The 55,974-nt window shown below is 70.8% G+C and carries 55 protein-coding genes and 1 pseudogene (2 of these 56 only partly in view); 29 read left to right on the top strand and 27 right to left on the bottom strand.

Features of this window, described 5'->3' with window-relative positions; all coding sequences use genetic code 11:
• On the top strand, positions 1–1,307 hold the 3' portion of the coding sequence (locus IE295_RS18390) for a polysialyltransferase family glycosyltransferase (protein ID WP_190064748.1). It extends 73 nt beyond the left edge of the window; the window shows 1,307 of its 1,380 coding nt (coding positions 74–1,380); the start codon falls outside the window, past its left edge; it ends in the stop codon at positions 1,305–1,307.
• A gap of 114 nt (positions 1,308–1,421) precedes the next feature.
• Positions 1,422–2,594 carry an acyltransferase family protein gene (locus tag IE295_RS18380; protein WP_190064746.1) on the top strand — a complete coding sequence of 391 codons (1,173 nt, stop codon included), beginning with the start codon at positions 1,422–1,424 and terminating at the stop codon, positions 2,592–2,594.
• On the opposite strand, the gene IE295_RS18375 is transcribed toward IE295_RS18380, so the two are convergent.
• Complete coding sequence (locus IE295_RS18375; RefSeq protein ID WP_190064745.1) at positions 2,591–3,232, bottom strand: TetR/AcrR family transcriptional regulator C-terminal domain-containing protein; 642 nt, start codon at positions 3,230–3,232, stop codon at positions 2,591–2,593. The genes IE295_RS18380 and IE295_RS18375 overlap by 4 nt on opposite strands.
• A gap of 72 nt (positions 3,233–3,304) precedes the next feature.
• Here IE295_RS18375 and IE295_RS18370 point away from each other — a divergent pair, with 72 nt between their 5' ends.
• On the top strand, positions 3,305–4,813 hold the full coding sequence (locus IE295_RS18370) for an FAD-dependent monooxygenase (protein ID WP_190064744.1): 1,509 nt from the start codon (positions 3,305–3,307) through the stop codon (positions 4,811–4,813).
• A 114-nt stretch (positions 4,814–4,927) separates the two neighbouring features.
• Here the strand turns inward: IE295_RS18370 and IE295_RS18365 are convergent, their stop codons facing one another.
• Both IE295_RS18365 and IE295_RS18360 read right to left on the bottom strand, forming a co-directional pair.
• Positions 4,928–6,328, bottom strand: a complete 1,401-nt coding sequence (locus tag IE295_RS18365) for a GntP family permease (protein ID WP_190064743.1) — start codon at positions 6,326–6,328, stop codon at positions 4,928–4,930.
• Positions 6,329–6,388: 60 nt separating this feature from the next.
• A complete protein-coding gene (locus IE295_RS18360) occupies positions 6,389–6,898 on the bottom strand; it encodes a gluconokinase (RefSeq protein WP_190064742.1) in 510 nt (169 codons plus the stop codon).
• A gap of 131 nt (positions 6,899–7,029) precedes the next feature.
• Between IE295_RS18360 and IE295_RS18355 the strand changes: the two genes are divergently transcribed.
• A complete protein-coding gene (locus IE295_RS18355; protein WP_190064741.1) occupies positions 7,030–7,767 on the top strand; it encodes a FadR/GntR family transcriptional regulator in 738 nt (245 codons plus the stop codon).
• 20 nt (positions 7,768–7,787) lie between these two features.
• On the opposite strand, the gene IE295_RS18350 is transcribed toward IE295_RS18355, so the two are convergent.
• Both IE295_RS18350 and IE295_RS18345 read right to left on the bottom strand, forming a co-directional pair.
• Positions 7,788–9,218, bottom strand: a complete 1,431-nt coding sequence (locus IE295_RS18350) for an amidase (RefSeq protein ID WP_224323109.1) — start codon at positions 9,216–9,218, stop codon at positions 7,788–7,790.
• 100 nt (positions 9,219–9,318) lie between these two features.
• Positions 9,319–9,795 (bottom strand): hypothetical protein, encoded by a 477-nt coding sequence (locus IE295_RS18345; RefSeq protein ID WP_190064740.1) that lies wholly within the window; start codon positions 9,793–9,795, stop codon positions 9,319–9,321.
• Positions 9,796–11,023: 1,228 nt separating this feature from the next.
• On the opposite strand from IE295_RS18345, the gene mycP reads away from it, so the two are divergent.
• From mycP to IE295_RS18310, 8 genes are all read left to right on the top strand, one after another.
• Positions 11,024–12,205 carry a type VII secretion-associated serine protease mycosin gene (mycP, locus tag IE295_RS18340; protein ID WP_190064739.1) on the top strand — a complete coding sequence of 394 codons (1,182 nt, stop codon included), beginning with the start codon at positions 11,024–11,026 and terminating at the stop codon, positions 12,203–12,205.
• Positions 12,206–12,273: 68 nt separating this feature from the next.
• A complete protein-coding gene (locus IE295_RS18335) occupies positions 12,274–12,696 on the top strand; it encodes an SseB family protein (protein WP_308013115.1) in 423 nt (140 codons plus the stop codon).
• Entirely contained in the window at positions 12,693–13,262 is a 570-nt protein-coding gene (locus tag IE295_RS18330; RefSeq protein ID WP_190064737.1) for a hypothetical protein, read from the top strand. Before IE295_RS18335 ends, IE295_RS18330 begins: the two co-directional genes overlap by 4 nt.
• Positions 13,262–18,070, top strand: a complete 4,809-nt coding sequence (locus IE295_RS34155) for a putative T7SS-secreted protein (RefSeq protein ID WP_190064736.1) — start codon at positions 13,262–13,264, stop codon at positions 18,068–18,070. The genes IE295_RS18330 and IE295_RS34155 overlap by 1 nt, the downstream gene beginning before the upstream one ends.
• An 8-nt stretch (positions 18,071–18,078) precedes the next feature.
• Positions 18,079–18,519, top strand: a complete 441-nt coding sequence (locus tag IE295_RS18320) for a hypothetical protein (protein WP_190064735.1) — start codon at positions 18,079–18,081, stop codon at positions 18,517–18,519.
• Positions 18,520–18,861: 342 nt separating this feature from the next.
• The gene (locus IE295_RS33645; RefSeq protein WP_224323108.1) at positions 18,862–19,113 is read left to right on the top strand and encodes a hypothetical protein; all 252 of its coding nucleotides are present in this window, start codon (positions 18,862–18,864) and stop codon (positions 19,111–19,113) included.
• A complete protein-coding gene (locus IE295_RS18315) occupies positions 19,106–19,660 on the top strand; it encodes a GNAT family N-acetyltransferase (RefSeq protein ID WP_224323107.1) in 555 nt (184 codons plus the stop codon). Before IE295_RS33645 ends, IE295_RS18315 begins: the two co-directional genes overlap by 8 nt.
• A gap of 11 nt (positions 19,661–19,671) precedes the next feature.
• Complete coding sequence (locus tag IE295_RS18310) at positions 19,672–20,898, top strand: DUF1266 domain-containing protein (RefSeq protein ID WP_190064733.1); 1,227 nt, start codon at positions 19,672–19,674, stop codon at positions 20,896–20,898.
• 10 nt (positions 20,899–20,908) lie between these two features.
• Here IE295_RS18310 and IE295_RS18305 read toward each other — a convergent pair whose 3' ends face one another.
• A complete protein-coding gene (locus IE295_RS18305; protein ID WP_190064732.1) occupies positions 20,909–21,229 on the bottom strand; it encodes a DMT family transporter in 321 nt (106 codons plus the stop codon).
• 66 nt (positions 21,230–21,295) lie between these two features.
• Positions 21,296–21,637, bottom strand: a complete 342-nt coding sequence (locus IE295_RS18300; protein ID WP_190064731.1) for a DMT family transporter — start codon at positions 21,635–21,637, stop codon at positions 21,296–21,298.
• A gap of 110 nt (positions 21,638–21,747) precedes the next feature.
• Between IE295_RS18300 and IE295_RS18295 the strand changes: the two genes are divergently transcribed.
• Entirely contained in the window at positions 21,748–22,227 is a 480-nt protein-coding gene (locus tag IE295_RS18295; protein ID WP_190064730.1) for a MarR family winged helix-turn-helix transcriptional regulator, read from the top strand.
• A gap of 278 nt (positions 22,228–22,505) precedes the next feature.
• Here the strand turns inward: IE295_RS18295 and IE295_RS18290 are convergent, their stop codons facing one another.
• The 4 genes from IE295_RS18290 to sigJ all read right to left on the bottom strand — a co-directional run bounded on the left by IE295_RS18290 (position 22,506) and on the right by sigJ (position 26,073).
• Complete coding sequence (locus tag IE295_RS18290) at positions 22,506–23,450, bottom strand: SGNH/GDSL hydrolase family protein (RefSeq protein ID WP_190064729.1); 945 nt, start codon at positions 23,448–23,450, stop codon at positions 22,506–22,508.
• Positions 23,451–23,671: 221 nt separating this feature from the next.
• Positions 23,672–24,310: a maleylpyruvate isomerase N-terminal domain-containing protein gene (locus IE295_RS18285; protein ID WP_190064728.1), complete on the bottom strand. Its 639-nt coding sequence runs from the start codon at positions 24,308–24,310 to the stop codon at positions 23,672–23,674.
• A 38-nt stretch (positions 24,311–24,348) separates the two neighbouring features.
• Complete coding sequence (locus tag IE295_RS18280; RefSeq protein ID WP_190064727.1) at positions 24,349–25,143, bottom strand: aminotransferase class IV; 795 nt, start codon at positions 25,141–25,143, stop codon at positions 24,349–24,351.
• A gap of 42 nt (positions 25,144–25,185) precedes the next feature.
• Positions 25,186–26,073: an RNA polymerase sigma factor SigJ gene (sigJ, locus tag IE295_RS18275; RefSeq protein WP_190064726.1), complete on the bottom strand. Its 888-nt coding sequence runs from the start codon at positions 26,071–26,073 to the stop codon at positions 25,186–25,188.
• 103 nt (positions 26,074–26,176) lie between these two features.
• On the opposite strand from sigJ, the gene IE295_RS18270 reads away from it, so the two are divergent.
• Positions 26,177–26,941: an SDR family oxidoreductase gene (locus IE295_RS18270; protein WP_190064725.1), complete on the top strand. Its 765-nt coding sequence runs from the start codon at positions 26,177–26,179 to the stop codon at positions 26,939–26,941.
• Between the two features lie 22 nt (positions 26,942–26,963).
• On the opposite strand, the gene IE295_RS18265 is transcribed toward IE295_RS18270, so the two are convergent.
• Both IE295_RS18265 and IE295_RS18260 read right to left on the bottom strand, forming a co-directional pair.
• Positions 26,964–28,067: an IS481 family transposase gene (locus tag IE295_RS18265; protein WP_224323106.1), complete on the bottom strand. Its 1,104-nt coding sequence runs from the start codon at positions 28,065–28,067 to the stop codon at positions 26,964–26,966.
• Positions 28,068–28,116: 49 nt separating this feature from the next.
• Positions 28,117–28,515: a VOC family protein gene (locus IE295_RS18260; RefSeq protein WP_190064724.1), complete on the bottom strand. Its 399-nt coding sequence runs from the start codon at positions 28,513–28,515 to the stop codon at positions 28,117–28,119.
• A gap of 93 nt (positions 28,516–28,608) precedes the next feature.
• Here IE295_RS18260 and IE295_RS18255 point away from each other — a divergent pair, with 93 nt between their 5' ends.
• The 6 genes and pseudogenes from IE295_RS18255 to IE295_RS18235 all read left to right on the top strand — a co-directional run bounded on the left by IE295_RS18255 (position 28,609) and on the right by IE295_RS18235 (position 32,875).
• Positions 28,609–29,619 carry a helix-turn-helix transcriptional regulator gene (locus IE295_RS18255; protein ID WP_190064723.1) on the top strand — a complete coding sequence of 337 codons (1,011 nt, stop codon included), beginning with the start codon at positions 28,609–28,611 and terminating at the stop codon, positions 29,617–29,619.
• A gap of 38 nt (positions 29,620–29,657) precedes the next feature.
• Positions 29,658–29,756, top strand: a pseudogene (locus tag IE295_RS34150) (helix-turn-helix domain-containing protein); the annotation flags it as partial.
• A 72-nt stretch (positions 29,757–29,828) separates the two neighbouring features.
• On the top strand, positions 29,829–30,386 hold the full coding sequence (locus IE295_RS18250; protein ID WP_263453513.1) for a DUF5753 domain-containing protein: 558 nt from the start codon (positions 29,829–29,831) through the stop codon (positions 30,384–30,386).
• Positions 30,376–30,576: a DUF397 domain-containing protein gene (locus IE295_RS18245; RefSeq protein ID WP_190064721.1), complete on the top strand. Its 201-nt coding sequence runs from the start codon at positions 30,376–30,378 to the stop codon at positions 30,574–30,576. The genes IE295_RS18250 and IE295_RS18245 overlap by 11 nt, the downstream gene beginning before the upstream one ends.
• A gap of 91 nt (positions 30,577–30,667) precedes the next feature.
• Positions 30,668–32,224 (top strand): alpha/beta hydrolase, encoded by a 1,557-nt coding sequence (locus IE295_RS18240; RefSeq protein ID WP_190064720.1) that lies wholly within the window; start codon positions 30,668–30,670, stop codon positions 32,222–32,224.
• A gap of 18 nt (positions 32,225–32,242) precedes the next feature.
• On the top strand, positions 32,243–32,875 hold the full coding sequence (locus tag IE295_RS18235; protein ID WP_190064719.1) for a flavodoxin family protein: 633 nt from the start codon (positions 32,243–32,245) through the stop codon (positions 32,873–32,875).
• A 67-nt stretch (positions 32,876–32,942) separates the two neighbouring features.
• On the opposite strand, the gene IE295_RS18230 is transcribed toward IE295_RS18235, so the two are convergent.
• The 8 genes from IE295_RS18230 to IE295_RS18195 form a co-directional block, all read right to left on the bottom strand.
• A complete protein-coding gene (locus tag IE295_RS18230) occupies positions 32,943–33,161 on the bottom strand; it encodes a hypothetical protein (RefSeq protein WP_190064718.1) in 219 nt (72 codons plus the stop codon).
• 77 nt (positions 33,162–33,238) lie between these two features.
• Positions 33,239–34,828, bottom strand: coding sequence for an acyl-CoA mutase large subunit family protein (locus tag IE295_RS18225; protein WP_190064717.1), 1,590 nt, complete (start codon positions 34,826–34,828; stop codon positions 33,239–33,241).
• A 181-nt stretch (positions 34,829–35,009) separates the two neighbouring features.
• Positions 35,010–36,194, bottom strand: a complete 1,185-nt coding sequence (locus IE295_RS18220; protein ID WP_190064716.1) for a hypothetical protein — start codon at positions 36,192–36,194, stop codon at positions 35,010–35,012.
• Positions 36,194–36,841, bottom strand: a complete 648-nt coding sequence (locus IE295_RS18215) for an RNA polymerase sigma factor (protein ID WP_190064715.1) — start codon at positions 36,839–36,841, stop codon at positions 36,194–36,196. Before IE295_RS18215 ends, IE295_RS18220 begins: the two co-directional genes overlap by 1 nt.
• 34 nt (positions 36,842–36,875) lie before the next feature.
• Positions 36,876–37,772: a DUF4328 domain-containing protein gene (locus tag IE295_RS18210; protein ID WP_224323105.1), complete on the bottom strand. Its 897-nt coding sequence runs from the start codon at positions 37,770–37,772 to the stop codon at positions 36,876–36,878.
• Between the two features lie 419 nt (positions 37,773–38,191).
• Positions 38,192–38,719, bottom strand: coding sequence for a hypothetical protein (locus IE295_RS18205; protein ID WP_190064713.1), 528 nt, complete (start codon positions 38,717–38,719; stop codon positions 38,192–38,194).
• A gap of 98 nt (positions 38,720–38,817) precedes the next feature.
• Positions 38,818–40,902, bottom strand: coding sequence for a glycosyltransferase (locus tag IE295_RS18200; RefSeq protein WP_190064712.1), 2,085 nt, complete (start codon positions 40,900–40,902; stop codon positions 38,818–38,820).
• A gap of 120 nt (positions 40,903–41,022) precedes the next feature.
• Complete coding sequence (locus tag IE295_RS18195; protein ID WP_224323104.1) at positions 41,023–42,597, bottom strand: beta-N-acetylhexosaminidase; 1,575 nt, start codon at positions 42,595–42,597, stop codon at positions 41,023–41,025.
• Positions 42,598–42,959: 362 nt separating this feature from the next.
• Between IE295_RS18195 and sdhC the strand changes: the two genes are divergently transcribed.
• The 4 genes from sdhC to IE295_RS18175 are packed head-to-tail and all read left to right on the top strand — an operon-like array spanning position 42,960 to position 46,367.
• A complete protein-coding gene (sdhC, locus tag IE295_RS18190) occupies positions 42,960–43,340 on the top strand; it encodes a succinate dehydrogenase, cytochrome b556 subunit (RefSeq protein WP_190064710.1) in 381 nt (126 codons plus the stop codon).
• Between the two features lie 8 nt (positions 43,341–43,348).
• Complete coding sequence (locus IE295_RS18185) at positions 43,349–43,822, top strand: succinate dehydrogenase hydrophobic membrane anchor subunit (protein WP_190064709.1); 474 nt, start codon at positions 43,349–43,351, stop codon at positions 43,820–43,822.
• A gap of 32 nt (positions 43,823–43,854) precedes the next feature.
• Positions 43,855–45,609, top strand: coding sequence for a succinate dehydrogenase flavoprotein subunit (gene sdhA / locus IE295_RS18180; protein ID WP_190064708.1), 1,755 nt, complete (start codon positions 43,855–43,857; stop codon positions 45,607–45,609).
• Positions 45,609–46,367, top strand: coding sequence for a succinate dehydrogenase iron-sulfur subunit (locus IE295_RS18175; RefSeq protein ID WP_190064707.1), 759 nt, complete (start codon positions 45,609–45,611; stop codon positions 46,365–46,367). Before sdhA ends, IE295_RS18175 begins: the two co-directional genes overlap by 1 nt.
• A 111-nt stretch (positions 46,368–46,478) precedes the next feature.
• Here the strand turns inward: IE295_RS18175 and IE295_RS18170 are convergent, their stop codons facing one another.
• The 3 genes from IE295_RS18170 to IE295_RS18160 are packed head-to-tail and all read right to left on the bottom strand — an operon-like array spanning position 46,479 to position 49,577.
• Complete coding sequence (locus IE295_RS18170; protein ID WP_224323103.1) at positions 46,479–48,731, bottom strand: DUF4132 domain-containing protein; 2,253 nt, start codon at positions 48,729–48,731, stop codon at positions 46,479–46,481.
• Entirely contained in the window at positions 48,731–49,123 is a 393-nt protein-coding gene (locus IE295_RS18165) for a hypothetical protein (protein ID WP_190064705.1), read from the bottom strand. Before IE295_RS18165 ends, IE295_RS18170 begins: the two co-directional genes overlap by 1 nt.
• 58 nt (positions 49,124–49,181) lie before the next feature.
• Positions 49,182–49,577, bottom strand: coding sequence for a MerR family transcriptional regulator (locus tag IE295_RS18160; RefSeq protein WP_190064704.1), 396 nt, complete (start codon positions 49,575–49,577; stop codon positions 49,182–49,184).
• 60 nt (positions 49,578–49,637) lie between these two features.
• Between IE295_RS18160 and IE295_RS18155 the strand changes: the two genes are divergently transcribed.
• Positions 49,638–50,420 carry an alpha/beta fold hydrolase gene (locus IE295_RS18155; protein WP_190064703.1) on the top strand — a complete coding sequence of 261 codons (783 nt, stop codon included), beginning with the start codon at positions 49,638–49,640 and terminating at the stop codon, positions 50,418–50,420.
• On the opposite strand, the gene IE295_RS18150 is transcribed toward IE295_RS18155, so the two are convergent.
• The 3 genes from IE295_RS18150 to IE295_RS18140 all read right to left on the bottom strand — a co-directional run bounded on the left by IE295_RS18150 (position 50,389) and on the right by IE295_RS18140 (position 52,120).
• On the bottom strand, positions 50,389–50,703 hold the full coding sequence (locus IE295_RS18150; protein ID WP_190064702.1) for a hypothetical protein: 315 nt from the start codon (positions 50,701–50,703) through the stop codon (positions 50,389–50,391). The two genes, IE295_RS18155 and IE295_RS18150, sit on opposite strands and share 32 nt — an antisense overlap.
• A 42-nt stretch (positions 50,704–50,745) precedes the next feature.
• Positions 50,746–51,756 carry a DUF2207 domain-containing protein gene (locus IE295_RS18145; protein WP_190064701.1) on the bottom strand — a complete coding sequence of 337 codons (1,011 nt, stop codon included), beginning with the start codon at positions 51,754–51,756 and terminating at the stop codon, positions 50,746–50,748.
• A 106-nt stretch (positions 51,757–51,862) separates the two neighbouring features.
• Entirely contained in the window at positions 51,863–52,120 is a 258-nt protein-coding gene (locus IE295_RS18140) for a ribbon-helix-helix domain-containing protein (RefSeq protein WP_190064700.1), read from the bottom strand.
• A 508-nt stretch (positions 52,121–52,628) separates the two neighbouring features.
• On the opposite strand from IE295_RS18140, the gene IE295_RS18135 reads away from it, so the two are divergent.
• The 4 genes from IE295_RS18135 to IE295_RS18120 all read left to right on the top strand — a co-directional run.
• Entirely contained in the window at positions 52,629–52,886 is a 258-nt protein-coding gene (locus tag IE295_RS18135) for a hypothetical protein (protein ID WP_190064699.1), read from the top strand.
• Between the two features lie 160 nt (positions 52,887–53,046).
• Positions 53,047–53,451, top strand: coding sequence for a hypothetical protein (locus IE295_RS18130; protein WP_190064698.1), 405 nt, complete (start codon positions 53,047–53,049; stop codon positions 53,449–53,451).
• Positions 53,452–53,582: 131 nt separating this feature from the next.
• Positions 53,583–54,404, top strand: coding sequence for a DUF4097 family beta strand repeat-containing protein (locus IE295_RS18125; RefSeq protein WP_505016465.1), 822 nt, complete (start codon positions 53,583–53,585; stop codon positions 54,402–54,404).
• A gap of 65 nt (positions 54,405–54,469) precedes the next feature.
• On the top strand, positions 54,470–55,974 hold the 5' portion of the coding sequence (locus IE295_RS18120; RefSeq protein WP_190064696.1) for a S9 family peptidase. It continues 772 nt past the right edge of the window; the window shows 1,505 of its 2,277 coding nt (coding positions 1–1,505); it begins with the start codon at positions 54,470–54,472; the stop codon falls past the right edge of the window.

Here is a 55,974-nt window from a genome sequence, read left to right as displayed (position 1 = left end):
TCGACGCCGGGTTCTTCCCCGCCGCCGGCCGCCGGCTGCTGATCGTCGCCAACACCGCCGCCGTCCCCGAGACCACCCCCGCCTTCGACGAGGCCCCCGGCTTCGAACGGCTGCGCACCCGCTTCGACGGGGTGCTGTCCTGGAACGAGACCATCAGCCCCTTCCACCCCTCCGGCTGGTCCCCGCGCCCGGACGACGCGCCCCTGTGGGAGCGGCACCTGCGGCTGCTGTGGGGGCTCGGCACCGACGACGTCGAGATCGTCCTGGAATCCCTCCAGGTCAACCCCGCCCTCGCCCTCGCCCAGCTGTTCCCCGACGCGCCCCTGGACGTCTACGCCGACGGCCTGATGAGCTACGGCCCCACGCGCAGCAGGCTCGACCCGCTGATCGGCACCCGGGTGCGCCGCCTGCTCCACCTGGACCTGGTACCGGGCCTGAAGCCCCTGCTGCTCACGGAGTTCGGGGTGGAACCGGAGATCGTGCCGGGCGAGGTCTTCACCAAGGTCCTGGCCGAGCTCTCCGACGCGACCGCCACCGGCCTGCCCGACGCCCCCGAGGGCGCCGCCCTGCTGCTCGGCCAGTACCTCTCGGCGCTGGACATCCTCACCCCCGAGGAGGAGGAACGCCTGCACGTGCGCATGCTGCGCGGGGCGGTGGGCCGCGGCCACCGGACGCTGCTCTTCAAGCCGCACCCCTCGGCCCCCGCCCGCTGGTCACGGCTGCTGGAGGAGGAGGCGGACCGGCTCGGCGCGGCCCTGACCGTGCTGGAGGCGCCCGTCCTGGCGGAGGTGGTCTACCAGCGGCTGCGGCCCGCGCTGGTCGTCGCCTGCTTCTCCACCGCGCTGCTCACCGCGCACACCTTCTACGGGCTGCCCGTCGCCCGCGCGGGCACGGACCTGCTGCTGGAGCGGCTCGCCCCGTACGAGAACAGCAACCGCGTGCCGGTGACCATCGTGGACGCGCTGCTGCCCGGCCTCGAGGACGGCCCCGACGACGGCCCCGGCGGCCGCGCGCCCGACAGCCCCGAGCGGCTCGAGGCCCTGCTGGCCGCCGTCGGCTACGCGATGCAGCCCCGCATCCACCCCGGTCTGCGCCCCGCCGCCGAGCGCTATCTGGCCGCGCACCTGGACGCCCGTACCCGGCGCTACTTCAAGCGCCGCCGCCTGACCTCGCTGGCACTGCCCGGCGCGGTCCCCACCCAACTCGCCTTCCTGCCGCGCCATCCCACCGTCCGCAAGGTGGCCCGCCGGGCGCTGGCGGTGCGCAGGCGGCTGCTCAAGCGCAAGAAGGCGACGGCCTCCGCATGACGACGCCGGCTTCCCCCATGGTTACGACGCCCATGGCTGCAATGCCCTTGGCTACGACACCCATGGTCACGACACCCTCGGCTACGACGCCCTTATAGAAATGGCGACTTCCGCATGACGACGGTCCAGGCCCCGAGCACCGCACGGCCCCCGGAACAGCGAAAAGCCCCCGAGGCGGCGGCCGGGCGGAAGGGCTCCGGCGGGCGGCTGTACGCCCTGGACGGGCTGCGGCTGGTCGCCGCGCTGATGGTGGCGCTCTACCACTACGGCGGGCGGGACGGCGACGTCAGCCGGGCGTGGGGGGCCTCGCCGCGCCATGAGTTCCCGCACCTGTCGGCGGCCTTCGCCTACGGCTGCCTGGGCGTGCAGATCTTCTTCGTCATCAGCGGCTTCGTCATCTGCATGAGCGGCTGGGGGCGCCCGCTGCGCTCGTTCTTCGCCTCCCGCGCCGCCCGCCTCTACCCCGCCTACTGGGCGGCGATCGTGCTCGTCACCCTCGTCTTCGCGCTGCCGTGGGTGCCGTACAAGCCGGTGTCGGCGAGCGACGTGCTGGTCAACCTGACCATGCTGCAGCAGCCGGCCGGAGCCGACCGGGTGCTGGGGGTGTGCTGGACGCTGTGGGCGGAGGTGCGCTTCTACGCGCTGTTCGCGCTGTTCGTGGTGCTGCCGGGGGCGACGCGACGGCGGGTGGTGCTGTTCTGCGCGGTGTGGACGCTGATGACGGTCGTCACGACGGCGTCGCATGTGGAGTTCCTGCGCGTGGTGTTCATGCCGGAGCACTCCATGTTCTTCATCGGCGGCATCGGCCTGTACCTGCTCCACCGCTTCGGCCATGACGCCGTGGCCTGGGGCATCGTGGCCGTGAGCTTCCTGCTGGGCCAGCACTACGCGGTGGCGGGCCTGTGGCACCCGCCGAACCCGCACTACTTCTCCTACCGCTCCCCCTACGTCATCATCGCCGTCCTCGCCCTGGGCTACGCGGCCGTGGCGGCGGTGGCCCTGGGCGGCACGCGCTGGGCGCGGTGGCGGTGGCTGCCGTTCGCGGGGGCGCTGACGTACCCCTTCTACCTGGTGCACGAGCACCTGGGCTGGGTGGTGATCGGCGGGCTGCACCGGGGCCTGGGGCTGCCGTCGTACGCGGCGTTCGGGCTGACGCTGCTGGCGATGCTGGTGCTGGCGTGGGTGCTGCACCGCTGGGTGGAGCGCCGGCTGACGCCGGTGCTGCGCAGGATGCTCGGCTCGCCGGCCGGTCGTCAGCCGGCCGGTCGTCAGCGGGCCAGTCGTTAAGGCTTGAGCAGGGTCGCCTCGATGCCGGCGACGATGGCCCGCAGACCGTCCTCGAAGCCGCGGTCGAGGTCCGCGAAGAACTCGTACCCCGCCTCGGCGGCGAGCGGGTAGCCCTCCATCCTCAGGGTGCGGTCCTCCAGGTCGTAGGCGGGATCGCGCTCCCCGCCGGGCTCGGGGTAGACGGACTGCTCCTCGATCACGTAGCCCATGGTGTAGGTGTTCAGGGTGAACAGGGCGCGGGCGGCGGCGCGCGGCGTGAACCCCGCGTCCACCAGCACGCGCATGATGCCCTCGACCGGGCCGGCGTAGCCGCTGTCGGTGAAGCGCGTACCCCCGAAGACCTTGCCGCCGTCGCGGTAGCCGAGCAGGAAGCGCCGCAACCCCTTCATGGTGGTGGTCAGATACGCCTGCCACGAGCTGCGGTCGGTCGCGGCGATGGGGCCCGCCATGCGGCGGAACATCTCGGTGGCCATCTCGTCGAGCAGGGCCTGTTTGTTCTCGAAGTGCCAGTAGAGGGCCGGAGCCTGGACGTTCAGCTCCTTGGCGATCCTGCGCAGGGTGAGGCCCTCCAGGCCCACTTCGTTCAGCAGGCGGAGCGCGGTGTCGGCCACTTGGGCCCGGTCGATTCGAGGTGCCACCTTGACAGCTTAACAACGTTCAGTTCAGTCTGGGACTACAACGAACTTAACGACGTTAAGGGGGGACCCTCCATGTCCACGGACACCGACATCCTGATTGCGGGCGCCGGCCCGACCGGCCTCGTCCTCGCCATCGACCTCGCCCGGCGCGGCATACCCCACCGCATCGTCGACCGCTCCGAGCGCGGCTTCCCCGGCTCGCGCGGCACCGGCATCCAGCCGCGCACGCTCGAGCTCTTCGACGACCTCGGCGTCCTGGACGCGATCATGGCCGGCAGCGGCCCGGTGCCGGCCATACAGAGCTGGATCGGCGCCGAGCGCGCCGAGAGCTGGAAACTCGCCGAATCGGCCGACGACTCGCCCGCCATCCCGTACCCCGACACCCGGATGCTGCCCCAGTGGCGCACGGTGGAGATCCTCTGCGCCCGCCTCGAGGAGCTGGGCGGCCACGTGGACTTCAGCACCGAACTCACCGGCTTCACCCAGGACCCGGACGGCGTCACCGGCACCCTGCGCCACGCCGACGGCACGGAGGAGACCGTACGGGCGCAGTGGCTCGTCGCCGCCGACGGCGGCCGCAGCGAGGTCCGCAGGACGCTCGGCGTGCCCTTCACCGGCGAGCAGATCGACCCGCGCCCGGTCCTGATCGCCGACGTCCTCCTCGAGGGACCGGACCGCGCGGAGATCGACGGCGGCCACTGGCACATGTGGCAGCAGGCGGAGGACGGCCTGGTCGCCCTCCGCCCGCTGGAGCAGGTGGAGACCGTTCAGGTCATCGCCGGCTTCGGCGACACCGGCCGGGACCTCGACCTGGACCTCGACGCCACGCCTGAGGCCATCGGCCGCCTCGTCTCCGCGCGCACCGGCCTGCGCCTGACGGTGAGCGAGGTGCGCTGGGCCTCCGCGTACCGGGCTCGCATGGCGATGGCCGAGCGCTTCCGCTCCGGCCGGGTGCTCCTGGCCGGGGACGCCGCGCACGTCCACTCCCCGGCCGGCGGCCAGGGCCTCAACACCAGCGTCCAGGACGCCTACAACCTGGGCTGGAAGCTGGAGGCCGTGCTGCGCCGGGGCGCGCCCGACGCGCTGCTCGACTCCTACGACGCCGAGCGCACCCAAATCGCCGCCGAGGTGCTGGGCCTGAGCACCCGCGTCCACCAGGCCGACCTGGGGGCCGACGGCGGCGGCCGCTGGCGGCGCGGCAAGGAGACCCACCAGCTCACCCTCGGCTACCGCGAGGGCCCGCTGAGCCGCGAACTGCGCCGGGACGTCGCCGAGGACGCCCTGCGCGCCGGCGACCGCGCCCCGGACGCGCCCTGCCGTGACGCCTCGGGTGCGCCGGTGCGGCTGTTCGACGTCTTCCGGGGTCCGCACTTCACGCTGCTGGACCTCACGGAGGGGGCGACCGCGTTGCCGGAGCTGCCCGGCTGGATCCGTACGTTCCGCCCGCTCGACGCGGACGGACACGCCAAGGCGGCGTACGGGTCGGGGCTGTTCCTGGTCCGGCCGGACGGGTACGTGGGGCTGGCGACGGACGACGCGCGGGACGTGGAGGCGTACGTGGCGATGGTGGCGGAGGCGTAGGGGGGCGTAGGCGGCGTAGGGGCGTAGGGGGGACGACGGAGGCCGGGCGGGGGCGCGGAAGCGCTCCCACCCGGCCTCTTCTGTATCGAGGGCCTCGCCCGTATCGGCAGAGGCCTACAACACCACGGACAGCAGGAGCACGAACACGATCCCCACCACCGAGATCACCGTCTCCATCAGCGACCACGTCTTGATCGTCTGACCGACGCTCATCCCGAAGTACTCCTTCACCATCCAGAAGCCCGCGTCGTTGACGTGCGAGAAGAACAGCGAGCCCGCGCCGACGGCCAGCACCAGCAGCGCCGAGTGGGTCGTACTCATGTCGGCGGCGAGCGGGGCGACGAGCCCCGCGGCCGAGATCGTCGCGACCGTCGCCGACCCGGTGGCCAGCCGGATGCCGACCGCGATCAGCCAGGCGAGCAGCAGCGCGGAGACGGACCAGTCCTTGGAGACGTCGAGGATCATCCGCCCGACGCCGACGTCGATGAGCGTCTGCTTGAACCCGCCGCCCGCGCCGACGATCAGCAGGATGCCCGCGATCGGTACGAGCGACTTCTCCACCGTCCCGGCCAGCCGGTCCCGCCCGAAGCCGGCGGCGCGGCCGAGCGTGAACAGCCCCACGAGCACGGCCGCGAGCAGGGCGATCAGCGGCGAGCCGACGACGTCCGCGACCCGCTGCACGGGGTTCTTCGGGTCGTCGACCACGATGTCGACGAGCGCCTTGGCCAGCATCAGCACCACCGGCAGCAGCACGGTTCCCACGGTGACCGCGAAGCCCGGACGCCGCTCGAGCTCCTCCGAGGGCCGCTGCGGAATGAGCTTCTCCGGCGGTGTGATGTCCACCCACCGGGCGGCGAGGCGCGAGAACACCGGCCCGGCGATGACGGCGGTCGGCACGGCGACCAGCACGCCCAGCGCCAGCGTCACGCCGAGGTTCGCGCCGATGGCGTCGATGGCGGCCAGCGGCCCGGGGTGCGGCGGCACCAGACCGTGCATCACGGACAGTCCGGCCAGCGCCGGGACGCCGATGCGCATGAGCGAGTGCCCGCCCCGCTTGGCGACCAGCAGCACCACCGGGATCAGCAGCACGATCCCGACCTCGAAGAACAGCGGCAGGCCGATGACGCCCGCGATCAGCACGATCGCCCACGGCATCGAGCGCGTGCCCGCCCTGGCCAGGATCGTGTCGACGATCTGGTCGGCGCCCCCGGAGTCGGCCAGGAGCTTGCCGAGTATGGAGCCGAGGGCGATGAGTACGCCCACGCCCGCGACGGTCGAGCCGAGCCCGGCCGTGAAGCCGGCGATGACCTTGTCGATGGGCGCGCCCGCGACGGCTCCGAGGACGAGCGAGCCGATGGTCAGGGAGAGGAAGGCGTGCAGTTTGAGGCGGGTGATGAGGAGGACGATGACGGCGATGCCGACGAGGACGGCGATGCCGAGCTGTGCGTGACCCGCCGAAGTGATCGGTGCGGTGGGTGCTGCCGCGGCCAGCATCTCGACGCTGAGAGTGCTCACGGGCTTCCTTGTGAAGGTGGGGTGGGGGGAGTAGGGGGAGCCGAGTGGGGACGGCTGCCGTCAGAGGCGCCGCAGCGCGGCGACGGCCCGCTCGGCGATGACGGCCGCCTCGGGCGTGACGTCGACGGCGACGCCCGCCTCGTCGTCCTCGAGCGGCTCGAGGGTGGCGAACTGCGACTCCAGCAGCCGGGCGCTCATGAAGTGGCCCTGGCGGGCGGCCATCCGGGCGGCGATCAGTTCCCGGTCACCGGTGAGGTGGAGGAAGACGATCCCGGGCGCGGCGGCCCGTAGCCGGTCGCGGTACGCGCGCTTGAGCGCCGAGCAGCTGACGACGCCGCCCGACCCGGCCCGGCCGCGGGCCCACGCGCCGACGGCGTCGAGCCAGGGGGCGCGGTCGTCGTCGTCCAGCGGGACGCCGGCCGACATCTTGGCGATGTTGGCGGCCGGGTGGAAGTCGTCGCCCTCGGCGTACGGAACGCCGAGCGCCGCAGCCACCAGCGGCCCGACCGTGGTCTTGCCCGTACCGGCGGTGCCCATCACCACGACGAGGTGGGGGGTGGTGGCGGTCATGCGTTCCTCGCTGTCTCCGTCGACATCGGCGTCCGGCCTCACTGAAGCTCATTGGGTATGACGTATTCAAGAGTCGGTAAACCAAAACGTCATACTTATTTGCCGAGCGGTCCGGCCCGTAGGCTGACCCCATGGACAAGCGGGCACAGGGGGAACCGGAGGAACAGGGAGGTCAGCGAGGAAGCGGCCTGCACGCGCGCGTGCTGGACGCCCTGGGCCCCGCGATCACGGCGGGCGACTACCCCCCGGGCAGCGTGCTGCGCACGGACGAGATCGAGGAGCGGTTCGAGGTCTCGCGCAGCGTCGTCCGCGAGGTGATCCGCGTCCTGGAGTCCATGCACCTGGTCGCCTCCCGGCGCCGCGTCGGCGTGACCGTCCTCCCGCCGGAGGAGTGGAACGTCTACGACCCGCGCGTCATCCGCTGGCGCCTGGCCGGCCCCGACCGCCCCCGCCAGCTGCGCTCGCTGACCGTGCTGCGCTCGGCGATCGAACCCGTGGCCGCCGGCCTCGCCGCCCGCCTGGCCACCCCCGCCCAGTGCGCCGAACTGACCGAGCACGCCCTGGGCATGGTCGCCACCTCGCGCGGCCAGCAGCTCGAGCGCTACCTGATCCACGACATCGCCTTCCACCGCGTGATCCTGCGCGCCTCGGGCAACGAGATGTTCGCCCGCCTCGGCGACGTCGTCGCCGAGGTCCTCACGGGCCGCACCCACCACCAGGTGATGTTCACCGACCCCGACCCGGCCGCGGTGACCCTGCACGTACGGGTCGCGGAGGCGGTACGGGAACGGGACGCGGAACGGGCCGAGGCCCTGACGCGGGAGATCGCGGCGGGAGCGATGGCGGAACTGGACGTCCTGGCGCCGTAGTCACCGACGTGGTCGGCGTGTCAGGCCGGGTGCCCGTCGGGCCATCGCTCGTACCACCGCTGGTCCTCCTCCAGCTGCGCGGCGAGCGAGATGAGCAGGGGCTCGCTGTTGGCAGGCCCGAGCAGCTGGGCGCCGAGCGGCAGCCCGGCGGCGGTGACGCCGGAGGGCACGCTTACGGCGGGCCAGCCCAGGACGTTCCAGGGCCAGGCGTACGGACAGGCGGCGATCATCCGGGCGTTGGTGTCGCGGGTGCCGATGCCCGCCAGGTCCCCGGTGCGCAGCGGTGGTACGGCCGTGGTGGGCGTCAGCACGGCGTCGAACCGCCAGAACATCTCGCCGATCCGGCGGCGCAGCGGCGCCTCCGCCGCGCGCGCGGCGCGCAACGCGCCCCCGCCGAGGAGGGTTCCGCCGCGCACGTTGACGCGCGTACGGGCATCCAGCAGCGCCCGGTCGGGCACGCGCGCGGCCCAGTCCCGGACGCCGGCCATCGACCGCGGCACGAAGGTGAACCCGATGGGCCCGTAGCGCGGGTCCTCCTCCACGACGTCGTGCCCGAGGATCTCCAGCCGGGTCGCGATGCGCAGGGTGGCGTCGCGGACGACGGGGTCGAGCCAGTGCCGTACGGCGGCGAAGGCGGGCCGCAGCGACAGGGCGATCCGCAGCCGCCGCCGGGGCTCGTGCCCGGCGGCGGCCAGGGCGTCCACGGCGGGCGGCCGGTGCAGGTCACCGGCGTGCGACCCGCTCACCGCCTGCAGCAGCAGCGCGGCGTCCCCGACGGTACGGGCCAGCGGACCGTCCGAGGTGATCCCCCGGAAGGACTCCCCCTGCGGCCAGGTGGAGATGCGCCCGCGCTGCGGCTTGATCCCGACGAGGTGCGTCCAGGCGGCCGGTATCCGGATCGACCCCGCCCCGTCCGACCCCAGCGCGGCCGGCACGAGCCCGGCGGCGACGGCCGCGGCGGAGCCGCCGGACGACCCGCCGGGACTGTGCTCCAGGCTCCACGGATTGCGGGTCACCCCGAAGGCGGGCCCGTCGGTGACGGGCCACTGCCCCAGTTCGGGGGTGTTCGTCTTGCCGACGATCACAGCGCCGGCGGCCCGTAATCGGCGTACGGCCTCGCTGTCCTCCTTCTTGCGCGGAAAGTCCCCGGGGCACCCGAAGGCGGTGGGCTCGCCGGCCACGTCCATGTCGTCCTTCACGGCAATGGGCACACCGAGCAGCACCCCCCGCTCCCCCGCCGCGAGCCTCCGGTCGGCCTCCTCGGCCTCCCGCAGCGCGGCCTCGGCCCGCACGACCCGGAAGGCATTGAGGGTGGGCTGCGTGGCGGCGATCCGCCGCAGGGACCGCTCGACGAGTTCCCGGGAGGAAACCTGACGGTCGGCCAGCGCCTGGGCCTGCGCGGCGAGCCCTTCGCAGTCCCGGCCTACGTCCCCGCCTATGAAACCGGTCACCCGAAGCCCCTTCCTCCCGATCGAACACACGTTAACGGGACACGAGTTGTACCGACAGCAGGCCGGGGCGGCAGTGGGCCGACGAGGACGGCGGGGACTGTCACAGGCCGTCAGTAGTCTGTGACAGGGGTCTTGTGACGGGTGCTCGAGGAGGGGGAATTCTGATGACGGCATCACCGGGGTCGTCGGGATCGCTATCGCCATCGCCGTCGCCATCGCCGTCGTCGGGTTCGGTGAGTCCGATCCTGCCGAAGCCGGCCAGCGGTCTGATCATCGCGTCGGACTTCGAGTCGAAGACGCACGACGAGCTGTGCGCGATGGTCGAGCACGCGGACGTCGAGCGCACCGCGTTGATGGCGGCCCGGCTGGCTTCGGCGGCGGCGTTGATCACGTTGTTGGGTGATGAGCTCAAGGGGCACGTGGCCCAGGTGCAGTGGGAGGGCGAGGCGGGCGAGGCCTTCCGTACGTGGGGTGCGGACATGGCCAATGCGACGTTGCGACTGGGTGAGCTGAGCGGCACCGCGGGCCAGTGGATGGCCCACGCGGCCTCCACACTGTCCGAGGTGAAGTCGGCCATGCCGAAGCCGTCAGCGGCGGCGCAGTCGACGCTTGATGCGTACCGCCGCACCCCATCGGACCAGGTGGGCAAGTACACCTCACCCCTGGTCTCCGACCAGTCCGGCGGCCTCCACCACCCCCAGTCCTCCGGCCCCACCCAGCGCCAGGCCTACGACGCCCAGCTACGTCTGGACCGCGACCGCGCAGAAGCGGCCCAACAGATGCGCAAGCTCGCGGAGTCCTACGCGTGGTCGGCACACCAGATGTCGGTTGCGCCACGGCCTACGTTCCGGCCGATGCCGGACGCTTGGATGCCTCCGCCCAAAGTCGGCGTCGAGCACCTTCGACGGATGGGTCCCGCTGCCGGTACGACGGCGCCGGCGGGCCTCGGCACGGGAGCGCCCAGTGGACATGCATCAGCTTCACCAATTCCATCGCCCGGCATTCCCGCAGGCGGCGTTGGCAGGCCCTTTCAGCCCGTAGCTCTTTCCCCTACCGCCGACATCCCCGATCAGGCTCGAAGTCGGGTCGACAGCGTGACGCCCAAGCTGCCTCCGCACTACCCATCGGCCGGTGAAGCGTCCTCGCTGCCGCCGGGGGGCGGAATGGCGGATGGCTCTAGGCCGACAGACCACGTCGTTGTTCCACCACCTACCACGGACTTCGGAGGGAAAAGAACGGACCCTAATTCCGTCGATCGGGGCGCACGCGGTGCACAAAACCGCGTCTTTCCGATACAGGAGCGCGGCCATGTGCGGCCGCCCTTGCCTGTCTCCCGTATGGGCACGCCCAACGATGGCGTTGTCGGAGGACGCCCGTCTCCCACCCCCAAAGGCTCCGAACCCGGTGGTGGCCGGATGCCGAGGGGCACAGTCATCGGCACCGAACAGAGCCAAGCGAACCAGAGCCGTTCCCCTATGACCTACGGTCCCGGTGCCGTGCCCGCGGGGAGCGGGGCAGCGGCGACTCCGCGCGGAGGAGGCGGTCGACGGCTGGCAACCGAGCCTGGCGGAGTTGTCGGCGGGCGCCCGCAATCACGTGCTGGTGCTACCGGCAGCCCTTTTACGCCTGGCGGAGCAGGGCTCGTGAGAGACCCGTCAGCGTCAGGGCAGTCCAAGCGAAATCGGCGTGATCGACGGCCGGACTACCTTGTCGAAGACCAGACCTCGTGGGCAGAAGGCCATCGCCGGGTGGTTCCTCCGGTCATTGACTAAACCCTCTGAGGCATCGGACCAAGAAGGATCGGCATGCTCAGGCCACCCCGAAGTCGGGCCCAACTACTACGAGTAGCAGCGGCATCGTTCAGCGCACTCATCATCTGCACACCAGCTCACGCGGACACCATTCGCTCTCAGCAGTGGTACTTGAACGCCATGCATGCTGAGGAGATGTGGAAGTCCAGTACAGGGTCGGGTGTAACCATCGCGGTCGTCGACTCGGGCGTAAACGCAGATGAACCAGACTTGAAGGGCCAAGTTCTCGAAGGCCATGACTATTCAGGCGAATACGTTGACGGGCGTTCCGACGAGGACGGCCACGGTACACGAATGGCCTTGTTCATCGCAGGAACAGGAAAGGGAGCAGGCGCCTACGGCCTTGCGCCGGGGGCGAAGGTTCTCCCCCTTCGCGTGGCCAACCCGAAGAGCTACAAGGAACAGTCCACGATGATGGCATCCGCCATTAGATACGCAGCAGACTCGGATGCGAGAGTCATCAACATCTCAATGGCAGGCTGGGGACAGCGGCCTGAGGAAGACAGCGCCATCAGCTACGCGCTGGCCAAGGGCAAGCTGATCTTCGCTGGCGTCGGCAATACAGGCGACAAGGACAACGCCGTGCAGTACCCCGCCGCCACGCCGGGCGTCATCGGCGTCGCCGCAGTCAACCGCGAGGTCAAGGCAGCCCCGTGGTCCCAGCACGGCCCCCAGGTGGACCTGGCCGCCCCCGGCACCGACATGGTGGCACCGTGCACCGACGGCACTGGCGGCCTCTGCACAGGCGACGGCACCAGCGACGCCACCGCCCTGGCCTCCGCCTCCGCCGCACTCGTCTGGTCCGCGCACCCCGACTGGACGGCGAACCAGGTCCTGCGCGTCCTCATCAACACCGCCGGCGCCCCCAAAAGCGGCGAGAAGCGCAGCGACGCCATCGGCTACGGCGTGGTCCGCCCCCGCATCGCCCTCCAGAACCCCGGCGACCCCGGCCCCGCCGACGTAAGCCCCCTCCCGGAGCTCGCCGCAGCCGCCCCACCGGCGAATCGGACCGTCACCGCGACGGCGAGGGACGTCAAGGCCACCGGCAATGACGCCGGTCTGCTGTCGACGCGCAACGCAGTGATTGCGGCAGCCGCCACCGCAATCGCACTGGCAGTCGCCGTCCCCATGGTCATCACCCGTCGTCGCCGCAAGGCCCTTGCCGCCCAAATCTGACACCCAACACCCCCTCCCTCCCAAAGGCCGACCCGATGCCGCACGCCCTCCTCACTGAAATCGCCGCGATGTACACGCAACAGGCCCACCCGTCCGCCCTGGTGGGTGAGTTCCGCCGCACCGCCGTGCTGGTCCCCCTGGACGAGGCCGGTGGACTGTGGTCCGTGGACATGGACGGCATCCGCTGGGTGTGCGCGTTCACGGACGAGACGGCGCTGGCGCGGTTCGCCGTGGCGCACGGCCTGACGGCGGACGGCGCGTGGGACTACCGCTCGGTGCTGGGGGCGCGGCTGCTGGACGTAGTGGTTCCGGCGGTGACGGGGCCGGCCGGCGTGGCGCTGGATGTGGGCGGCGAGCGGCCGGTGCTGTTTCCGCCCGTACGCGGAATCGTCCCGGACGAGGTGGCGCTGGACGCGCTGGACGTCCCGGGGAATCGTTTCGCCACCGCCACACCCAACACAATCCACGGAAACGGAGAGCCCACGCAGTGAGCGGCAAGGGGGGCATACACGCCGGCCAGGACGCCCTGGACGGCATCACCAAGGGCATCAACGCCGCCATCGGCGAGCTCAAGGAGGTCGGCACCGCCGGCACCGCCGCCGTCGGCCGCGGCTTCGAGGACCTCGCCCTGTCCGGCGTGGAGACGGGCCACGACGGCCTGACCGCCGCCTTCAAGTCGTTCTGCGAGCGCTGGGAGTGGGGCGTGCGGGCGCTGGTGCACGACGGCAGCCAGTTCGCGCAGCGCGTGGGGCTGGCGGCGGGTTACTACCACGAGGGCGACCAGTACGTGAAGGACACGGTCAAGGTGGTCGCCAACGCGGCCTTCGGCAATCCGCACCTGACGGAGGAGCAGGTCGAGGGCATGCGGATGAAGGACGTGCTGGCCGACAACCCGGTCACGCAGGTCCGTGACGCGGACTACAGCGGGAAGTCGTTCGCGAAGGCGACCAAGGACGCCGGGGAGACGTGGTCGCGGACGGCGAAGGACGTCGGCGAGGCCCCGAACGCGGCGGGGCTGGCGGTCCGCCTGGGCAGCAAGATCGAGGACTACAGCTGATGGGTTCGAAGTGGGATGTCGGCAAGGTCTTCGACAAGGCCGGGGAGGCGGTCGAGGAGACGGTCGACAAGGGCAAGAAGGCCGTCGGCAAGGTTGTCGACAAGGGCACGGACGTCGTCGCGGACGGCCTGCACAAGGTCGGAGCGGACGACGCGGCGGACTCGGTCGAGCGCTGGGGTGACAAGACGGCCTCCAGTCTCGGCGCCCATGTCGGCGAGCATCGGCTGGGCGAGACCGAGGATCCCAGGGAGCTCGTCCACGGCGACGCCAAGCAGATCAACGCCACCGCCAAGCACCTGCGTAACTTCCACACCGCCTTCGACACGACCCACACGGCTCTTCTGAAGGTGCGTGCCACGGACGGCTGGAAGGGCGAGGGAGCCGACGCCTTCACGGCGAAGTTCGTGGAGCAGCCGAAGAAGTGGGCCGAGGCCGCCGACGCGTGCGAGGCGGCGGCCGGTGCGCTGGAGACGTACGCCCACACCGTCACCTGGGCCCAGGGCCAGGCGAAGGAGGCGATCCGCCTCTGGAAGCGCGGCAAGGACACGAACAAGAAGGCCGCTGAGGCGTACGACCGCCAGGTCGACGCCTACAAGGAGGCGGCCGCCGAGGCCGCCCGCAGGTGCCAGGCCCTCGGCCCGGCACCGACCAAGCCCGACAATCCCGGCAAGGCGGACTTCAAGGAAGCCGAACGCCTCCTGGCCGAGGCCCGCAAGCAGCGCGACACGGCGGCGGGCGAGGCGAAGTCGAGGGTCGACGCGGCCGTCGCCCACGCCCCGCAGAAACCTTCCTTCAGTCAGCGCATGATGGCCACCGGCGCCGACGTCCGCGACGGCGGCAAGGTCGAGCTCCTGCACGCGGGCGGCGGCGTGGTCCGCTCGGTGACGGACATCGCCAGAACGGCCCGCAGCGTCAGCCCCTTCGACCCCTACAACCTCTCCCACCCCGCGGCATACCTGAACAGCGTCTCCAACACCGCCGCGGGCATGCTCTCCCTCGCCTCCCACCCCGAACGCATACCGGCCACCCTGGTCGGCGACGGCTGGGGCAAGGACCCCTCCGAAGCCGGCGGCCGCCTCGCCGGAAACATCGCCATGACCGTCATGACCGGCGGCGCAAGCGCCGGCGCGGCATCCGGCGAACGCGCGGCCCTCACGAGCGCGCGACGCGAAGCCGCGAAGGGAGCCGAGGGCGCGGCGGCGAAATCCGCTCCCAAAGAGATGCCCAAGGAAGTAGCGGCGGAGGCGGCGGAGAAACCGCCGACGCCGGCGCGGGAGAAGGTCAACGAGGGCCCGGACGATCCCGCGCGAGGCGAGGAGAACAAGGTCTGCGAAAAGGACCCCGTCGACGTCGCGACGGGCCGCATGCTGCTCCCGCAGACCGACGTCACACTCCCCGGCTCGCTCCCCCTCGTCTTCTCCCGCCACTTCGAGTCGTCCTACCGCCAGGGCATGTGGTTCGGCCCGGCCTGGGCGAGCACCGCGGACCAGCGCCTGGAGATCGACTCCGAGGGCGTCATCCTCGTCCGTGAGGACGGCGTCCTGCTGTCCTACCCCCATCCCGTTCCCGGGGTGCCCACCATGCCGGTCGTGGGCCGGCGCTGGCCCCTGTCCGTCGACGCCGACGGCACGTACAGCGTCAGCGATCCCGCGGCCGGCCGGACCTGGCGCTTCCGCCCGTACGACACCCCCTACGACACCGGCCTCGCGCTGCTCGAGGAACTGACCGACCGCAACGGCCACCGCATCACCTTCGTGCACGCGGCGGACGGCACCCCGACCGACATCGTCCACGACGCGGGCTACCACCTCCGCATCTCCACGGACACCGGCCGCATCACCGCCCTGCATCTGGCCGGCGCAGCGCCCGACGGCTCGGACATGGAGCTGGTGCGCTACGGCTACACGGACGGCCATCTCTCCGAGATCGTCAACTCGTCCGGCGAGCCGCTCCGGTTCGGCTACGACGAGCACGGCCGCATCACCTCGTGGACCGATCGCAACGGCAGCCACTTCGACTACGTCTACGACGAACGCGACCGCTGCGTGGCACAGTCGGGCGCGGCCGGCCATCTCCAGTCGGCATTCGACTACGACGAGACGGACCGGGAGACCGGCCTCCGCGTCACGGCCGTGACGGACTCGGCCGGCCACACCAAGCGCTACGTGATCGACGACGCCCTGCACGTCGTGGCCGAGATCGCGCCGGACGGTGCGACGACACGCTCCACGTGGGGCAGGTTCAACCGGCTCCTCACCCGCACCGACGCGCTCGGCCGCACCATCAGCCTCCGCTACGACGATGACGACCGCCTGATCGCGGTCGTACGCCCGGACGGGCGGGAGGCCCGGGCGTCGTACGACGCCACGGTGGGCCTGCCGGAGACGGTGACGGATCCGGACGGCTCCGTCTGGCACCAGACGTACGACGCGTCGGGCAACCGCACGTCCGTCACCGACCCGACGGGCGCGGTGACCCGCTTCACGTACGACGGGCTCGGCCACCCGGCCGCCATCACCGACGCGCTCGGCAATACGACGCGACTCCGCTGCAACGCGGCCGGCCTGGTGATCGAGGTGACCGACCCCCTGGGCGGCGTCACCAGCTACCGGCGCGACGTCTTCGGCCGCGTGAAGGCCGTCGTCGATCCGCTCGGTGCCACGACGCGCATGTGGTGGTCGCGGGAAGGTCACCTCCTGCGCCGCGTCGGCCCGGACGGCGCCGAACAGTCCTGGACGTACGACGGCGAGGGCAACTGCCTCACCCACACCGACGCGGTCGGCGGTGTGACGACGTACGAGTACACGCACTTCGACCGGCTCACCGCGCAGACCGGCCCCGACGACGTCCGCCACGAGTTCACGCACGATCTGGAGCTGCGGCTCACCAAGGTTACGAACCCGAAGGGTCTTACCTGGGACTACGCGTACGACCCGGTCGGTCGTCTGGTCGAGGAGACCGACTTCGACGGCCGTCGGCTGACGTACGCGCACGACGCGGCGGGCCAGTTGGTGGCCCGTACGAACGCCCTGGGCCAGACCATCACGTACGAGCACGACGTACTCGGACGGGTGGTGGCCAAGGACGCGGCCGGCGACGTGACGACGTACGCGCACGACGCGGCCGGCCGCCTGCTGGAGGCGGCCGGTCCGGGCGCGACGCTGGTCTACGGCCGCGACCGTCTGGGGCGGGTGAAGTCGGAGACGACGAACGGCAGGACGCTGACGTTCGCCTACGACGGCCTGGGGCGCAGAACGCGCCGCATCACGCCGACGGGCGCCACGAGCACCTGGACGTACGACGCGGCGAGCAGGCGCACGACGCACACGACCTCGGGCCACACGTTCGACCTGGAACACGACGCGGTCGGACGTGAGGTCGCACGCCACTTCGGCGACGACATCACGCTGCAGCACGCGTGGGACGGCTCGGGCCGGCTGACGCACCAGGCACTGACGTCGGCCACCGCCCCGCTCCAGAACCGGTCCTTCACCTACCGTCGTGACGGCTATCTGACGGCCGTCAACGACCGCACCTTCGATCTCGACCCGGCCGGCCGCGTCACCGCGGTGAACGCCCCTGGCTGGCAGGAACGCTACGCCTACGACGAGGCGGGCAACCAGACGAACGCCACCTGGCCCACCACCCACCCGGGCCAGGAAGCCCAGGGCCCCCGCGAGTACACAGGCACCCGCATCACCCGCGCCGGCGGCATCCGCTACGAACACGACGCGCAGGGCCGCGTCATCCTGCGCCAGAAGACCCGCCTGTCACGGAAGCCGGACACGTGGCGGTACGAATGGGACGCGGAGGACCGCCTGAGGGCGGTGACCACTCCGGACGGCACACGGTGGCGGTACCTGTACGACCCGCTGGGCCGCCGCATCGCCAAACAGCGCCTGACCCCGACGGGCGACGTCGCGGAACAGACCGACTTCACCTGGGACGGCCCGACCCTCACCGAACAGACCACGGTCTCGGCCGACCTCCCCAACCCGGTCACCCTCACCTGGGACCACGACGGCCTCCGCCCCGTCGCCCAGACGGAACGAATATCCGCGGCGGACGCCCCGCAACGCGAGATAGACAGCCGTTTCTTCGCGATCGTCACGGACCTGGTCGGCGCCCCGACAGAATTGGTCGACGAATCAGGCACCATCACCTGGCGCACCCGCACCACCCTCTGGGGCACGACCACCTGGCCCAAGGACAGCACGGCCTACACCCCCCTCCGCTTCCCCGGCCAATACTTCGACCCGGAAACGGCCCTCCACTACAACGTCCACCGCCACTACGACCCGGAAACGGCCCGCTACACCACCCCGGACCCCCTGGGCCTCGCCCCGGCCCCCAATCCGGCGACGTATGTTCACAACCCGCATACGTGGGCGGATCCGCTGGGGCTCTCCGGGTGCCCTCCGCGCGGAGAGAAATCAAATCCCTTCTCTCGGGCCGAGGCCGAGAAGGCTGCCCACGAGCTGGCTGGCATTGGCCCCGAATCTGAACTGCTGGCCGAATGGGAGGTAACGGGCGATATACGAATGAAGCATACGGAAGGATACATCTACTCGAATGAGCCATCGCACTGGGGAAACTTCCGTCAGCATGAGACGCCGCAAGGCTCTCGAGTAGTTGTCGAACACACCCACGACCCTGCGGGCCCTCATTTCCATGCAGGTAAGCCGAAGGGTGAGAGCAGCAGGACCTGGGTAAACTTTGGCTGGGACAACAGTAACTACGGGAAGTTGGAGCGCTATGCAAAAATAAACAAACCCGATGGAGATCACCACCTGTTCTATGACGAATGAGGCTACCAGTGACTGACACAGGCAGGGAATATCAGCTTCGCCTTATTTCCGCCAGCGGCCTGACCGCACTCAAAACACACCACGCGGAAGGCGTACTTACGGTAGAGCAAGCATGGATGTTGGTGGCGAGCATGGAAACAGTTCCAGCGGCCACCGTCAGGAACGCTATCCCTGATGCCCTCTCAGAAGTGGATCGGCAATGGCTCACTCACGCCTCGAATGGCCCCCTCTTTGCCGCCGATGGAACTTTTCTCATCAGCATTGCAGGAAAAGGGAGTTGGGGAGCCGGCTGGACCCTCGTCAAGTGGTCAAGCGATTCTGAATTGGCCTCAAATCTACAGGATGGAGGCGATCCTGAGTTTGTAGCCCTCTCCGTGGACGGCAGGTTTCTATGCGCCGCAACAACTGAAGAGTACGATCACTGGATCGTCACTCACCACTTTGACTAACGTATACCACAAAGCGAATTAAGCGCCCTTAGAGATAAAAGTGCCCGCTTATTGCCATCATTAATTCTAAGCGCTATGCGCCTGAGGAAGCGTGGCGATTCGTGTGTGATGAGGTGACCCCATGCTCATCCTCGTTCTGACGCTTCTCTTCGCCGCGCCCGTGCTTGCCTGTGCCCTGCTCGCCAAAGCCGTGCGTGCGCTCCGCGCTCGGCGGCTTACGCGCCGCGTCGGGGCTTCGGCCTGGGGCGAAGGGGGATGGTGGTGGCTGGGTGGGGCTGTGTTGGCGTATGGGGTGGGGTTGTGGGGGTGCTGCTCGGGGATGAGCCCGAGTGGTGTCCCGCCGTGAGGTTCGCCGGCGATCCTGAGCTGCCGGATCATGCCCGGACCAAGCAGAGTGCGTTTCCGCTTTCCGCGCGGTGTGTGTCCGATGTCCAGGCCTCCGTCGAGATGGTGCCGGGCTTCGTCAATCCGGCCGTCGTGGTCTGTCTCGCCGGAGCCGTCGTCTTCGCCGCGGTGGCCGTCATCAAGCGGCGGCGGCCGCGGAATTACGGTGGCGACGACGTGCCCGTCCCGGCAGAATCCGCACGTGCGTGAGGTGGTTGAGGCTTCGGGGTTGGTTTTGCGGCGGTGGGGCGTGGGGGACGCCCCCGCCGTTCTTGAGGCGTATGCCGAGCCGTTGATGCGGTGGCAGGCGCCTCAGGCCGTCGAGTCGGACGATGACGCGCGGCAGTGGGTTCGGGCGCGGGTCGCGCAGTGGGAGGAAGGGACAGCGTTCTCCTTTGCCGTCGTCGAAGGAGAAGGCGACGGCAAAGGCACCGTGCTCGGCAATGTCGCCGTCAGCGCTGTCGACCGGCGGCATGACACCGGGTGGGTGTCGTACTGGACCACCCGCAGCGCACGCGGGCGCGGCGTCGCCGGGCGGGCCTGCCGGGGCGTCGCGCGGTGGGCGTTCGACGATCTCGGGTTGTTCCGGCTCGAGCTCGGGCACCGGGTGAACAATCCGGCCTCGTGCCGCGTCGCGACGGCCGCCGGCTTCGCCGTCGAGGGCATTCAGCGGCAGAAGCTCCTCTACGACGGCGTTCGCTACGACGTCGAGTCGCACGCCCGGCTCGCCACGGACGCGGAACCCCCCACCCCGTAGAGTGCCCGATCATGGAGATACCAGGTCAGGTGCCGCCACCGTGGCAGGCGCCGAGTGAGGTCGAGCGGAAGCTGTACGAGGCGAAGGTGCGGGGCGACTGGGCCGCATACTTCGATGTTCTCGCCGGCGTGAGTCTCTTTCACGCGATGCCTCGCGACTTCGCCGATTCCCACCCCGGGAAGGTCAGGGTCGGCACCTACTGGGAGCCCCGGCTGGGCAGGAAGTGCTACGCCTTTCTGACGCACGGCGTCCTGCCCGCTCCTGTCGCGGATCCCGTCTTCTTCACGGACGATCTCGACGGGGTCGCCGGCTTCTGGCCGGAGCCCGAGGCCTGGTTGGCCATCAATCCGGGGACGCCTTGCGAGGCGTTCTTCCCTGCCACGCCCGAACACCGGGCGGTGTGGCAGGAGCATGCGCAGCGTGCGGCGAAGGACACCTCCAAGACGCTTCACACACTGTGGGTCGGCGGCCCTCTCCGGGGAACAGTCGCCCACGGGCTGGCATGCGGAGCGCTTCTCAGTGTGCGGGCCGGAAACCCCTGGAACGCGATCGCCGCGAACGGCAGCTATTCGGGCCTGCGCAGAAACCTGAAGGATTGGTGGGGCATCACCTCCCGGGAGGACTGGCAGCGACAGCAGGCGAGCCTTCTCCAGGAGAGCGGTTCCGCATGGGAGTTCGTGCTCGACATACGACAGGCGATCGCCCGCCAGTACGGTGGCACCGTGGACCCGGCCCATTGGCGCGAGGTCACGGCGCGTGTCGTACGTCGCAACGCGACTGATACGGCGAACGATGCGGCGGACGGCGACGCGAGCGGTGTCGAAGCGAGCAGCGTCGAAGCGAGCGGCGTCGAAGCGGAAATCGGGCGCCTGCAGCAGCTCATCGGTCGTATCACCCGCTACGAGGCCCGTTTCCGGGCCGACGGTCTGCTGGGCGAGACCAAACAGGTGCGTTCCGTCAACGCCTGGTATTACGGCCGTGCGGTCAACATGGCGCTCTGGGGCGTACAGGGCCGTTACTGCGGCATACCGGAGGCCGAGAGCGCGATCATCCGCGCCAGTCAGCTCAGCCAGGCTTCCTACTACTCGTGGGAGGACTTCTCCGCCGGATTCATTCTGGGCCGCTGCCTGCACTTCGACGAGGAGCAGTTCGGGAACTGGTACCTCGACGTCCTCGAGATACATCAGCTGCTCGTCAGCGACCCGCAGAGCCCCTGGCTCAACATCCCCTGGAAGTGATCACGATCGGTCACGCCCCCGCCGCGAGCTTGAGGGTGATGGCGCCGGCGATGATCGCGGCGAAGGACAGGACCTTGGGGAGGGTGATCTTCTCGTTGTAGATGAGGGCGCCGAAGACGACGGTGCCGATGGAGCCGATGCCGGTCCAGATCGTGTAGCCGACGCCGACGTCCAGGGTCCTGAGGGCGAGGCTGAGCGTGAAGATGCCGCCGGCGGCGGCGAGCAGGGTGAAGACGGACGGCCAGAGCTTGGTGAAGCCGTTGGTGGCGTTGGTGCCGAGCGCGAAGGCGATCTCGAAGACGATGGCGATCGCGAGGAAGACCCAGGCCATGACGATGTGCTCCTTGAAACGTGAAGAGGGAAGGCAGATAGGGGCGGTCGGCGGTCAGGCGGCGGGTCAGACGGTGGCCGCGCTCTTGGTGAACTTGTCGGCGAGCTTGAGGCCGAGGACGCCGCCGATGATCAGGACGAAGGCCAGCACCTTCCAGACGTTCATGGCCTCGTGGAAGATCACCGAGCCGAGGATCACGGTGCCCACGGAGCCGATGCCGGTCCACACGGTGTAGCCGACGCCGACGTCGAGGCTCTTCAGGGCGAGGCTGAGGAAGAAGATGCCTCCGGCCGCGGCCCCGGCGGTCAGGAGCGAGGGGCCCAGGACGGTGAAGCCGTGGGTGGCGTTGGTGGCCAGGGCGAAGACGACCTCGAAGACCGAGGCGATGAGCAGGTAGATCCAGGCCATGGGAAGACCTCCCGGGGTAGTTGTATGTACGTGCAACTTCCTTGCTAGGGAAAAGCATGCATGTACAAGTAAGCTTGCGTCAACCGCCGAGCGAGCAAAGGGAGCAGCAGATGACCTCGCAGGTCAGCACCCCCTCCGGAGCGTCCGGAACATCCGGAACATCCGGAGTCGCGGACGCCCGCATGTGGAGCCGCCTCCTGGCCCTGCACGCGCACGTGGAGAGTCGCCTGGGCGCCGCCCTGCAGCGCCGGCACGGCCTGGGCCTGTCGGAGTACCGGGCCCTCGGCTTTCTCACGGATGCCCCCGACGGCGAACTGCGCATGCAGGACCTCGCGGCCCGCCTCGGTCTCAACCAGAGCTCGGTGACCCGCCTGGTCGGCCGGCTGCACGCCGCCGACCTGGCCTTCCGCGATCTGTGCCCGGACGACAAGCGCGGCGTCTACGCCGTCATCAAGGACTCCGGCCACACCCGTCACCAGGAAGCCCGCGCCACCTACGAGGAAACCCTCACCGCCGCCCTCGACGAAGCCGCCGGAGAAACCCCGGAGGTCGGCATCGCCCTGGCCGCCCTGCGCCAGTCGTTCAAGTAGGCCCGTCGTTCAAGCAGGCCAGCCCTTCAAGTAGGCCAGCCCTTAAGTAGGTCAAAAACCGGGTGCACAGCTGCCGCGGGCGGTGGGGCGTGGCCAGGGCCCAGGCGCCCCGGCCACCCCCACCGCGTACGCATCACCGGGTACCGCGACAGTCCACCGTGATGCGGGCTACATCAGCACTCGTCGTATGGCGGCTCCTCCGGTGATTACCCCCCGGACAACAGTTGTCAAGAGGACTTGCCGGAGACGAGCGTAGATAGACCTCTATGTCGACATATTCATACCTTTGGGGCAGCCAGGGTCCGCTTCACGGCCTCGGCCATCCCCGCCTCGCCGTTCGCGTTGGGGTGGAAGGGCCAGGCCGGGCGCTCGGCCCGCGGGTACATGCCCTCGACCCAGCGCTCGGCGAACGGCCGGCAGGCGTTGTGGTCGACGGACGGCGTGTAGGTGTCGACATAGGTCGCACGGGCCCGCTGCGCCTCGTGCCTCAGCATCGTGTTGAGGCTGCGCATCGTGTCCCGCAGGTACGGGATGTCCCCTACGGGCATCCGCAAGGAGGCCTTGCAGCCCTCCGCGTCCGCGGCATTCTCCGAGAGGATCGCCGGGAAGCCGACGACGATCACGTGCGCGTTGTGGGACCGCTTGCGGATCTCCGCGAGGACGGCGGCCACCTTGGGGGCGGTCTCGAGGATGCGTTCGGCGAGCTGGTCGATGCCGCCCTTCGTGTAGCGCTGCTCGCAGGGGTTGCCGTCCGGGATCGGCTTGGGAATCGCGTACGTACACGCCCTGACGACCTCGCCGAAGCCGATGTCGTTGCCGCCGATGCCGATGGAGACCAGCGTGGTGTCCGCCTTGAGCGCCGCGAACTGTTCCGGTTTGCCGGTGCCGGGCTGCGGGCGCCACATGTCGTCGGTCTTGGCGCCGCCGCAGCTGACGTCCCGGAATTCGGCCGGGCTCAGCCAGCGGGCGGTGAGGGAGGGGTAGTTGCGGTTGGAGCGGCCACAGGCGGCGTCGATCTGGACGGGAATGAGCGAGCCGGCGGTGAAGGAGTCGCCGAGGGCGACATAGTGCTCCGCCCGTGGCTTCGGGGCCGCGTGGGGCGCAGGATTCGCGGCGGTCGCGGGCGCGAGGGCGCCCGCGACAAGGGCCGCTGCGGCACCGCACGCGGCGATGGCTAATCGGGCTCTGCGTCGGCCGGTCGGAGCGTTGGCGGTACGGGGCATCTCTGCCTCCTCGTAGACGAACCCATAGGCGAACCCATGGGTGAACCCATAGGCAGACCCATGGACGAACTCCTCGGCGAAGTTCGGGAGCGCCAGACTCGAAGGCGGCAGGACCGGGCGTCAATCGACATCCCCATATGTCCCGTACATGTGACCGGATACCGGGCTCTCGAGGTCCAGTTGCCCGTACTTGACGGCCTCAGCGGCCGATACACGGATGCCTAGCGCAGCACCGGCAAGGGAGAGCGCGCCGAGCGCCCGGTCGCCGCCTCGATGAAGTCGACCGGAGGGGCCACCTCGGCCAGCAGCAGGGCGGTGTCGCTCAGCGCCTGGGGCGGTACGAGCGGCGGCCGGTCCAGGGCACGCTGTACGTCCAGCAGGTGCACGGTGGCTTCGAGCAGCACGATCCGTACCGCCTCCGCCAGCTCGAGCGTCAGCCCCGTGGCGCCCCAGGGCACGGTCCGGGCCGGTTCCTCCGCCCGTAGCCTGCGCACAGCGCCGGGCCCGCGCACGGCGAAACGTTCGACCAGCCCTCCCCCGCCGGCTTCCGCCGCGCCCGAGACAGCGCCCTTCGCGACCGCATCGGCCGCCTCATGCGCCACCCCGCCCGGGGCGTTGAACCGCCGGACCATCTCCACGGCCGTCACCGGCTCCACCCCCGGCCTGCCCGAAAGTGGCGGCAGCGGACCGTCCATGTCCCTCGGGAAGGTCGAGTGGTGCGCGTACACCGCAGCCACGTCCCAGCCCGGGCAGCGGGTCGCTGCCGTCCACTGCCGCTCGGTCAGCTCCGCGCCGAGATCGGCCCAGATCCGCCAGGTCTGCTCAAGAGCGTCCAGCCTGTCGCTGTAGACGACGTCCATGCGCCGACTGTCCCACAACCCGGCCAAACCCCACCAGATCAGATGACATCCCACGGAGCTGCCGCGTGCAGCCCCATCACCTCACCGACCACACGCCCCTCCACCGCGAACCGCGTGTCGTCGATCACCGAAACCGGCGCCGCCCCGATCGAGTTGCAGACGAAAGCCCCGTCGAAGCGCCCCAGCTCCTCGATACGCACCGGCTGCTGCCGCCACGCCAGCCCCGCACGTTCCATCTCCCGTCGCAGCACCAGCATGGCGATGCCGTCCAGCGACGGCCCCTCGGGCCAGATCACCGTGTCCCCCTCCACGAAGCCCACGTTCGTGATGGCCCCCTCGGCCACCTCGCCGCCCGGCCCCACCAGCAGCGCCTCGTCGAACCCCTCGGCCCGCACGCGCCGCAGGTGGTAGACCTGCCCGAAGGACCCGACGTGCTTCAGGTGCGCCAGGGGTCGTACGTACCGCACGCTGCGCAGCCGCTGCGGAGCGCCGGGCTCCGGCAATGGGGGGCGTACGACCACCGTCGCGACCGGGCCGGCGTCGAGGCCGCCCATGGCGTGGACGTAGACCCGTACGTCCGCGTCGACGACGCCCGCGCCCTCCAGCGCCCGTCGCACCCGCTCGCGCACCCGTCCGCCGTCCAGCCCCTCCCCGAACAGCTCCCGCGTCGCCGCGTCGAGCCGCGCGAGATGGAAGTCCAGCCCGCGCACGCGGCCACCCCTGACCTGCATGGCCGTCATGTGGCCATAGTTCCCCATCAGTGCGGGCAGCAGCGGACCGGCGTCGACGGCACTGCCGTCGACCTCGACGTACGGGGCGAAAAGATCACTCATCCCGCCACCCTACGGGCCACTGACAATCGCCCACGAGCCCCTCTACGCCCGGTCGAGAACCGAAAGGTCGAGCAGTTCCAACCGCTCCGGGTCGGCCAGCACATCGATGGCGACGACCTTCCCGCCCACCACGGTGAAGGCCATGACGGACCACCGCCACGCACCGTCGGCGCAGACGACTCCGGCGACACCGTTGATGAGCGCCGGCCGTATGTAGGGGGTGAGCTGCCCGAACGTGACCGCCTGGCCGGCCACGGTCCGCGCTCCCTGCAGCACCACGGACAGTCCGGCGCGCGCGACGCCGCCGTCGGCCCTCAGCACGACGTCCGGGTCGAGTACGGCCACGAGCGCGTCGAAGTCGCCGTCGTGAGCGGCGGCGAAGAAGGCGTTCACGGCTTCGCGCTGACGGCCGAGGTCGGGGTCGGGAGTGGGGGCCTGCCCCTGCACCCGGCGGCGCGCGCGGCTCGCGAGCTGCCGCGTCGCTGCGGCGGTCCGCTCGAGCAGCGGGGCGATCTCGTCGAAGGGCACGGCGAACATGTCGTGCAGGACGAACGCCACCCGCTCGGCCGGCGTCAGCATCTCGAGCACCACCATCATGGCCAGCCCGACCGAGTCGGCCATCAGCACTTCCTGTTCGGGATCGATCCCGGACTCGTGGCTGATGACGGGGTCGGGCATGTGAACCTCGAACGGCTCCTCGCGCCGCTGCTCGCGCGAACGCAGCATGTTCAGGCAGATGCGACCCACCACCGTGGTCAGCCACGCACCGAGGTTCTCCACGCTGTCGGCGTCCGTACGGCTCAGGCGCAGCCAGGTCTCCTGGACGGCGTCGTCGGCCTCGCTCACCGAGCCGAGCATCCGGTAGGCCACCGCCCTCAGACGTGCCCGGTGCCCCTCGAAACGCTCTATCAGCAATGAATTCTCCTCCACCGTGTCACATTCCTTCCGCGCGGCGGGTCATCTCATCAGAAGCTCGAAAACTAGCCGATGTGATCGGGAGTCAGACTCTCGGTCGAACGAACTTGGAGCAGCCATGACCTCCACCCCCATCCTGGTCACCGGTGGTACGGGCACGCTCGGGCGCCTCGTCGTCCCCCTGCTGCGCGACGCCGGCCACACCGTGCGGGTGCTCAGCCGCAACGAGCGCCCGGCGGCGGACGGCGTCGAGTACGTGGCCGGTGACCTGTTCAAGGGCGAGGGAATCGACGCCGCCGTGGCCGGGGCCGAGATCGTCCTGCACCTCGCGGGCGGCCCCAAGGGTGACGACGAGGCGACCCGCAACCTCGTGCGGGCCGCGCAGGGCGCCGGGGTGAAGCACCTCGTCTACATCTCGGTCATCGGTGCGGACAAGGTCCCGCTCGGCTGGTTCAAGATGAAGCTCGACGCCGAGCAGGCCGTGGCCGGTTCGGGCCTGCCGTGGACGACGCTGCGCGCCGCCCAGTTCCACGACCTGGCGCTGACCGTGGTGGAGAAGATGTCGAAGATGCCGGTGATACCGGTCCCGGGCGGCCTCCGCTTCCAGCCGGTCGACGCCCGCGATGTCGCGGCCCGCCTCGTCGAGCTGACGCTCGGCGAACCGGCCGGCCTGGTGCCCGACCTGGCCGGACCGAAGGTGTACGGCCTGGCCGAGCTGAGCCGCCCGTACCTCCGGACGCGTGGCAAGCGCCGCCCGATGCTGCCCGTCCGGATGCCGGGAAAGGCCGGTCGCGCGTACCGGGCCGGCGACAACCTCACCCTCGAGGGCGCCACCGTGGGCCGGCGCACCTGGGAGGACTTCCTCGCCGAGCGCGTCGCCTAGCGGTGGTGTCTCGGGACCTTGGTTACGCGAAGTCCTCGAAGGTGAGCTGCTGCGGGATGTCCGCGAGTGGTTCGGGCGGCTGGCCGAAGACGATCCGGTAGTCGCTCCCGGCGGTCCGGCTGATGGGCGGTCGGCCGCCGAGCGCTGCGTGCGGCCGCTCGTAGTTGTAGTAGTTCACGAACTCCGCGAGTGCGACGCGGCGTTCATGCTCGGTTGTGTAGTCGCGGACGTACGCCCACTCGCGGGTGAGCGTCCCGTTGTACCTCTCCACCTTCCCGTTCGTGCGCGGCGTGTACGGCCTGGTCCGCTTGTGCTTCGTACCGGTCGCGGCGAGGGCGTCAGCCCAGGTCGTAGACCGGTAGCACGCGCCGTTGTCGGTGAGGCAGCGGCGGATCTGTGTGATGCCGTGGGCGGCGAAGAAGGAAACGGCCCGGTTCCAGAAGGCGACCGCGGTGACGGCCTTCTCATCGTCCAGGGCCTCGGTGTAGGCGAGCCGGGAGTGGTCGTCGAGCGCCGAATGCAGGTACGTGTATCCGGCCTTGCCGGTGCCGGGACCGGTGCGTTTGGAGGCGCGGGCGGACTCGGTGCCGACGCCGTGCATCCGCCAGCCGCCGCCGGTCGGGATGCGTCCGAGCTTCTTGATGTCGACGTGGACCAGGTCGCCGACCCTGTCGTGCTCGTAGCGGATGACCTCGCGCAGCTGCTCGCCGGTCGGTGGGTCCAGGTCCCGGAGCCGGTTGAGTCCTCGCCTCACCAGGATGCGGTGCACGGTCGCCGGCGCGAGTGTGACGCCGTGCAGCCGCTGTAGGTCGGTGGCGAGCCGGGCTGGTCCGTGCTTGGTCTGCCGCCGGAGCGCCTCCACCAGGTCGGCGATGTCCTCGGGGATGCGGGCGGGACTGGTGGCGGGGCGGGAGGAGTGGTCGAGCAGTCCGTTCTCGCCGTGCGCGCGCCAGCGGGCGTACCACTTCGCCAGGCAGCGGCGGGAGATCCCGGTTCCCACAGCGACGTGCGCGATCGGACGTCCGGCGTCGACCCGCAGGCACAAGCGCAGACGTCCTTCGGGGGTCAGCGGTGCGTTCCGATGTCCCCTGCTGGTGGCGCTCCTGGACTCGGCGGCCGCGTTCACCGGGAGCCCTGGGATCTCAAGGCTCCCGCGTGAGCGGCTGTGCGTGGCGTCAGCGTGCGAACTTTTCGATGGCCGCCGGGGTGACGGGGGTGAAGAAGTTGACGAGGTTGCCGTCGGGGTCGCGGAACAGCAGCGACCGGTTGCCCCAGGGCATCGTGGTGGGCTCGTTGACGAAGTCGGTGACGAAGCCGGTCAGGTTCTGGTGAACGCGGTCCACATCCTCGACGAGGAACTCGGTGATCACGCTGTGATTGTCCGCCGGGCGGGCAGAGCCCGGAGCGAACAGCGGGACCGTGCGGGTGCCGGCGATCGCGAGGGTGGCGCCCGCGGTCTTGAGTTCGGCGAAGTCCTCGGTGGCCCACGTCGCCCGCGCCCCTGTGGCTCGCTCGTAGAAGTCGACGAGGCGTGCGACGTCGCTGGTGATGATGCGGATCGAGACGAAGTCCATGGGGATCTCCTTGGCTGTGCTGGAGGTGTGCTCGTCGCAGGCTAGGAGAAATAGTGGACAGAATCGGTCCTGTATTCGCGTTAGGCTGCCAATATGCCTCGACCAACCGGCCGCGTGCTGACACTCCTGGAGCTGCTGCAGTCGGGCGGCACCCGGACGGTGGCCGAACTCGCCGACCGGCTCGGCGTCGAAGGGCGCACCGTGCGCCGGTATGTGGATCAACTGATCGACCTCGACGTGCCCGTGGAATCGGTGCGCGGCCGCTACGGCGGGTACCGGCTGGCTCCCGGGTGCCGCCTGCCTCCGCTCATGCTCAGCAACGACGAGGCGCTGGCCGTGGTGCTCGGCCTGGTCGCCGGCCGCCGGGCAGGGTTGACGACGACGGAGCGCACGGCAAGCGAGACGGCGTCGGCGAAGATCCGGCGGGTGCTGCCCAAGCACATCGCCCGTCGGCTCGACACACTCCTGGAAGCGCTCGCCTTCACGGATCAGCCCGGCGCATTCGACACCCCGGACGCTGGGGTCTTGCTCACGATCGCCGATGCGGTGCGCCACCACCGACCGGTCTCGATCCGCTACACCGACCGTGACGGACGGCGCAGCGAACGCACGCTGCACGCGTACGGAATCGTCGCCCATTCGGGCCGGTGGTACGTCACGGGCAAGGACGCCCAGATCGGCGAGGACCGAACCTTCCGGCTCGATCGCATCGCAGACGCGCGGACCCTGCCCGGCTCATTCGAAGCGCCAGTGGGTCCCGGTCCGGAACAGCGCGTGTTGTCAGGGTTCGCCACGGCCGAGTACCAGCATGAGGTGACCTTGCGGATCCACGGGACAGTTGATCAGGTCCGCGCCCACCTTCCGGCCAGCGTCGCGAGCCTGGAGGAGCACGAGTCCGCGGCCGGCAAGGACCGCGCGACCGAGCGCTGGCTGCGCGTCGAGCTGCGGGCGGAGCGGCTCGACTGGTTGCCCCCGGCACTCGCCTCACTCGACCGGCCGTTCGTCATCGAGCGCCCCGATGAACTCCGCGACCTCGTCATCGCGCTCGCCGATCGCCTCACGTCCTGCTCCGCCGAGCCTGACCGCGAGGAACCAATGTCATGAGATGGCACACCTAGCGGTGCCTCGCACAGCAGACGCTCGCGGATGCCGTGGTCTGCTCGCCCTCGTTGATCGCCCACATCGAGGCCGGGCGGCGGAAGCCGCGCGTCGAGGACGCGAGACGGCTGGACAAGGAACTCGGCACAGACGGGTTCTTCGTACGCTTCCTGCCGACGCTTAACCCATCTCAATTTGCGGGGCACTTCGCGCAGATGGCGGAGCTGGAGAAGCAGGCCGTCTGCATTCAGGAACACGGGGCTGCCGTCATCCCCGGTCTTCTGCAAATCGAACCGTACGCACGCGCGGTCTTCCGCTTCGGTCTGCCCAACATGACAGCAGCCGAGGTTGACAGGCGAGTTGTACAGCGCCTGGAGCGAGCACATATCCTCGAAGGGCCGGACGGACCGGTCATGTGGGTGCTCCTGGACGAACACGCGCTGCGCAGGGTGATCGGCGGCCCAGCCGTCATGGCTGCACAACTGCGCCACGTCGCAAAGCTGGCCGACAGCGGTCGCGTCCGGCTACATGTGCTCCCCTTCACTATCGGCAAACATGCGCTCACCGCAGGCCCGATGTCCCTGTACAGGTTCGACGACGCCCCTCCCTTGGCGTACGTTGAGGGAGTCAGGACAGGACAGGTGTACGACGACCCGGCGAGGGTCGCTCAGTGCCAAGCCGCTTACGACCTCGCTCTGGGTGATGCGCTGCCGGCCGAGGCGTCCCTGAGCCTGATCACTTCTGTGGCAGAGGAGTATGAGCATGCGCTCTGAGGCGCACATACCGGAGTGGCGCAAATCCAGCTACAGCGACGTCGGAGACGCACAAGGCGGCGACAACTGCCTCGAGGTCAACGACACTGCCTCCACCCACATCCGCATCCGCGACTCCAAGCACCCCGCCGGCCCGACCTTGACACTGCCCTCGTCAAGTTGGGCCGTCTTCCTCACCGCTCTTCGCTGAAACCCTGATCTATCCCTGGGGGGCTACCCCCCGTCGCCTTAGGTGGATCACCGGATAGTCATGGTCGCCGTGCTCAACCACCATGGAACGCATGGCACTTACGAAGCGCGCGCAGCGCAAAGCACTCCTGCTCACCCTTTCCTCCGCCGCCGTGGCCGCCACCCTCGCCGCTCCGGCTCAGGCGACGGCCGGGCAGCATGCCTCCCCCACCCTCGCCTGGAAGCCCTGCGCGGCCGACTCGGCGGGCTCGACCGGCGCGGGCATGGAGTGCGCCACCCTTCCCGTCCCCCTCGACTACCGCAAGCCCACCGGCCCCCACATCAGCATCGCCGTCTCCCGGCTGCGCAGTGACCGTCCCACCGCTCGACGCGGCACGCTCCTGGTCATTCCCGGCGGGCCCGGCGGCTCGGGGAATGGCAAGCTCGCGATCGTGGGCGAAGGGCTCCGGAAGGAGACGCGCGGGGCGTACGACATCGTCTCCCTCGACCCGCGCGGCGTCGGTGACAGCACGCGGGCCGACTGCAAGCTCGGCGAGGACGATCTCGACGTCGCCCACCTGCGGCCTTGGCCGGGGCCGGATGGGGACATCAGCGACAGCGTCAAGCGTGCCCGGCGCATGGCCGAGTCGTGTACGCGCAACGGCGGGGAGCTCATCCGCTCCTTCTCCACCGCCAACGAGGTACGGGACATCGACCGTTTCCGCCAGGCGCTGGGTGAGGAGAAGCTGTCGGCGTGGGGGACGTCGTACGGGACGTACGTGGGGGCGGTGTACGCGCAGAAGTACCCCGAGCGCACCGACCGCTGGGTGCTCGACAGCAGCGGCGACCCGGACCCGTCCCGGGCCGAGCGCGGATGGCTGGCGAACATGTCGGGGGCGGCGGACGACCGTTTCCCGGACTTCGCCAAGTGGGCGGCCGATCCCCGCCGGGACAAGAAGCACCGGGTCGCCGAGCGGCCCGAGGACGTACGGCCGCTGTTCCTCTCCCTCGCGGCGAAGCTCGACCGCGTTCCCGACCGCTCGGCTGACGGCAAGCCCCAGCTCACCGGCAACCAGCTGCGCGCGACGATGCAGCAGGCGCTCTACAGCGACACCAGCTTCGACCGGCTCGCCGCGCTGATCGTCTCGGCCCGTGACGCCGGCGACAAGCCCGTGCCCTTCGAGCCCGCGCGCGCCACCTCGTCCGAGGCCGCCGTGAGCATCGGCGTCATATGCAACGACGTGCGCTGGACGGGCTCGATACCGGACTACGCCCGTGACGTGAAGGCCGACCGGGCCAGGCATCCGCTCACCGCCGGCATGCCGGTGGGCGTCATGCCGTGCGCGTTCTGGCCGTACGACCCGGCCGACAAGCCGGCCCGCATCACGTCCGACGGGCCCAAGAACGTCCTCATGGTGCAGTACCTGCGCGATCCCGCCACCCCGCACCGTGGGGCGCTGAAGATGCGCGAGGCCTTCGGGGACCGCGCCCGCATGGTCAGCGTCAATGCCGGAGGGCACGGCGTCTACCTCGGCAGCGGCGATCTCGTCGACAGCGGCGACAAGCGCGCCAACGCCTGCGCCGACCGTGCCGTCACCACCTTCCTCACCACCGGCCACCGCCCCGCCTCGGACGCCCTGTGCACCGCCGCCGGAATGGAGACCAAGTGATCACGGTTGTAGGCGGTCATGAATGACACAAGCCACCACGACCACGACCATGTCCACGACCACGAATCCCCTGCCGTAAAGCGGAAGTTCCTCTTCCTGCTCGGCAGTGCCCGCACCGGCGGCAACACCGAGACGCTCGCCCGTGAGGCCGCCGCCCAGCTCCCCGCCACCGTGGAGCAGCGGTGGCTGCGGCTGCACGACGTTCCGCTGCCCGCGTTCGACGACCGGCGGCACGGCGAGGAGGGCCACACGGCCGCCCCCGCCCGTTCCCTCCCCGCCGGCAACGAGCGGATCCTGCTGGACGCGACCCTCGAGGCCACCGACCTCGTGATCGCCTCCCCGCTCTACTGGTACAGCGTGTCGGCCGACACCAAGCTCTACCTCGACTACTGGGCCGGCTGGCTGCAGCTGGGCGAGGAGGTGCGGTTCAGGGACCGGATGCGCGGCAAGACCATGTGGGCGCTCACCACGACCAGCCATGACGACACCGCCAAGGCCGACCCGCTGCTGGGCACGCTGCGCCTCTCGGCGGAGTACATGGGCATGGAGTGGGGCGGCGACGTGGTCGGGCACGGCAACCGTCCCGGTGAGATACGCACGGACACGGACGCGCTCGCCGCCGCCAAGGGTCTCTTCGCCTCCGCCATGTGATGCCCCGCGAAACCCTCGGCGTGCCGGCGCCGGCCCGTCCAATCGGCCCCGGCACCGCCGACGGGGGTCAGAACAGCTGCTGCTGCCCGTCCATCGGTGGTTCCTCCGGGTCGAAGAGCCGGGGTTCCGTCGCCAGCAGCGGCGCCGAGCGGCGCGAGCCGGGGCAGGAGACCAGCTCGTAGGAGAACGCGGGGCGGCGGCCCGGCGGGTCGTGGCGGGCGTAGCGGCCGCCGACGACGGCGATCTCTCGGGTGCATACGGGGCAGGCGCGGCGGGGTGAGGACATACCTCCCAGTGTCCCCCAGCATCCGGTCCCCCGGGGCCGCGCCCTCCGATCGGGCACGCGCACCAACCCGGCGGGCCTCAGAACGCCTCCGCCGGTACGTACGACCCCCACACCTCTCGCAGCGCGCCGCAGACCTCCCCCACGGTGGCGCGCGCCCGGAGCGCGTCCTTCATCGGGTAGAGGACGTTGGCCGACGTGCCCTCGGCGGCCTTCCTCAGCGCGGTGAGCGCCGCCTCCACGGCCCGGCCGTCCCGCTCGGACCGCAGCCGGGCCAGCCGTTCCCGCTGCCGGTTCTCGATCTCCGGGTCCACGCGCAACGGTTCGTACGGCTCCTCCTCCGCCAGCTGGAAGCGGTTGACGCCCACGACGACGCGTTCGCCGCTGTCCGTCTCCTGTGCGATCCGGTAGGCGTTGCGCTCGATCTCGGCCTTCTGGAAGCCGTGTTCGATGGCTGCCACCGCGCCGCCCAGGTCCTCGACGCGGCGCATCAGGTCGACGGCGGCCTCCTCGACGAGGTCCGTCAGCGACTCGACGGCGTAGGAACCGGCGAAGGGGTCGACCGTGGCCGGCACGTCCGTCTCGTAGGCCAGCACCTGCTGGGTGCGCAGGGCCAGCCGGGCCGCCTTGTCCGTCGGCAGGGCGATGGCTTCGTCGAAGGAGTTCGTGTGCAGCGACTGCGTACCGCCCAGCACCGCCGCCAGGCCCTGCACGGCGACGCGCACGAGGTTGACCTCCGGCTGCTGCGCGGTGAGCTGTACGCCCGCCGTCTGGGTGTGGAAGCGCAGCATCATCGACTTCGGGTCCCGTGCCCCGAACTCCTCGCGCATCACCCGGGCCCAGATCCGCCGCGCCGCCCGGAACTTGGCGACCTCCTCCAGCAGCGTCGTCCGCGCGACGAAGAAGAAGGAGATCCTCGGCGCGAAGTCGTCCACCTCCATGCCCGCCGCCACGGCCGTGCGCACGTACTCGATGCCGTCCGCCAGCGTGAAGGCGATCTCCTGCGCGGGCGAGGCGCCGGCCTCGGCCATGTGGTAGCCGGAGACGGAGATGGTGTTCCAGCGGGGGATCTCGGCCCGGCAGTACTGGAAGATGTCGGCGGTCAGCCGCAGCGAGGGCTTGGGCGGGAAGATGTACGTCCCGCGTGCGATGTACTCCTTCAGCACGTCGTTCTGGACGGTGCCCGTCAGCCGGTCGCCGGCCACTCCCTGTTCCTCGGCCACCAGCTGGTACAGCAACAGCAGCAGTGCCGCCGGGGCGTTGATGGTCATGGAGGTGGAGACCTCGCCGAGCGGGATGCCGCCGAAGAGCACCCGCATGTCGTCGAGCGAGTCGATCGCGACGCCGACCTTGCCGACCTCGCCGCTCGCGATGGGTGCGTCGGAGTCGTGGCCCATCTGGGTGGGCAGGTCGAAGGCCACGGACAGGCCGTGGCTGCCGTGCTCGATGAGCCGGCGGTAGCGGGCGTTGGACTCGGCGGCCGTGCCGAAGCCGGCGTACTGGCGCATGGTCCAGGGGCGGCCGGTGTACATCGTGGGGTAGACGCCACGGGTGTACGGGTAGGCGCCCGGTTCGCCGAGCCGCTCGGCGGGGTCCCACCCGGCCAGGGCGTCGGGGCCGTAGGCGGGCTCGATGGGCGGTCCGGACTCGGTCGGCCGGCGCTTGGTCATGGGATGCCTCCCGCGCGCTCCGTTGCGGAAACTCCGCTTGGGACTGTAGCGGTGCGCGGGGGCGAGGAGTGGGGGGCGCGGGCAGAGCCGGGGGAAGAGCTCCGCCCGCGCCGATGCGCGGAGCCGACGGTATGGGGGGAACTCCGGCTCCTGCGCAGCCGATGACCAGTCGGCTCACTACCTACAGCGCCGCGCCCCCGGAAAACGTCACACCGGGTACCGGCAGGGGCTCCGGGAGGCTGGTGTGGGGGCGGCTGCGGGAGTGCGGGGGACGCGGCAGCACCGGGTCGCCGTCGCCGTCCGAGGTGTCGTCGCCCGCCTCGTCGCCGTCGATGACGCTCAGCAGCCGCTCGCAGTACGTACGGATCGCCGCGGCGCCGCCGGCGCTGCGCTCGAGGGTGCGCACGCCCTCCTCGTCGAGGCCCGATCCACTGCCGCTGCGCTTTCCGTTCGTCAGGAACTCGCGGCACAGGCGGGCGGCCCAGGTCTGTCCGGTCCGGCCGCTCTGCCCGTCGCCCTTGGTCCCGTCGCCCTTGCCGCCGGGCGGGGTGGCCGAGGGGGCGTGGCCCGGCCCGGTCTCCTTGCCGGCGGGCTCGGAGGGGGCGCCCTTGCCGGGCTTGCCGGAGGCGTGCGGCTCCGGGCTGCCGCCCGGGTGCTTGCCCCCGGTCCGGCCGGGCGAGGGGGTGGTGCCCGGGGCGGTGGTGCCGGGGCCGGCGGTCGCGGTGCCGGAACCCTCGGCGGCGGCCACGCTCCGGGCGGGGTCCGGCGACTTGGCGGCGCGGCCGAAGGGGCTGGGCAGGACGCCCGTACCGGCGGCGACCGCGACGCCGCCCACCGCGCAGCCGGCCAGCGTCAGGGCGAGGACGGTCTTCAGGGGACGGTCGAGGAAGGAGCGGACGGCGGAGAACGGTCTGGCGCGGCGGGCCGCCGCGGCAGGGGCCACCGCGGCGGATGCCCGGGCCGCACGGAACGCCGCGACGGCCGCCTCTTCTCCGGGAAGCGGGGCGCCGCCGGGCGCAGCGGCGGGAGCGGCGAGGGAACGCAGCACCGCGTCGAGCCGCTCGGCCACGACCGTGGCGTCGGCTTCGGCATCCGCGGCGTTGGCGTCGGCTACGGCGGCTTCGGCGTCGGCATCGGCGATGGGGTCGCCCGTTTCGCCGGCCATGCTCCCGCCGGCGTTCGTCCCGGCAATGCCCGTCGCGCCCGCCGTGCCCAGCGCGCTCGACATGCCCGTCGCGCCCGCCGTACCCGTCGGGTTCGTCGCCTTGGTCGTGTTCTTCTCGTCGCGACCGGCGACGAAATCGCCGCGCAGCAGCCGCTCCACGGCGTCGTCATCCAGCCAGTCGTACCGGTGGTCGTCCGCCATCACATGTCCTTCTGCGTCCGCGCGCGCAATTGCGTCACACCGGCAGAAGCGTTCGGTCCGCTCGCGCCGGCCGGTGACTGCCGCTGTCCGGGGGTGGTGTCGCCGCTGACCAGTTCGGCCAGTCGGCGCAGGCCGCGGTGGGCGGCGGTGCGCACCGCGCCGGGGCGTTTGCCCAGCACACCGGCGGCGCTCTTGGCGTCGAGACCGACGACCACGCGCAGGACGACGGCCTCGGCCTGGTCCTGCGGGAGCTGGGCTATGAGGGCGAAGGTCCGCCCGGTGCCGAGGGCCTCGAGGGCCTCCCCGGCGGTGTCCGCGTCGGCGGCCCGGCCCGCGAGTTCGCTCTCGTCGCCGCCGATGAGGGGCCGCCTGCCGCGCATCCGTATGTGGTCGAGCGCGCGGTTGCGGGCGATGCGGGCCGCCCAGCCGCGGAACCGGTCGGCGTCGCCGGTGAACCGCTCGAGGTCGCGGGCTATCTGCAGCCACGCCTCCGATGCCACGTCCTCCGCGTCTGCCTCGCCGACCAGCGTGCGCACGTATCCGAGGAGGCGGGGATGCACGGTCCGGTAGACCGTACGGAATGCCGTCTCGTCCCCACCCTGTGCCGCGCGCACCGCGACGGTCAGCTCAGCGTCGTCCCCCTGCACGCTCTCATCCTGCACCACGTACCGTGCCCGTGGTTCAGTAGCCCGCCGGACCGCTGCCGAAAGGATTCTGCGGCGGCGGGGCGCTGGGCGGAGGACCGTACGGAGCCTGGGGCGGCTGACCGTAGGGGGCAGTGGCCGGCGGACCGTACGGGGCGCCGTACGGCGGCTGGACCGGGGGGACGCCCCCGTACGGCATGCCGCCCATGGGGGGCATGGCCGCGGGGCCGGCCAGGGCGCGCTGTTCCTGCATCTGCGTCAGCTGCCGGACGACCAGGATGGCGAGGACGGCGGCCGCGGCCGACAGCAGCATCGACAGTCCGCTGACCGCGAGGGAGCTCTGCAGTCGCGAGGCCGCGTCCTCCCAGCCGGCGCGGTCCAGGGTTCCGGAGCTGTACTTCTCCTTGGCCTCCGACTTGGTCGACGCCTCCATCGCCAGGCCGATGAAGCTGGTCGCGGCGGAGGCGATCCACAGCGTCCACCAGGCGTTGAGCAGGCCCTTGGGTGCGCTCTGCGGACCCGCCGGGGCGCTGGCGCGGTAGATGTCGTTCGCCATCTGCTTGGGGAACCAGAGGCTGACGACCGGAGTGAACCAGGAGCCCACAGCCCAGCCGCTACCGAAGCGGTGCGAGCCCGGCGCGAAGACCTCGGCGTTGAGCCGCATCCGCCGGAACCAGATGACCCACAGCACGGCCGTGGCCACGCCGACGAAGAAGGCCGAGACGGTCATCGCCAGGTCGAAGGCGTCGGCGTCGTCGGCCTTGTCGATCGAGGCCTGCGAGATGCCCTCGTCGAGCATCATCTGGATCGCGCTGCGCTGCTGCCCGATCGCCGCGACGGCCAGCAACGCCACCAGGGTCGTCACGACCAGCAGCACGATCAGTGCGATCCGCACGCCGCGCCGCAGGTCCACACCGCCGGCGGGCATCGCCATCGGGGCCATCGGGGCCGCCGGGTACGCCGGCTGCTGGTACGCCCCGCACGCGGCGCAGCGTCCGTCCGGGCCCACGGCGGTGGCGCGGCAATGACCGCACGGATACATCTCTACTGACCCCCAGAGTGGTGGCCCGGCTCCCGGCCACAGGGAAAACGACTACGAGCGGGTGATACTACGCGCCCCGGCGTGCGCCCCTGAGCGCTCCCGTCCACGTTTGCGCTTACCCGCCAGTACGCAAGGTGTGACGAATTTTCGATTCCCGGCGCTGTAGGAAGTGCGTACCTCACCAGGGTTCGCAACGGACGGGCGGCCGGGGCCTCTCCTGTGGGGGGTGGCGGCCCCGGCCGTCCTCCGTCCGTACGTACGCCTAAAGGTCTGTCACCTTTACGTACGCCTCCACGCCCGTACGGCGTTCCTCAGCGCCCCGCCGCGAGCTGCTCCACCATGCCGAGCCGCGCCAGGAGTTCGTGGAAGAGGTTCTCGACCAGGGGCTCGGGGTCGGCGGCCAGCACGCCCGCCAGTTCCGCCGCGTCCGCCGCGTGCCCGGCCTCCGCCGCCCAGTCGGCGCAGAGCGCCGCGGCCGCCTCGGGAGTGGGGAAGAGTTCGTCGAGGCCGAGTCCTGTGTCGGCCATGTAGCGGGCGAGCGGGGTCCGGCCCAGGCAGGCCGACCAGCTCGTGCCGCCGGGGTGGGCGCCGCCGACGACCGCGCAGTCGCTCTCCATGACGTAGGCGGCCAGCGCCGGGGCGCCGGTCTTCTCGGCGAGCGCCCGCACGAGCGCGTCCACGCCGGCCGGTTCGGGCGGGCCGGGGTGCCGCCACAGCTGCCATCCGCCGGCGAAGGTCCCGGCCGGTATCGGGCGTTCACGGTCCGCGGCGAGGACCGGGCACTCGGCGAGTGCCCGGTCGCCGCCGCGGCCGACTAATAAGTAGCCCCAGAAACCCATGAGCGTTCCCCTTCGGTCTGTTCGCGTCCGCGAAACAAACGGCTCTGGGTCTTACAGCGCGGTGGGCTCCTCCTGCGTCACACCAGCCACGGGCGGGCTCAGGCGTCGTCGCCGTCCACGTCCTTCACCGTGATCGTCAGGTCGTTGGTGACCGTGAAGTACGGGCGCAGCCGCACCTGACCGACCGTCGCGGCCGGGAAGGTGTCGATGCCCTTGCGGTCGGCGAAGTCGCCGGCGATCCGGCCGAGGCGCACCAGTGCGGCACCGGCCGAGGGGCGCACGTACAGGTCCCACAGGTCCTGCTCCGCGCCGATGCGCCGGGAGAGCGGCTCGTGCGGCAGGAAGGCGGTGCCGTTCTCGACGGCCGCCCGGACGTCGCCGACCGAGCCGTCGGCCCCGCGCAGGCGGGCGACGAGTTCGGCGCCCTCGCCGAGCCGCGCGTCGCCGAGCGCCTCGAGCGTGATCATGGTTCCGTCCTCGCCGACCCGCACCTCGGCGGCCTCGACGTGCTGGGGCCGCAGCCAGGTGCGTACGGCCAGGAAGCCGTCGCTCGTCTCGTAGGGCACCCAGGCCGAGGCGCCCTCGGCGGTCTGCCGCGGGGGCAGGGTCAGCAGCGCCTTCTGCTCGACGAGCGCGGCCGTCAGCCGGCGGCGGGACTTGTCGCCGGAGCGCTCGACGTAGGTGTCCCAGCGGCCCTCGGGCAGGGTGTGCGCGTCGCGCTCGACGCGGGCCTCGACCCACTGGCCCGGCTCGGGGCGCTGCTTGGGCAGCGCGGCCCGGACCGCCTCCTTGCCCTTGCTGCCCCGGTGCCGGAGCAGGACGTGGGTGTCGGCGGCGGTCAGCTGCTCGGCGCGCAGGCGCACGAGCAGGGAGCCGTCGCCCTCGACCGCGCAGCGCGCGTCGGGGTGGGCGGCGTCGGCCTGGCCGGCCGGCGCCACGGCGACGGGCCCGCGCTCCTTGCGGCCGCCGCCGAACAGGCCGCGCAGCAGCCCGCCCTTCTTCGCCCTGCCCGGCGCGGTGCTGCCGGGACGCAGCTCCTCGAAGAGCTGCTCGTAGCGCTGGGCGATGGCGGACGGTTCGTAGCGGTGGGCGGCGGTGCGGGCGGCCGCGCCCAGGCGGGCGCGCAGCGCGGCGTCGCCGGTCAGCTTGAGCAGGGCGTCGGCGTAGGCGTCGACGGCGTCGGAGTCGTCGAGCGGGACGAGCACGCCGTCGGTGCCGTCGGTGAGGATCTCGCGCGGGCCGTAGGGGCAGTCGGTGGCGATCACCGGCAGGCCCGCGTGCATGGCCTCGACGATGGTCATGCCGAAGGACTCGGCGTCGGAGGCGACGGCGGCGACGGCGCCCTTCGACCATTCGGTCTCGATGGGCGAGCGGGCACCCATGAGCGTGATGCGCTCGTACAGGCCCAGTTCCTCGATCTGCTTGCGCAGCTTGGCCTTGGCGGGTCCGCGGCCGTAGATGCGCAGGTTCCAGTCGGGGCGGTCGGCGGCGACCTTGGCGAAGGCGGCGACGAGGCGGTCGTAGCGCTTGACGCCGACGAGGCGGCCGGCGGAGACGATGGTCTTCGAGGTGCCGTCGGAGGGGGCGGCGGCCGGGGCGGGGACGGCATTGGGGATGGAGAGGATGCGCGCGCGGGCGTCCGGCAGGGCCTCGCGGTAGTGCCCGGCGTCGGCCTCGGAGACGGTGGCGAAGGCGTCGAGGGCGGCGATCGCCGGGTCCATCACGGCGTGCAGCTCGGCGACGTGCGCCTCGTGGGTGAGGTGCTCCTGGCCCAGGCGCAGGTAGGGGCGGTCGGCGCCGTACTTCGCGAGGTAGCCGATGAGCTTGGGGCGGGTGGCGATGACGACGTCGGCGTCGGTGGCGGCGAGGTGGGCGGCGACGCGCTGGTCGGTGAGGGCGGTGGCGGCCATGCGGCCGTTGTCGATGCGCTCGTCGCGGAAGATCTCGCTGGGCCGCTGGTTGAGGGGGGCCTCGTACTCGTCGCCCTCGGTGCCCTCGCGCAGGTCGACCAGCGGCACCAGGCGCACCCGGGGGTCGATGGTGAGCTCGGGCTCGTCGACGGGCCGGTTGACGCTGATGATGCTCACTTCGTGCCGGTCGGCGAGGGCGGCGGCCAGGTTGACGGTCGAGCGGATGGTGCCGCCGATGCCATACGCGTTGTGCAGCAGGAATTCGATCTTCATCGGGCCCTCGTTCAAGTGCGCGTTCAAGGCGCGGCGCGCGGGCGCGCACACCGCCGGGGGTCAGCCGCGGGCGCGCCACGCGCGCCGCAAGCTTCACCCCCGGAGGTTAGGCCCTTCGGCTCAGCGTCGCACGCGAGTGGTCAAAGCGGAGAAATCGGCCCATGACCGCTGCGGCGGGGCCGGGTCCCACAGCTTCTGGGCGACGGCGGCCAGCGGCAGCCGGATGCCGGCGGCGACCTGCTCGGGCGTCTGGGCCTCGGCCCGGTCGCACCACACGGCGAGCCGGCCGCCGGGGATCCGGTCGGCGCCGGCGGGCCCTGCCGGGACGGGGACGGTGCCGCGCAGGACGGCGGGCGACCACTGGCGGTAGATGCGCTCGCCGGTCGGGTAGCGGAATTCATTGGGCTCGCCGAGCACGTAGTAGAGGTACTCGTCGTTGAGGTTGACCACCGTGCGTCCCTCGTTCAGGTACTCCTGAGGGGGACGCGCCCCGAGTTCCTTGCCCGTCCAGTACTCGACTTCGATGGATTTGTCGGGTGCGACGACGCCACCCCGGAAGAAGCCGTCGTTCCAGGCCTTGGGCGTCTTGCCCAGGGCGCGCACGACGGCGGCCCGGTCGTTGAGCCAGCCCGTCGCCAGGTCCTGCACCAGGGCCCGGGGGCCGTACTTCTGCTTGGCCAGCTCCGCCAGGCGCGGGTAGGCGACCTGCGGGTTCTTCGCCATCAGCGCGCGGTACTCGTCGGCGCCCAGGTGGAAGTACGGGCCGGGGAAGAGCGGCGCGAACTCGCGCAGCAGGTCGTCGACGACGTGGGCGGCCTGGGGGTTGGCGACGTCGACCGCGCCCCGGGCCACGGTGCCGGCGGCGTCGCGCAGCTGGAGCGCGGGGTGGGCGGACATGACGGCGCCGAGGTGGCCGGGCGAGTCGATCTCGGGGACGACGGTGATGTGCAGGGAGGTGGCGAGGGCGACGATCCGGCGGAGCTCGGCCTTGGTGAGGTGCTGGGCCGAGACGACCTCGGGGTGCGAGGTGGACTCGATGCGGAAGCCCTGGTCGTCGGAGAAGTGCAGGCCCAGCTGGTTGAGCTTGAGGTCGGCCATTTCACGCAGCCGGGCCTCGATCCAGGCGGCGGGGAAGTGCTTGCGGGCGATGTCGAGGTTGAGGCCGCGCTGGGGCCGGTCGGGCCCGTCGCGCACGACACCCTCGGGCAGGCCGCCGCCGGTGCGGACGGCCTGCGCGACGGTGCGGGTGCCGTAGAACAGGCCCGCCTCGTCGGGTGCGGTGATCGTCGTCTTGCGGCCCTGGACGGTCAGCTCGTAGGACTCGGGGCCGCCGCTCTGGCCGGCCCGCAGGCCCAGCTCCACGTCGCCGGCCCGGGCGGGCCCGGCGGCGGTGGGCAGCCTGAGGTCGTCGGCGAGCCGGCGGGCCTCGTCGGCCAGCGGTCCGTTGGGGTCGGCGACGACGCGGGCGCCGGGGGCGGGCCGCCAGCCGGGGCCGGGGCGCTGGTTGTAGGTGCGCACCGAGGGGACGGTGGCGGGCTTGCCCGGCCGTACGGGGGCGGGCGCGGAGGTGGTGGGGGCGGCGGGGGAGGCGGCCGAGGAGGACTCCGGGGCCCGGGCCGAGCGCGAGTCGTCGTCGCGGGGGTGGTCCGCGGAGCCGTCACGCGGACAGCCCATCAGGGACAAAGTGGTCACCATGGCGCATGTCGCCACGACAGCCCGAATGGCGGAAGTGCGGGAGGTCCTTGCGGGCCGTTCCGTCCGTCCCATGGAGTAAACCTCCTCTTCAGCTCCCAAAAGGGACCTATATGGCGAAGATATGGCTTTTCTCCGTATGTACCCCAATGGGCAGTCGGACACGCCGGGAGGTATCGGACAAGGTTCCCGCAGGTAGCCGGAGGTCCTAGGCCGTACGTGCCTGTTTGATCACACCTGCCCACCCCGGGGGACCGAACCGACAAGGCGTCGCTACGATGGCCAGGGCCGGTGGACCGTACCCGGCCGGGCCCGACCGACAGTGAAGCCGGCAGGCCCCAATCCCCGCTCCCGGAGGGTTTTCCGTGCCGGCTGGAACGCTGTACCGCGGCCGGGAAGGCATGTGGTCCTGGGTGGCTCATCGAGTCACCGGCGTCCTCATTTTCTTCTTCCTGTTCGTACACGTCCTCGACACCGCTCTCGTCCGCGTCTCTCCCGAGGCGTACGACGACGTGGTCGCGACGTACAAGACGCCCATCGTCAACGTGATGGAGTACGGCCTCGTGGCCGCCATCCTCTTCCACGCTCTCAACGGCCTGCGGGTCGTCGCCGTGGACTTCTGGTCCAAGGGACCGCGCTACCAGAAGCAGATGCTCTGGACGGTCGTGGTCGTCTGGGCCGTCCTGATGGCAGGCGCCTTCTACCCCGTGCTCCAGCACACGCTGCGCACGCTGTTCGGGAGCTGAGTCGCAAGATGTCCGCTGAAACCACCCCCGCCGTGAGCGACAACGACATCTCGCTCTACGACGTCGACAACCCGGCTCCGGTCATCGAGGCGCCGCGCAAGCGCACCAAGAAGACCCCGAAGGCCACGCGCACCAACTTCGAGATGTACGGCTGGCTCTTCATGCGCCTGTCCGGCATCGTGCTGGTCGTCCTGGTCCTCGGTCACCTGCTGATCCAGCTCGTCCTCGACGGCGGCGTCAGCAAGATCGGCTTCGCCTTCGTGGCCGGCCGCTGGGCCTCGCCGTTCTGGCAGGCCTGGGACCTGATCATGCTGTGGCTGGCGATGCTGCACGGGGCCAACGGCCTGCGCACGGTCATCAACGACTACGCCGAACGTGACAACACCCGTTTCTGGCTGAAGATGCTGCTGTACACCGCCACGGTGTTCACCGTCCTGCTGGGCACGCTGGTGATCTTCACCTTCGACCCGAACATCCGCTAGGCCACGGGCTGAGGGACTGAGGTAACCCACTCATGAAGATTCACAAGTACGACACCGTCATCGTCGGCGCCGGCGGCGCCGGCATGCGCGCGGCCATCGAGTCGACCAAGCGCAGCCGCACCGCGGTGCTCACCAAGCTCTACCCCACCCGCTCCCACACCGGCGCCGCCCAGGGCGGCATGGCCGCCGCCCTCGCGAACGTCGAGGAGGACAACTGGGAGTGGCACACCTTCGACACGATCAAGGGTGGCGACTACCTGGTCGACCAGGACGCCGCCGAGATCCTGGCGAAGGAGGCCATCGACGCGGTCCTCGACCTCGAGAAGATGGGCCTGCCGTTCAACCGCACCCCGGACGGCACCATCGACCAGCGCCGCTTCGGCGGTCACAGCCGTAACCACGGCGAGGCCCCGGTCCGCCGGTCCTGCTACGCCGCGGACCGCACCGGCCACATGATCCTCCAGACGCTGTACCAGAACTGCGTCAAGGAGGGCGTGGAGTTCTTCAACGAGTTCTACGTCCTGGACCAGCTGATCACCGAGGTCGACGGCGTCAAGAAGTCCGCCGGTGTGGTCGCCTACGAGCTGGCCACCGGCGAGATCCACGTCTTCCAGGCCAAGTCGGTCATCTACGCCTCCGGCGGCACCGGCAAGTTCTTCAAGGTGACCTCCAACGCCCACACCCTCACCGGTGACGGCCAGGCCGCCTGCTACCGCCGCGGCCTGCCGCTGGAGGACATGGAGTTCTTCCAGTTCCACCCGACCGGCATCTGGCGCATGGGCATCCTGCTGACGGAGGGCGCCCGTGGTGAGGGCGGCATCCTCCGCAACAAGGACGGCGAGCGCTTCATGGAGAAGTACGCGCCGGTCATGAAGGACCTCGCCTCGCGTGACGTCGTCTCGCGCTCCATCTACACGGAGATCCGCGAGGGCCGTGGCTGCGGTCCCGAGGGCGACCACGTCTTCCTCGACCTCACCCACCTGCCGCCGGAGCAGCTGGACGCCAAGCTCCCGGACATCACCGAGTTCGCCCGGACGTACCTGGGCATCGAGCCCTACACGGACCCGATCCCGATCCAGCCCACCGCGCACTACGCCATGGGCGGCATCCCGACCAACGTCGAGGGCGAGGTGCTGGCCGACAACGACACCGTCGTCCCCGGCCTCTACGCCGCCGGCGAGGTCGCCTGCGTGTCGGTGCACGGCGCCAACCGCCTGGGCACCAACTCGCTGCTCGACATCAACGTCTTCGGCAAGCGGGCCGGCATCGCCGCCGCCGAGTACGCCCAGAAGGCCGACTTCGTCGAGCTGCCGGAGAACCCGGCCGAGTTCGTCGTCGAGCAGGTCGAGCAGCTGCGCAACTCCACCGGCAGCGAGCGGGTCGCCGAGCTCCGCAAGGAGCTGCAGGAGACCATGGACGCCAACGTCATGGTCTTCCGCACCGAGCAGACCATCAAGACGGCCGTCGAGAAGATCGCCGAGCTGCGCGAGCGCTACAAGAACGTGTCCGTCCAGGACAAGGGCAAGCGCTTCAACACGGACCTGCTGGAGGCCATCGAGCTGGGCAACCTGCTCGACCTGGCCGAGGTGATGGCCGTCTCCGCGCTCGCGCGCAAGGAGTCCCGCGGTGGTCACTACCGCGAGGACTACCCCAACCGCGACGACGTCAACTTCATGCGCCACACCATGGCGTACCGCGAGGTCGACGCGGACGGCGAGGACTCGATCCGCCTCGACTACAAGCCGGTCGTCCAGACCCGCTACCAGCCGATGGAGCGTAAGTACTGATGGCTACCCCGACTCTCGAGAAGACCGGCTCCGCGGCCCAGGCCTCGCCGTACATCACGGTCACCTTCCGCGTCCGCCGGTTCAACCCGGAGGTCTCGGCCGAGGCCACCTGGCAGGACTTCCAGGTCGAGATCGACCCCAAGGAGCGCGTCCTCGACGGTCTCCACAAGATCAAGTGGGACCTCGACGGCTCGCTGACGTTCCGTCGCTCCTGCGCGCACGGCATCTGCGGCTCCGACGCGATGCGGATCAACGGCAAGAACCGCCTCGCGTGCAAGACGCTGATCAAGGACATCAACCCCGAGAAGCCGATCACGGTCGAGCCCATCAAGGGCCTGACGGTGCTCAAGGACCTCGTGGTCGACATGGAGCCGTTCTTCCAGGCGTACCGCGACGTCATGCCCTTCCTCATCACCAAGGGCAACGAGCCGACGCGCGAGCGCCTGCAGTCCGCCGAGGACCGCGAGCGCTTCGACGACACCACCAAGTGCATCCTGTGCGCCGCGTGCACGTCCTCGTGCCCGGTGTTCTGGAACGACGGCCAGTACTTCGGCCCGGCGGCGATCGTCAACGCGCACCGCTTCATCTTCGACTCGCGTGACGAGGCCGGAGAGCAGCGCCTGGAGATCCTCAACGACAAGGACGGCGTCTGGCGCTGCCGGACGACCTTCAACTGCACCGACGCGTGCCCGCGTGGCATCGAGGTCACCAAGGCGATCCAGGAGGTGAAGCGAGCGCTGATCACGCGCCGCTTCTGATCTCCTCCCGCTACGGGTCACGGGCCCGCTCCGCACCGCTCCCGGTGCGGAGCGGGCCCGCCGTTTTGTGCCCTCGAGAGGTCCTTCCGGCGCCGGTCGCCGGCCGGGCCCCTAGAGCTGGCTGGTGATCGTCGGGTCGGTGATCTCGTTGTCCCGGGCGAGCATCATGGCCTTGCTGAGGATCGTGGAGAGCGTCCGGTCTCCCTCGAAGGGCAGGTAGCCCGTCTCCACGGCCCCGGCCGCCTTCGGGACGATGCACAGGTACCGGTCGTGCGGGCTGATGAGGATGTTCCCCGAGCCCATGTGGATCTTGTACGTGTGCAGCTCGCCCCGCACCAGCAGGAACCGGCCCTCGACCGTGCAGCGGTCGGATATCGCCAGCCGCGGCACGAGCCGGGCCAGCAGCGCGGCCCGGGTCTCGGCGCTCTGCGACAGCTCGCCGAAGCCGTACGAGGTCCAGTAGTCCCGGAAGCGGCCCTCGGGGCCGCCGTCCTGCCAGGTGGGGTCGTTGCCCACGCTCGCCACGCCGACGAACAGGTCGACGTCGCGCAGCACCTCGCTCAGCACCAGGGGCGGTATCTCCGCCAGCGGTACCGGCTCGGCGGGCGGCTCGTTCCAGCCCGGGCGGTAGTCGCCGGAGCCGGCGTGGGCCGTGTGCTGCGGCGCGTCGACGGGGTAGAAGCGGACCTGGTCGGTGGCCAGCCACAGATAGCTGCCGGATTCGGTGAGGTTCGCGCCCATCCGGTCCTCGACGCCGTCCACCCGGAACTCCGCGCGCAGCCCCCACTCGGACAGCACGCGCAGCGCGGGCGGGTAGGAGTCGTCCACGCACAGGCGCAGCTTGTTCCGCCAGCCCCGGACCGCCGTCAGGGAGTGGAACTGGTGCTGGCGCAGCACGTGGGCCGCGAAGCGGTTGGAGTAGACGCGGGTGGCGCGCTCGGCGTCAGTGAGCAGGTACACCTCGCGGTGGGCCTGCTTGAACGGCTGGGTGACGCCGTGGCGTTCGAGCCACTCGCGCCAGGCGAGGACCTCGGCCGGCTCCCGGACGGCCGGGTGCCACAGCTCGACCGGGGCGTCAGGTCCGGCCGTCACCTCGGCGTCGGCGAGGGTGCGCCAGGCGCCGTCGGCGAAGCCGCAGGCCCGGCCGTCGACGATCCACAGCATCCGGCGGGCGAGGGTGCCCACGAGCGGGTGGTCGGCGTAGCGCTCGCGCCAGGCGGCGTACCTCCACCGGCGGCGGGCGAGGAAGAGCCGGTCCAGGCGCTCGCTCTGGGCGCCGAGCATCTTGTCGATGTCCTTGACCGCCGCCTTGAGCTCCTTGAGCTCGTCGGCATGGTCGCGCCGCACGGCGGCGGGCGGGCTCTTGACGGCCTTTCCGGTGGCGTTGCGCCAGGCGAGGACGGCCTTGCCGCCCAGGACCGCGAGCTCCGCCGCGCAGTCGCCGAGGGCGTGGACGCTGCGGCCGACCTCCGTCAGGCCGTACGAGGGGACGGCCAGCTCCTCGATCTCGTCGCGGCCGAGCCCCATCGCCTCGGCCCGGGCCGTGAGTGCGGTGTCGAGCTGCTTGAGGGTGCCCTTGTAGGTGACGCGGGCGGAGAGCCGGGCCAGCTCGGCGAGGGCGGCGTCGCCGTCGACGCGGGAGAGGGCGATCACGGCGGCGTTGGCCAGCTTGGGGCTGCGCGGCCCGACGCCGGGGACCTTGCGCAGCGAGAACTCCACCAGCGCGCCCAGGCCGCGGACGGTGTCGGGGTGCGGCGGGAGGAGGGCCAGCAGCCGTGTGATGCCGCGCAGGGCGTCGGCGTTGTACGGGTCGATCTCGGTGTTGGGGTCCGGTCCGTACGGAGGGATGTGCACCGGCGCGGTCCGGGGGCGGCCGACGAGCGCGAGCCAGGACAGCAGGCGCCCGCGTACGGCGTCGGAGCCCTCGCCGAGCGCGTCGAGCTCGTCGAGCAGGGCCCGGGCGGTCTTGTCCCACTTGGCGGTGGGCCGTGCGGTGCAGGCCGTGGCGGCGTGGGCCAGCAGCAGCCGCCAGGCGTCGTCGAGCGCGGGCAGCTCGGCCAGGGCGCGGTCGGCCCAGGCCTCACCGGGGTTGACGACGGGCTCGGTCAGGCCCGCGATGGTCTTGCCCCACTGCTTCTCGACCTGCCAGTAGGCGATCAGGGCCGTGCGCCGGAGCACGCCGACGAAGGAGCCGGGCAGCGGCTGCCCAGCGGCGAGCGCGGCGCTCAGCAGGGGCCACATCTTGTGGGTGTTGTAACAGACGTAGAGCTCGCCGAGCTCTTCCATCCGGGCCTGGTCCGCCGCCTGGTCCGCGGCACAGTCCGCGGCCTGGTCCGCCGCCTGGCTCTCTGTCGTAGTCGTCATCAGCCACCCACCAGGGGAACGAGCTTGAGGAACGTGATCTCGGCGCCGGCCGTGAGGTCGACCTCCTCGTCCAGGTCCCATATCTGCCGGTCGCCGACGAGCACCAGGAAGCCGTTGCGCCCGAAGTCGGCGAGCGCGCGCTCGTAGCACTTCTGCGGGAGCATCCGCCGGGCCTCGCGCTGGTCGGGGCCGTTGAGCAGGCGCTCGGTCTCGGTCGGCCGCACCAGCCCGTGGCCACCCTCAACACGGGCCTCGTTCAGCACGGCCACTTCCTCGAACACCCGACGGCGGATCACCTCACGCAGCGTCAGCCGCTCCTCGGCCCACTCGAGCGCCCAGGCGTCGCGTCGCTCCCCCGATGTCGTCTCGTCGACGAGCCTCACCTTTGCCATGTCACCGAGAGTAGGGGCGACCACTGACAACGGCCCGGCCACCGGGCGTTCGCACAGGTCAGGCCGACTTCAGCGCCGCCCTCGCCAGCGCCTCGTCCTCGTGTCGACGGGTCTCCATCGCGTCGGTCACCCCGAGCAGCGCCTCCTTCTTGCGCCGGAGCTCGGCCATCTGCTCGTCCACGCGGGCGAGCTGATCGTCCAGCACCTGAACCGAATGGGAGCACGCGAGCAGCCCGGGGCCGCCCTGGGCGCAGGGCAACAGGGTGCGGATGACCTCCGTCGTCATGCCGGCGTCGAGCAGCTCGCGGATCCGGGCGACGCGCTCGGGGGCGTCGGGGTGGTAGCGGCGGTAGCCGTTGGTGTCGCGCTCCGAGCCGAGCAGGTCCTGCTGCTCGTAGTAGCGCAGGAGCCGGGGGCTCACTCCCGTACGACGTGACAGCTCACCGATGCGCATGGACGACTTCCCCCCGCCGACTTGACCTTCACACTGATGTCATACGGCAACCTCCTGCACATGACACACATTCCCGCGCTCTCCACGTCCGTCACCGGTTCCGGCCCCGGCCTCCTCCTCGCGCACGGCGCGGGCGGCAGCATCGAGGGCAACTACGCCCCGATCATCCCGGCCCTGGCCGCCGCCCACACCGTCGTCGCCCCCGACTACCCCGGCTCCGGCGCCACGCCGCGCGTACCGGGCGGGCTCACCGTCGACGTCCTGGCCGACGCGATCGTCGCGGAGGCGGACCGGGCGGGCCTGGAGACCTTCACGCTGATCGGCTACTCGCTGGGCACCCTGGTGTCCGTACGGGCGGCCACCCGCCACCCGGAGCGCGTGCGCGGCCTCGTGCTGACGGCGGGCCTGGCGCGCCCCGACAACCGGCTGCGGGCCTCGCTCGATCTCTGGCAGAAGCTGCTGGCCGACGGTGATCTGAAGGCCTTCGCCCGCTTCGTCGCCCTGTCGGGCTTCGGCGAGGACTTCTACAACGCCGTGCCCGAGGACCAGGTGGCCCCCTTCCTCGACCAGATCGCCGTGAACGTCCCGGCCGGCGCCGCCGAACAGGCCGGCGCCGTCGGCCTCGCCGACACCACCGCCGACCTCCCGGGCATCTCCGTTCCCACCCTGGTCATCGCCACCACCCAGGACACCCTCGTTTCCCCGGCGAACTCGCGCTACCTGGCGGACAACATCCCCGGCGCGGAGTACGCCGAGATCGCCTCGGGCCACATCCCGATGGCCGAGCGGCCGGAGGAGTGGCAGAAGCTGATCACGGACTTCCTGGAGCGGAAGGGCCTGTGATCCGCCGCCGGCGTGCGGTGTTCCCGCCCGTGTGACCGCCCGTGTGACCGTCGGGCAGGTCGTAGCCCACGGTGTTGGTGGCCTGTTCCTCCGGGGTGATCTCGGTGGCCCAGCCCTCGGGGGGTTCCTGGTACGGGCTGCAGGCGCCGCAGGCCGCGCAGGTCCAGCGGGCGTGGATGCCGTGGACGACGGCTCCGCAGCCGGCGCACGTGTCGGTCGTGTAGTACGGCGGCTCGCCGGGTGAGGCGGGCGAGGCGGGTGCGCGCCAGGGGTACTGGTCCATCCCTTCAGACTGCCATGGCGCACGCGCCGGCGGCGGGGCCGCTCAGACGCCGCCACCGCAGCCGCCGCCCCCACACCCCCCGCCGCAGCCCGAACCGCCGCCGCAGGCCCCACCGAGTCCGACGCCGCCACTGCTACTGCCGCTGCCGCGGCCCGTGCCGCCGGACTTCTTTCGCGGGATGCTGACGAGGACCCACTGGTTGACGCGGTGGGGCGGGGTCCACTCGCAGCCCAGGCAGCGTGCGACCTCGCGGTCGGCGAGCGCGACGGGGCCCAGAGCGGCCATGGCGCGGACCAGCCCGGGTGAGTCGATGCCGAGCCGGGGCTGGTGAAAGCGGCGCTGGTGCTCCCGCCTCTCGTGCCTGGTCAGCTCGCCGCGCAGGCGGGCGCCCTCCGCGGCGACTTCGGGGAGCCGGGCGTAGGGCCTGAGGGCCCGGGCGGCCCTGCTCCGGGGCACGGCCGCCGCCCCGGCCACCGTCAGGACCAGGAGCCCCGCGAAGACGCCCCAGTCCCAGATGTACTCCGCTCCCGACGGCGGGCCGTCCGCCGTGAGCAGTCCGAGCCGGACGCCGAGCACGATCAGCGCGGGCACCGTGAGCAGGCCGAACGGCCATGCCGGGAACGCGCGGACGGGCAGCGGAAGCAGGCCGCGGGCGGTCAGCTCGCGGTCGTACTCCACCAGGGCGGAGGCGTACGGCTCGCGCCGCACGACGGCGGGAAGGTCCGCCGGAGGACTCGCGGCAGCGAGCATCGCCCGCTCGAGCGGATGGTCGGCCTCCGGGACGCCGGGTACGGCGTGCAGCTTCCCGTCCCGGCAGACCAGGGCGCCGCGGTGCAGCAGCGCCACGGCGACCGTGGGCGCCAGCCGGTCCGGGTCCTCGCGCGACGCGCGGGCCAGAGCGTAGTCACCCCAGCCCGCGGCCGGCCCCGGCCCGCGGGCCGCCCGCTGCCGGCGGTCGGCGTGGTGCAACAGCGCCACCCACCCCAAGACGCCGAGCAAGCCGAGGCCGAGGCTCGTCCACAGCCAGGTGAAGTCCTGTGCGTAACCACTCATGCCGTTCCCCCGTCGGTGCGCACGCTTTTCCGAAGTGTGCGACGGAGGAAGGGAGTTGGAAAGCAGCGCTGTGCACCTGTGGTGTCAGGCCGATGTCAGGCCAGGGTCAGACCATCCACAGTTGGCGGACGGACTTGCCGTCGCGCGACTTGAGGAGAACTTCGCTTCCGTTCGCCGTCTCCCGTTCCACGAGATCCAGCAGGGCGACGGCGCGGCGGACGGTCTCGGTGATCGAGATGCCCTTGTGGTCCTTGTACCAGCGGAGCTTGGCGGCCGTTTCCGCGTTGATGTTCACGCTCAGCCGAGTGACTTGGGTATCGGTTGCAGGCGCTGTGGTGGGCGTCTCGGTCGAGTTCTCGGGCATGCCAGGGCTCCCATTCGAAGGTTCACGAAGACCCGGGCACGGCAACGATCGGGCTCCGGCCGGCGCGCTTCCACGCCCGGGCCGTCCGAACAGCCACGTGCACACGAGTCTGCATCCATGCCGCACAGAAATACGAAGCAACCCCATTGCCCCGTCTGGGCGTGGTTCCCCCTATACGCAACCACAGCCGCTTGCGGCACCGGCGGTCACACCAGCCGGCCGGTCGGACTTACAGGACAGCTAAGTAACCCATCAGACCATTCCCTCCAGCCGTACTGGATCCAACGCGCTCCTTCATAGTGCGGGTCGGAGGATTTGATGTCAAGTAAATCTGCATGACGTGAGCTTCGAGTGTGTCATGGATGTGTATCTGATGCACATGAGATGTGGATCGAATGTTGACTCAGATCACACCCAATGTGGTACGCTCGCCCCAGGCAACACTTGGGGGCACCTGCGGCACCGTCATCCCTTCGCCCTCGGGCGAACCTCAGAGGGGGCACCACGCGTGAGGATCTGCGAGAACGCCAAGGCGGGGGGCTACCTCACCCCCTTCTACGAGTGGCACAACGCCTGTCAGCTGCTGCCAGTGCCCCAGCTCCCCAGGGAGTTCATCCACCCCAACGATCCGGACCCCTTCCTCAACGGTGAAGTGGTGCTCCGTGAGGAGGAGATGCCGCTGCCCGACGTCGAGACGTGGCGGATCGGACCGCCGGTCATGGTCTGCACCTGCATCCCCGGCCCGCGGGGGTGTCCCCACGCGTGACGGAACCGCCTCGACCGCCCCTGGACGACGAGGAGTTGCGGGAGGACGAACAGCCCCTGCCCGGCGCGAACGTCTGGACGCTGGGCCCGGCAGCCCCCTGGCCGCCGCCCCCCGACCGGAAGAACCCATCCCTTCACGTTCCGGAAGAGAGTTGATGCCCATGACGTCAGGCCGACCGGATGACCTGATCGAGGACGAGGCCCCCTCGGACAACGGTCTGGACATCGGCTTCCTCAGGGAAGCCGGGAACGGCGCGCCCGCCGCGCCGGCGGCGCACGGCGCGTTCGAGGAGGACGAGCAGCCGGACTCCAGGGTGCGCGACGACCAGGTCGTGGGCCTGAAGGAGCGTCACATGAGTGAGACGCGGCGCACCCTGGCGGTGGGGCTGCTGTGGCTCGTCGGCCTTCTCACCGGCCTTCCCACCCTTGCACTGGTCCTCGGCCACTGGACCCACTTCAAGAGTGACGACTACCGCGAGATCAGCCTGGTCATCACCCCGATCGTCGCCCTCGCCAGCGCGGCCTTCGGCTTCTTCTTCGCCAGCGACGAGCGCACCCGTTTCTGACCCGATTGCCTATCTGGCACGACTCCTTGGTTTCCAGCCGGTCCCGTCGCTTCGGGGCCGGCCTTTTCGTCGGGCCGTGACCGGCGCCCCCCACGCATAGCGTTCACTTCCATCCCATTGCAACGAACAGGGTGGCCATCGTTGCATTAAATTCAGGGCCGTTGCAACGATCTTCCCGCTCTGACCTGTGTAAATGCCAATTACGCGCAACAGATCTGTTGCTGGAACTCGAAACGCAACGTAGCTTTTCCCTCGTCAGAAACGACGAGCCGAAGGAAAGCACGATGCAGAAGTTCGCCACCACCGCCCCCGTCTCCGCCATCCTCGACATCCCCGCGGGGCGCATCCAGTTCATCGCCACCGACCGCGCCGACACCACGGTCGAGGTCCTGCCCGCCGACGCCTCGAAGAGCCGCGACGTGAAGGCGGCGGAGCAGATCGAGGTCGCGTACGGCGACGGCGTCCTGCGGATCGAGGCCCCGGCCGCGAAGAACCGGCTCCTCGGCAACCCCGGATCCATCGAGGTCACGGTCCAGCTGCCCGCTGGATCCCGCGTCGAGGCGAAGGCTGCCAGCGCCGAACTCCGGGGCGTGGGACGGCTCGGCGACGTCGCCCTCGAGGCCGCGCACGGCACCGTCAAGCTCGACGAGGCCGAAAGCGCCCGCCTCACCCTCCAGGCCGGCGACATCGAGGTCGGCCGCCTGCGCGGCCCCGCGGAGATCAGCACCCAGAAGGGCGACCTCCAGATCGCCGAGGCCATGCACGGCACGGTCGCACTGCGCACCGAGCACGGCGAGATCTCGGTCGGCGCCGCCCGCGGAGTCTCCGCCTCCCTCGACGCCGGCACCGCCTACGGCCGGATCCACAACGCGCTCAAGAACACCGAAGGCACCGCCGGCCTGAACATCCACGCGACCACCGCCTACGGCAACATCGCCGCCCGCAGCCTCTGAAGAGCACCCCTCACGACCGACACCGATACCGACACCAGCACCGACACCGATCAAGGACGAAAAGAATGAGCACCACTGAGGACTACCAGGCCGCGGAGCGACTCCTCCGCCGGCCCGCCCGCCCCGGCGAGCTCGTCATCGGCGACAAGGTCAGGCCGCAGTGGACCGACGGAGGCGCCCGCTTCCGGTACGCGGTGAGCAATGGCGTCGGCAGGCGGTTCGTCATGGTCGACCCGGCGGCGGGCACCCGCGAGCCGGCCTTCGACCACGCCCGGCTCGCCGCCGCGCTGGCCGCCGCCTCCGGACAGCAGGTCGACCCCGAGGCCTTGCCGTTCATGGCCGTCGAACCGGCCGGGAACGCCGTGGAGTTCGCCGCGTTCGGCGAGTACTGGCGCTGCCGCCTCGACGACTACGCCTGCGAGCGGGCCGAGTTCACGCCGCCGGGCAACCCGCTGGAGGTGCCGTCACCCGACAAGAAGGTCGCGGTGTCCCGGCGGGGGCACGACCTGTGGGCGCGCTCGCTGTCCGACGGCCGCGAGTGGGCGCTGACCACCGACGGCGAGCCCGGCCACCAGTACGGCTCCGGCCCGGACTGCACGAGCAACGGCACCCTGCTGCGCAAGATCGGCCTGCCGCACCTGCCGCCCGCGGTGGCCTGGTCGCCCGACTCGACGAAGGTGCTGGCGCACCGGACCGACGAGCGCGGCGTCCGGCAGACCCACCTCGTGGAGGCCAGGCCCGCCGACGGCGGCGCGCCCCTCCTGCACACCCAGCGGTACGCCTATGCGGGGGACGAGAACGTGCCGCTGGCCGAGCTGGTGGTGCTGGACGTCGCCGAGGGCACGGTGGTCCGCGCGCAGGCCGAGCCGCTGCTCATGCCGATGATGTCGCCGATCACGAGCAAGTGGGCGTGGTGGGCCCCGGACGGCTCGGCGGTGTACTACCTCGGCCGGCCCCGCGACCCGCGCACGCTCACCCTGCACCGGCTGGACCCGGCCACCGGCGAGGTCACCACCGTGCTCAGCGAGACCGGGTCCACCCGCGTGGAGCCCAACCAGGGGATGTACGAGCCGCCGATCGTGCGGGTGCTGGCCGACGAGGTGCTGTGGTACTCGCAGCGGGACGGCTGGGGCCACCTGTACCGGTACGACCTGCGCACCGGCGCGCTGCTCGGGCAGGTCACCTCGGGGCAGTGGGCGGTGCGGCAGATCCTGCGCGTCGACGAGGCCGAGCGGGTCGTGTACTTCACCGCCTCCGGGCTGGTCGAAGAGGATCCGTACCGGCGCACGGTGTGCCGGGTCGGCCTGGACGGCTCCGGGTTCGCCAAGGTCACGGACGACGAGCTGGACCACGTCGTCACCGTGCCGGACGGCCAGGAGTACTTCATCGACTCCGCGTCCACCGTCGACACCCCGCCGGTGACCCGCGTCCGTGACTGGGCCGGGCGAGTGCTGGTCGAGCTGGAGCGCGCCGACATCGGCAAGCTCACCGCCACCGGCTGGACGCCGCCGGAACGGTTCCGCGTCAAGGCGGCCGACGGGGTGACGGACATCTACGGGGTGCTGTACCG

The sequence above is a fragment of the Streptomyces griseocarneus genome (assembly GCF_014655595.1).
Taxonomy (GTDB): Bacteria; Actinomycetota; Actinomycetes; order Streptomycetales; family Streptomycetaceae; genus Streptomyces; species Streptomyces griseocarneus.
Note: the sequence above shows the minus strand (reverse complement) of the source record. Positions and strands in the feature narration are given on the sequence as shown.

Excerpts from the sequence above, each read along its gene's own strand:
- IE295_RS18380 (WP_190064746.1), top strand. The coding sequence starts at position 1,422 with ATGACGACGGTCCAGGCCCCGAGCACCGCACGGCCCCCGGAACAGCGA.
- IE295_RS18370 (WP_190064744.1), top strand. The coding sequence starts at position 3,305 with ATGTCCACGGACACCGACATCCTGATTGCGGGCGCCGGCCCGACCGGC.
- IE295_RS18360 (WP_190064742.1), bottom strand. The coding sequence starts at position 6,898 with ATGACCGCCACCACCCCCCACCTCGTCGTGGTGATGGGCACCGCCGGT.
- IE295_RS18355 (WP_190064741.1), top strand. The coding sequence starts at position 7,030 with ATGGACAAGCGGGCACAGGGGGAACCGGAGGAACAGGGAGGTCAGCGA.
- IE295_RS18345 (WP_190064740.1), bottom strand. The coding sequence starts at position 9,795 with ATGGCCGACTTCACCTCGGACAGTGTGGAGGCCGCGTGGGCCATCCAC.
- mycP (WP_190064739.1), top strand. The coding sequence starts at position 11,024 with ATGCTCAGGCCACCCCGAAGTCGGGCCCAACTACTACGAGTAGCAGCG.
- IE295_RS18335 (WP_308013115.1), top strand. The coding sequence starts at position 12,274 with ATGTACACGCAACAGGCCCACCCGTCCGCCCTGGTGGGTGAGTTCCGC.
- IE295_RS34155 (WP_190064736.1), top strand. The coding sequence starts at position 13,262 with ATGGGTTCGAAGTGGGATGTCGGCAAGGTCTTCGACAAGGCCGGGGAG.
- IE295_RS18310 (WP_190064733.1), top strand. The coding sequence starts at position 19,672 with ATGGAGATACCAGGTCAGGTGCCGCCACCGTGGCAGGCGCCGAGTGAG.
- IE295_RS18305 (WP_190064732.1), bottom strand. The coding sequence starts at position 21,229 with ATGGCCTGGGTCTTCCTCGCGATCGCCATCGTCTTCGAGATCGCCTTC.
- IE295_RS18300 (WP_190064731.1), bottom strand. The coding sequence starts at position 21,637 with ATGGCCTGGATCTACCTGCTCATCGCCTCGGTCTTCGAGGTCGTCTTC.
- IE295_RS18295 (WP_190064730.1), top strand. The coding sequence starts at position 21,748 with ATGACCTCGCAGGTCAGCACCCCCTCCGGAGCGTCCGGAACATCCGGA.
- IE295_RS18290 (WP_190064729.1), bottom strand. The coding sequence starts at position 23,450 with ATGCCCCGTACCGCCAACGCTCCGACCGGCCGACGCAGAGCCCGATTA.
- IE295_RS18285 (WP_190064728.1), bottom strand. The coding sequence starts at position 24,310 with ATGGACGTCGTCTACAGCGACAGGCTGGACGCTCTTGAGCAGACCTGG.
- IE295_RS18280 (WP_190064727.1), bottom strand. The coding sequence starts at position 25,143 with ATGAGTGATCTTTTCGCCCCGTACGTCGAGGTCGACGGCAGTGCCGTC.
- IE295_RS18270 (WP_190064725.1), top strand. The coding sequence starts at position 26,177 with ATGACCTCCACCCCCATCCTGGTCACCGGTGGTACGGGCACGCTCGGG.
- IE295_RS18260 (WP_190064724.1), bottom strand. The coding sequence starts at position 28,515 with ATGGACTTCGTCTCGATCCGCATCATCACCAGCGACGTCGCACGCCTC.
- IE295_RS18255 (WP_190064723.1), top strand. The coding sequence starts at position 28,609 with ATGCCTCGACCAACCGGCCGCGTGCTGACACTCCTGGAGCTGCTGCAG.
- IE295_RS18250 (WP_263453513.1), top strand. The coding sequence starts at position 29,829 with ATGGCGGAGCTGGAGAAGCAGGCCGTCTGCATTCAGGAACACGGGGCT.
- IE295_RS18245 (WP_190064721.1), top strand. The coding sequence starts at position 30,376 with ATGCGCTCTGAGGCGCACATACCGGAGTGGCGCAAATCCAGCTACAGC.
- IE295_RS18240 (WP_190064720.1), top strand. The coding sequence starts at position 30,668 with ATGGCACTTACGAAGCGCGCGCAGCGCAAAGCACTCCTGCTCACCCTT.
- IE295_RS18235 (WP_190064719.1), top strand. The coding sequence starts at position 32,243 with ATGAATGACACAAGCCACCACGACCACGACCATGTCCACGACCACGAA.
- IE295_RS18230 (WP_190064718.1), bottom strand. The coding sequence starts at position 33,161 with ATGTCCTCACCCCGCCGCGCCTGCCCCGTATGCACCCGAGAGATCGCC.
- IE295_RS18225 (WP_190064717.1), bottom strand. The coding sequence starts at position 34,828 with ATGACCAAGCGCCGGCCGACCGAGTCCGGACCGCCCATCGAGCCCGCC.
- IE295_RS18220 (WP_190064716.1), bottom strand. The coding sequence starts at position 36,194 with ATGGCGGACGACCACCGGTACGACTGGCTGGATGACGACGCCGTGGAG.
- IE295_RS18210 (WP_224323105.1), bottom strand. The coding sequence starts at position 37,772 with ATGGCGATGCCCGCCGGCGGTGTGGACCTGCGGCGCGGCGTGCGGATC.
- IE295_RS18205 (WP_190064713.1), bottom strand. The coding sequence starts at position 38,719 with ATGGGTTTCTGGGGCTACTTATTAGTCGGCCGCGGCGGCGACCGGGCA.
- IE295_RS18200 (WP_190064712.1), bottom strand. The coding sequence starts at position 40,902 with ATGAAGATCGAATTCCTGCTGCACAACGCGTATGGCATCGGCGGCACC.
- IE295_RS18195 (WP_224323104.1), bottom strand. The coding sequence starts at position 42,597 with ATGGTGACCACTTTGTCCCTGATGGGCTGTCCGCGTGACGGCTCCGCG.
- IE295_RS18185 (WP_190064709.1), top strand. The coding sequence starts at position 43,349 with ATGTCCGCTGAAACCACCCCCGCCGTGAGCGACAACGACATCTCGCTC.
- sdhA (WP_190064708.1), top strand. The coding sequence starts at position 43,855 with ATGAAGATTCACAAGTACGACACCGTCATCGTCGGCGCCGGCGGCGCC.
- IE295_RS18175 (WP_190064707.1), top strand. The coding sequence starts at position 45,609 with ATGGCTACCCCGACTCTCGAGAAGACCGGCTCCGCGGCCCAGGCCTCG.
- IE295_RS18170 (WP_224323103.1), bottom strand. The coding sequence starts at position 48,731 with ATGACGACTACGACAGAGAGCCAGGCGGCGGACCAGGCCGCGGACTGT.
- IE295_RS18165 (WP_190064705.1), bottom strand. The coding sequence starts at position 49,123 with ATGGCAAAGGTGAGGCTCGTCGACGAGACGACATCGGGGGAGCGACGC.
- IE295_RS18160 (WP_190064704.1), bottom strand. The coding sequence starts at position 49,577 with ATGCGCATCGGTGAGCTGTCACGTCGTACGGGAGTGAGCCCCCGGCTC.
- IE295_RS18155 (WP_190064703.1), top strand. The coding sequence starts at position 49,638 with ATGACACACATTCCCGCGCTCTCCACGTCCGTCACCGGTTCCGGCCCC.
- IE295_RS18150 (WP_190064702.1), bottom strand. The coding sequence starts at position 50,703 with ATGGACCAGTACCCCTGGCGCGCACCCGCCTCGCCCGCCTCACCCGGC.
- IE295_RS18145 (WP_190064701.1), bottom strand. The coding sequence starts at position 51,756 with ATGAGTGGTTACGCACAGGACTTCACCTGGCTGTGGACGAGCCTCGGC.
- IE295_RS18140 (WP_190064700.1), bottom strand. The coding sequence starts at position 52,120 with ATGCCCGAGAACTCGACCGAGACGCCCACCACAGCGCCTGCAACCGAT.
- IE295_RS18130 (WP_190064698.1), top strand. The coding sequence starts at position 53,047 with ATGACGTCAGGCCGACCGGATGACCTGATCGAGGACGAGGCCCCCTCG.